This window comes from Exiguobacterium sp. s142 (genome assembly GCF_018618455.1).
GTDB classification, from domain to species: domain Bacteria; phylum Bacillota; class Bacilli; order Exiguobacteriales; family Exiguobacteriaceae; genus Exiguobacterium; species Exiguobacterium aurantiacum_A.
The window spans coordinates 57,182-112,854 of record NZ_JACSMB010000003.1 but is presented as its reverse complement, the minus strand read 5'-3'; the positions used below and the strand labels follow the sequence as shown (position 1 = coordinate 112,854).

Sequence of the window (55,673 nt, the reverse complement as noted above, 5' to 3'; positions counted from 1 at the left end):
CCGTACGCTTTTGCCCAAGCTTCGATGATCTCAGGCGTCGCCGCTTCACCGAGAACGTCTTGAATTGCGCCGAGCAAGTTAGCGCCGACGATCGGATAATGTTCCGGGCGGATGTTCAAGCTTTGATGTTTATGAAGCGCCGGTTGGATCGCCGGTAAGATCGCTTCGAGACGGTCGATATGGACGGCGGCCGCGTAGACGGCGTTGGCGAGCGCTTCTGGCTGGCGGCCGCGTTGTTGGTTCGTATGGTTGAAGAACTGACGAACTTCTGGATTGTTTGCGAACATGCGCTTATAGAAATGACTCGTGATGGCGACACCGTGGTCTTTCAAGACCGGTGCCGTCGCTTTGACAATTTCAATCGTTTGTTGATCTAACATAAATATTTCCCCCTTTTTGAAAGTACACATACATTATGTGAGTTTCGTCACGGTAAAAGCAATATATAAAATACTTGTTTAAAACGAAGTTCAACTTTTAGCCTTGATTCCGCCACGCTTTTTTCACATCTCCGGACATCGCGCTTTCAAGAAATGTCTTGTACAATGGACAAATAAGAGGTGAACGATCATGCGGCTCACGCAAACGTGCGACTACGCACTCCGAACATTAATGTACAGCGCCACGTTCTCCCATCGTCTCGTGACGATCCAAGAAGTGGCTGACCAATATCAAATCTCAAAGAACCACGTCATGAAAGTCGTCTATGAGCTCGGGAAACACGGCTATCTTGAATCGGTACGAGGTCGCGGCGGCGGTTTCCGGCTCGCCCGCCCAATGGAAGACATCAACGTCGGTGACGTCGTCCGGACGATGGAGCCGCTCGAGCTCGTCGAATGCTTCGGCGAAGGCCGCTGTGTCATCGCACCGGCGTGTGACCTTCGGAGCGTCTTGAACGAGGCGATGCTCGCTTTCCTGCACGTGCTCGACCGTTACACGATCGCCGACCTGATGGCGAACCGAACGAATGAACTGGCCATGCTTTTAGGCATAAAAAACCCGACGGACTAAAAACTAGTCTGTCGGGTTTCGTTGTTAAATCGGCTTCAGTTTTCTCTCAATCTCTGCTCGGCGTGGCTCTAAGAAAGGCGGCAACGCCAGGCGTTCCCCGAGCGTTTCGACGGGCTCATCGGTCGCAAACCCCGGTCCATCGGTCGCGAGCTCGACCAAGATGCCGCTCGGCTCGCGGAAGTAAATCGATTTGAAATAGTAGCGGTCAACCAGTCCGGAATGACTAATGCCGAACGCATCGAGTCGCTCGACCCAACGCCCCATCTCGGCATCGTCCTCGACGCGAATCGCGACGTGATGGACGCTGCCCCGTCCCGGCCGTTCCGACGGTAGGTCGGGACGCCCGACGAGATGAATCTCCGTCCCCACACCTCCGTCACCCGTCTCGAAGACACGCACCACTTGACCGTCCCGTTCGATTTCGGTCGAAAAGCGATAGCCGAGCAGGTCCGTCAACACCCGCTCCGTCTTCTCCGGTCGCCGAACCGTCCATTCGCTAAATCCGAGACCGAAGACGGCAGCGTCAGCAGAGCCGTTGCCCCTCTTCATCCTCGAAGTAGAGCGTCGGCCGTCCGAGCACGGCCGTCACTTCGTCATGCAGCACACCGAACGCAGCAAACCGCTCAAGCCAGTACGGCAACGCCCCTGCCGGCACGCGGAGCGCCGTCCGCGAGATGCTGCTGCTTCCTCGATACGTCTGCCCGAGAAACGGCAGCTCAAAAAATGTCAAATCCGTCCCCGCCGCGCCCGTCTCGTCCGCATAAAATAAATGATACATCGACGGATCATCTTGGTTGACCGTCTTTTTAACGAGCCGCATCCCGAGAACTTCCGTGTAGAATCGTAAGTTTTTCTTGGCATCCCCCGTCATCGCCGAGACATGATGCTGTCCTAAAATCGCCTTCATCAACCTCCCCCCTTCCACATTTGGTTCTATTGTACCACCCGCAAATAAGTAAAGTCAGCTTTACATTAAGTAAAGTTTACTTTACACTATAACTAGAAACAAGAAATGAGGTGGCACCATGCCATTAGTCAATCGCGTCAAAGAGTTGCGGGCCCGGCATCAATTGACACAAGGCGACCTTGCGGCCAAGGTCGGTGTGACGAGACAGACGATCATCTCGCTCGAGAAAGGGAGCTACACCCCGTCGCTCCTGCTGGCGATGCAAATCGCCCGCGTGTTCGAGGAACCGGTCGAATCGATTTTTACGATTGAGGAGGAAACAATTTGAAACATGTCGTCATTCAGTCCATCTCCAGCATTATCCTGTACATCTTGATGGCATTTCTATTCAGCTCGTTCGTGTCCGATGTGACCACGGTTATTGAAACCGAGCGATTCGAAATCGAATTTAACATGGTGCCGCTGTTGTTGCTAGTCGGCTTCTTTATTGTATGGAGCGTCTATTCGTTCAACACCCGACCAAATCGCGACATGAGTTTTTGGAAATGGTCGATCCGGATGACCGAGTTCAGTGACGTCGATGAACGCGAACAAGTGATCACGGCGAAAGCGACGAAAGCGGCCTACGTCTCATTCGGAATATCGGTGCCGCTGCTCATGTCGTCGTTCATGTTTTATCCGCTGTTCGAAGACGCGCTCCCGACCTACCCGATCTACGCGCTCGCCTCGACACTCATCATCTCGACGCTCGTTTACATGACGACTTGGATTCGGGCCTATACTCATTAAGAAATTCATTCCAAACCGATGAAGCCGATGACTGACTAAAGTGGCGCGACATATGCCATTTTGGTCAGTTTTGTCTTTTGCACGTGCCGGTGTCAAAACCACATGTCCTTTAGAGGGTTATATTTATCGATTACAGAATATAACATCATCACAATGTGAAAGTGGAGGTCATTGCTATGAATACACCAACACGATTATTGGTGGTCCTCAGATTGATTCTGCTGGTTTGGATCGGCGTTTCGCTTACGTTGCCTTCAAAGCTATATGCAGGCTCAAGTGATGGACAATGGGAAGCGGAATACGATGTCGGGAACTCGATTAAGAATATTTGGCGAGGTCAGCTGTACTGGGACGGGATGAAGGGCGACATCACCGCTCTTGATTTTTATAGAGATGGACAACTCCTGACGGGCGATTTAGATTGGTCTCCTCATGAATATATCGACTTGGCAGCTACGGACCAAACGGAATTTATTTATTTTGGTGAAGTCCCAACAGACTCTTCTGAGTACACGTTACGCATCAAATGGCGCAATGAAGGCGAAGAATTTGAACAAGTTTTAAGTTTCAAAGACAAGAAACGCTTTTTTGTGATACCAAAACTCGGTTAGGAATTCACCTCGAATTCCTTTTTTTGTGTCGATTTTTCGTCGAGTCGGGCGTCGTGATTGCCAATTTTGTCTCGTCGTGCTTATATATAACTAAATGGTTATATACTAATTCGTTGAAGGAGTCTTGTCTTGTGAAAACCGTCGATTTGACGACCGGACGTGTGCAGAGCGTCATCTTGGCGCTCGCCCTTCCGCTCGTCGGCAGCTCGCTCTTACAGTTCACGTATAGTCTCGTCGATATGTTTTGGGTCGGTGCGCTCGGTAGCGACGCCGTCGCCAGTATCGGTGCGGCCAGTTTTTATATTATGCTCGGCCAGGCGATTCAATCGTTACTTGTCGTCGGCGCCGGCATCAAAGTGTCGCAAGCCGTTGGCAGGCGGGACCAACAGTTGATCCAACGTTACGTCAAGGCCGGAAAACGAGGTAACCTCGTCCTCGGCCTGTTCTTCTTGACGCTCCTCGTCGCCTTTGGTCAGACGCTGATTGGCTTTTTGAATATGAACGCACCAACCGTCGAGCGGCTCGCTTACAGCTACTTGCTCGTAAGCGCACCGATGCTGTTGTTCTCGTTCTTCAACTTGCTGTACGCCCGCATATTCAGCGCTTTCGGCAATACGACGACGGCGATGCGGATCAATGCGACCGGGGTCACGCTCAACATGATCTTGTCGCCGCTCTTCATCTATCCGCTCGGTCTCGGCGTGCTCGGGGCCGGTCTGGCGACACTCGTCGCCAACGCCGTCATGTTCGGCTTCTTCTGGCATCGGGCTCGCGCGCTCTTTGACTGGGACGAGACGGTCGAACCCGTTCGCGCGGACTATACAGAGATCGTTCGCCTCGGCTTCCCGATGGCGACCCAACGCGTCCTCTTTACCGTCATCAGTATCTTTCTCGCCCGCATGATCGGTTCATACGGGACGGAAGCGATCGCCGCCCAGCGCATCGGCCTACAAATCGAGTCGATTGCCTACATGATGATCGGCGGACTGAACGGGGCGATCGCGAGCTATACCGGCCAAAATATCGGCGCCCGACAGATTGAACGCGTGCACGAAGGGTATCGCGTGACGACGCACCTCGGTATGCTCTATACCGGGCTGATCACGCTCGTATTCCTCTTCTTCCCGGACGTGCTCATCCGCGCCTTCGTCGATGATCCGACTACGATTGAAATCGGGGCCAGCTATTTACGTATCATCAGCGTCTCCCTCATCTTCGCCTCGCTCGAGATGATCGGGAACGGTTATTTCTCCGGACTCGGGCTACCGAAGATCCCGGCGATGATCTCTATCGTCTTCACCGTCGCTAGGATCCCGCTCGCTATCCTCCTCGAGCCGTATCTCGGCATCGACGCCATCTGGTGGAGTATCGCCATCTCGAGCATCGTTAAAGGGCTCGTCTCGGCACTATTTGTTCGACTAAAGAAAAAGGAAGTGACTTCACTTGCAGAAGCGATTTAAGCAATTATCCAAGCAACTTCTCACGAGCGGACGGTTCGCGATTGAACGCGAAATGCTACGTGTGACAACAGACGGGACGCTCGCCGTGACGAAACATCCGTCAAGTCTCGGCGACAAAGCGACGCACCCGTATATTACGACCGATTTTTCCGAGAGCCAGATCGAACTGATCACGCCGACGTTCCCGACCGTCGAAGCGGCACATAACTTTTTAGAGACGCTTTATGACATCACGGCGCTAAATATCGGCGACGAGCGGCTTTGGCCACAGTCGATGCCGTGCCCGTTGCCGGACGGCGGCGTCATCCCGCTCGCCGACTTCGGCAGTTCCGGTATTGAGGCCGGCCGTTACCGTGAACATCTGCTTCAAAAGTACGGAGCGAAAAAACAGCTCATCTCCGGGATCCATTTCAACTTCTCGTTCTCGGACGAGTTGATCGCCGCGTTATATGAAGGGTCTCCCGAGCAATATGACCGCTTCAAAAACGAGCTCTATTTGAAGCTCGTCCGCAACTATTTGCGCCTGCGCTGGCTCGCTGTCTACTTGCTCGGCGGAACGCCTGCCGTCCATACGAGCTACGAGGAACGTTGCGTCAGCCAAATGCAGGCGTTGAACGAGGACGTCTACTCGAATACGACGGCGCTGTCGTACCGAAATAGTGACTGCGGTTATACGAACGTCGAACCGCTCTATCCGAACTATGCGACGCTCCCAGACTATGCGAGTAGCGTCCGCCGGTTGATCGCCAAAGGCGACATCGCCAACCCGAACGAGCTGTACTCGCCGATTCGACTGAAGACGTCACGCGGCGGAAATGACCTCGACCGGCTCGAGAAGAACGGCATCGATTATATCGAGATTCGCAACATCGACCTCAATCCGTTCGAGAAGACCGGTATCGCACTCGATGATTTGCGATTCCTGCACGTCTTCTTGCTCTATTTAGCGTTGAAAGACGAGACTGACTTCGCGGACTGGCAAGCCGAGGCGTTCCGTAACCAACAGCTCGTCGCCAAAGAGGGACTATCGCCGTCACTCGTCCTCGAACGTGATGGCGAGCCGGTCGCTCTGCAAACGTTCGCCCGTGACCTCGTCGCTGACATCGAGTCGTTCAACGCGCAACACGACCTCGGTTTTGCTGACGTCTTCGCGTCCGTCCGGGAACGGATTAACAACGTCGAAGCGACCTACTCGGCCCGGCTGACAAAAGTCATGACCGACGAAGGCTATACGACCTGGTCACTCCGCCAAGCCGAGACGTATTATGAAGATGCGTTCGCCAACCGGTTCCGGATGCACGGCTATACGGACATGGAACTGTCGACGCAAATTTTGATGAAGTCGGCCTTAAAACGAGGTTACGCGGTCGATGTCGTCGACCGGGACGACCAATTCATCCGTCTTCGTCACGGCAATCGGGTCGAGTACGTCAGACAAGCGACGAAAACGTCGAAAGATAACTACGTGTCGGTGCTGATGATGGAAAACAAGACGGTGACAAAACATGTGCTCGCCGAACACGGCATCCACGTCCCTGGGGGTGTCGAGTTGCGCAGTGAAGACGACTTGCGTAACGTCTGGTCCGAGTTTTCCGCTCAGCCAATCGTCCTGAAGCCGAAATCGACGAACTTCGGGATTGGCATCCACATCTTCAAAGACGGGACGACGCTCGACGAGGCGCTCGAAGCGTTCCGTCATGCCAACACGTTCGACGACGTCGTCTTGCTCGAGACGTTTTTACCGGGGAAAGAATATCGTTTCCTCGTCATCGGTGATAAGGTCGCCGGCATCTTGCACCGCGTCCCGGCGAACGTGACCGGGGACGGTGTCTCGACGATCCGCGAGCTCGTCGCGAAGAAAAATGAGGACCCGCTCCGCGGCAAAGGTTATAAGACGCCGCTCGAGAAAATCGACATCGACGACATCGTCGTATCGTTCCTGCGTCCGCAAGGCAAGACCCCTGACAGCGTCCTCGCTGACGGCGAGCGCGTCTTCTTGCGTGAAAACTCGAACATCAGCACGGGCGGCGACAGCATCGACTATACGGACCAAATCACTGACTTTTATAAACAGGTCGCGGTCGATTCGGCGAAAGCGATTGGTGCCACGATTTGCGGCGTCGATATGATGATCCCGTCGCTTGACGCAGAAAACGACTACGGCATCATCGAACTGAACTTCAACCCGGCCATCCACATCCATTCCTTCCCGTACGAAGGGAAAGAACGTCCGATCGGTGAGACGGTGCTCGATTTGTTGTTTGGCTGATCAGGTTGAAAGGACGCTCAATTCGGGAATAAGGACTACATCGTGTCAAGTCGGTGTACCGTACTTTCTCTAGAGAGGAGTCTTTCAAATGGGAACGGTCAAATCGCACGTCGAAGGTACGACATTGGTTGTTGAACGGAGTTTCAAAGCACCACGCGAGCTCGTGTTCGAGTCATTCTCTAGCCCGGCTCACTTAGAGGCGTGGTGGGGACCGGCTGGATGGAAAACAGACATCCGTTCGTTCGAGTTTGAACCGGGTGGGACGTGGCATTATTGCATGAAGTGTGTCGACAAAGATCAAGGTGATTATTTCGGGATGGAATCGTGGGGCAAATCGACGTTCCTTGAGATTGACCCCCATTCCCGTATCGTCTACACAGATGCATTTTCGGACGAGGCTGGGAACGTCAATCCTGAGTTGCCGGTCATGACAATCACGAACGAATTTGTCGACATTCCGAACGGGACTTTGCTCGTCAGCCGCTCCGAGTTCACAGACGCGGCGGCCCTCAAGCAAGTCGTTGAGATGGGCGCCGTCGAAGGTTTTTCGTCACAGCTCGATCGTCTCGACACCATCGTGTCGAGATAACCAAAACCGCCCGCACCTCGGTTGAGATGCGGGCGGTTTTCCCTTAAAACAGAAAATAACTGACGATCAAGATGAGCGTGAAGATGAACACCATCCCGATGGCGAGCGCGACGAGGCTCATCTTCGCCGACTTGAACTGCTGCGAGTTGATTGTATGCACTTTTTTCAAATACGACCGTGTCCCGACGAGGATCGTCGCGATGCCAAAGATGATCGACAAGATGCCAATCGCCGTAATCAGTTGGTGCTCGGCTCCGCTCAAATTCTCACTCCGATAATAGTGAAAGTTCGTCACGAGGAAGCCGATCCCGATGACGGTGATGGCCGTCCGGATCCAGGCGAGGAACGTCCGCTCGTTGGCGAGGTGCTGTTGAATGTACTGTGAATCGACCGTCTTCTCTAAATCTAGTTTCATAACTTCCCCTCTTTCTAGCCGTCGTAGTCGATCAACCGATTTTTTAAGCATAACTCGACCGTCTTCGGACTGATGCCGAGTCTCTCTACAATCTCGATATTGCCATACCCGAGCGTCGTCAAACGTACAATTTCCGACTCACTTCCTTCTTCCATCATACCCCCACGGGTAATTATTGCCAACTATTTGAGCATACAAAAACCGGACGTGATGCATTCACGTCCGGACCGGTTCATTATTTTTTTGTTTGTTCGGACAATACTTCGACCGTCGCCTGCATATACTTGAGGCCGTGCTGGACCGATGGCTCTTTCAGCCAACGAACGAGCGAGAACAACGTGATATTGCGGTCGTCGCGTTCGGCCCGTGCTCGGATTTCGGTGAGCATCGTACGCGTGGCGTCGGCTTTTTCTTTTACCGGTGCGACGTATTCATCGACCCGTTGACCGATCAGTTCTCGTGTCTGCTCGTCCGCGTAGACGTCTTGTGCGAAGGCGAGTACTTGTTCAAGCTGGTTCGTCACCTGGAGCAACATCGGCAACTTCTCGACGAGTTTGACCGCCGCCTCGAGCGTCTCGACCTGTAAATTCGATGAGTCGAGGAGCGAGTCCAGTTTGTTTTTCACGTGTTGATCGTTCATCGTTGCCATCCCGAAATCGACGGCGTCTTCGAGGCGGCGAAGCGACTTCTCAATCTCGGGCAATCGTTCGACGAGGGAGACGAGCGCTTGCTCGACGTCCGGCCGCGTCAACACAGATTCTAGTGTCTGTTCTTTCGTTGGTGTACGTTCCATCGTCTTCTCCCCCTTTCTCACATCGTCCCTTTCAACATCCCGTTCCAATACATGACTGGAAGAAAGTCTTTTTTCAAGATATACATGCTGTGGCGTTCTTTCGCTTGATTGAACGGCATCGACTCTTGTGGTACTTTCTCATAATCGAACTCGGCCAAGATGAGTTTGTTGTAGCCTGTGACGATCGGGCAAGACGAGTAGCCGTCATACGACGCGACTGGGACTTGGCCATACATGAGGTCACCCACATTTTTAGCGACGACGGGCGCTTGTTTCCGAATCGCGGCCCCGGTCTTCGACGTCGGTAAATTCGTGCAGTCGCCGAGTCCGAAGACGTTTTTATACTGTTTATGTTGAAGCGTGTACATATCGACATCGACCCATCCACCCGCATCGGCAAGCTTGCTTTCTCGAATGAATGTCGGTGCTTGCATCGGTGGCGTGACGTGAAGCATGTCATAGCCCACCTCGAACGTTTCACCGCTATCTAACTGTTCAAAGACAGCGACTTTGTCGTCTGCTTTGATCTCAATTAAATTGACACGGAAATGTGTGTCAATCCGTTTTCGTTCGAGTACTTTTTCGAGCGCCGTCCGATATTTAGCAACGTCAAAGATAGCCGGATTGGCCGATCCGAAGACGATTTTACTGTTATCGCGGACACCTGTTTTCACAAAGTAGTCTTCCGCCATATACATAATTTTTTGCGGGGCCCCGCCACATTTCACAGGTGATGCTGGGTGCGTGAACAACGCGGTCCCGCCCTCAAAACCCCTAAGGGTATCCCACGTGTAGTCGACGTGTTGATACGAGTAGTTGCTACATACTTGTTTCGTCCCAAGCGCTGCTTCTAACCCTTTGATCCGACCCCAATCGATCTCAATCCCCGACGCGACGACCAAGTAGTCGTAATAAATCGTCCCGTTGACAGCCGTCTCGACTTGATTGGCTTCTGGGTCGAAGCTGACCACCTTGTCCTGAAGCCATTTCGCACCTTTTGGGATGAGTGTCGCCATGTCTCGCTCCGACTCTTCTTTTTTCGCGGCTCCGGCTCCGACGAGCGTCCAAAGCGGTTGATAGTAGTGTTTCGTTTCAGGATCGATCAGCAAAACCTCATCGGCTAAATGATGTTTTTCACGAAGCAGGCGCGCAGCGACGCTGATCCCTCCGGTGCCTGCTCCGACGATGACAACTCGATAATGTGTACGCATCATGCAATTCCCCTTTCATTCCCATAGATGACCGACTAATTACGTCAAACCAATAAACTTCCCACGTCTTAAATATATTTGAAAGCGCATAGATTTTATGAAATGAGTGCCACTTTGAAACGGCATAGAAGGCACTACTCATTTGACGTGGAACGGATTAACCCCATTATACCATAGGGGGTATAATGGGGTTAATGATTTTCACTCGTCCGCTCTACTTTGTATTCGCACTCGAGACATTGTCCTCGATAGGCTTTGGCCATTGTTAATGGGAGAGTACCTCGAACAACTTGTCGAGCCGAGACGTATCGATGTCTAAAAACGCATCCCCGACACTGATCTCGGTCGAACAATGACCGTCATGCGGCACGACGTACCCGGTGATGCCGATGCCTGTCTCCGTTTGGACACGCTCGATCCAATTCGAGACAGTTTCTGCGTCCCCATTCATATGAAGGTGGAACATGTTCGTCACCGGCACATCCGGCGTCGTCCAGACACCGTCGAGCGCATTGAACTGGGTTGCGAGCGCTTTGGCATGTTCGTAGTACGTTCCCATTCGGTCTTTCCTGAGCTCATAGTAGTAGTCGGCCGGGATGATGTACGGGTATAAGCCGATTAAGTCGCCGCCATAGCGCCGTTTCCAGATTCTTGCCTCGTCACAGAACGCTTTCGGTCCGCCCAAAATCGCCCCGGCGACACCGCCGATCCCTTTGTAGAACGAGACGTAGACGCTATCGAACAAGGCGCATACTTCTTCGGCCGTCTTCTCATAATATGGTAACGTCTCGAACAGGCGGGCCCCATCGAGATGCAGATGAATCCCCCGATCCCGGCAGTGCCGGCTGATCGCTTCAAGCTCATCAAACGGCGGCAAATAACCGCCGAGCTCACGTTGCGGCAACTCGACCAACAGGCAAGCGACGTCCGGTAACGCCTTCACTTCTTCAAGCGTCATCAATCGGTCCGCTCCCCCGATCAAAAGCGGCTCGAGGTGATGCAGCTGTCTCAACCCGTCTTGTTCATGAATCTCCAAGTGACAGAGCGGGTGATAGGCGACGCTTCGATTCCCTGTCTCGTCCGACCAGATGCGTAAGGAGATCTGTTGTGCCATCGTGCCGCTCGGAAAGAAGACAGCGGCTTCCGTCCCGAGCCGCGTGGCGAGCTTTTGTTCAAATTGTTCGATGACCTCGCCCGTCCCATAATGGTCGCTCGTTTGCTCCGGGTCGGCTTGCTCAAACGCGCGCTTTAAGACGCCGACGTTCCGTTTCCCGTGCCCGCTCAGTTGATGCGTCGTCTGTTGATATGACGTCCGTAAATCCATGTCATCCCCTCCAAAAGAAGCCCCTTGTCACGAGACAAGAGGCCAAGATTTAGTCGCGTACGCGGACGATCAACTTGCCTCGTACTTTCCGCGTCTGAAGCTGTTCGAGTCCGTCTTTCAAGCGGTCGAACGGCAATACGTCGGTGACGAGGTCGTTCAGTTCACCCGTTTCGAGCAGTTTCATCAACTCCTCGGCCATATACGCCAAGTTGCGAATCGCACGCTCGTCTTCGCTCGCATGGGCCGCACCGAGGGCGACTTCATGGATCGATGGTGACAGCGTGAACCCTTTCATGTTCGACATGTCAGGCGGACCGGCGATATGAGCGAGCTGTCCGCTGAACGCGAGGCGATCGAGATCGGCTGTTGCCACGTCGCGGCCGACCGTGTTCAAAATTAGATCGACACCACGGCCGTCCGTCAGTTCCATGATTCGTTCCGTCACGTCCTCGACGTTGTAGTCGATTGCGACGTCGGCACCGAGTGATGTGACCCAATCAAAGTTTTCCGGCGATGCCGTCGTGAATACTTTGAGACCGAGCTTTTTCGCGAGCTGAATCGCGTAGCCGCCGACCCCGCCCGCTCCGGCGTGGACGAGAATCGTCTCTTTGTCGCGCGTGTTCAGCTTCTGCATGACTGCTTCATACGCCGTCATGCCGGCACAGAGGATGGCTGCTGCCGCTTCGTCGCTCACGTCTTGCGGTACGACGGCACAAGCACGGGCGTCGACGACAGCGTACTCGGCGAAGCCTCCGTTGTTCGCGAGACTCGTATGGACGGCGACGCGGGAGCCGGTGATGATGTTGGCGATGCTCGATCCGACTTCGACGACTTCGCCGACGAGGTCGACGCCGAGGATGTGCGGGTATGCCCAGTTCGGGTTGCCGTTCGTGCCGACTTTATAGTCGACCGGGTTCAAGGCGACCGCTTCGACTTTGATGAGCAGTTCGCCCGCTCCCGGGGTCGGTCGTTCGATGTCCCCGAGGTTCATATTATCTAGGCCAGGTTGTTCAAGTAGCCATGCTTTCATGATTAGTACGCTCCTTCCGAATATGTCAGTTCATACGAATGCGAGTAGATCTCGACGAGGTTGCCGAACGGATCTTCACAGTACACCATCCGGTACGGCTTATCGCCCGGGTAATACTCGCGGATCGGCATCCGTTGTTTGCCACCGTGGGCGACAATCTTCTCGACGAGCCCTTCGATGTCTGGGTCTTGGACGCAATAGTGGAAGATGCCTGTTTTCCAAAACTCGAAATTATTCTCCGGTTTCTCGTTGTTCGGGAACTCGAACAGCTCGATGCCGATCTTGTCACCGGTCGACATGTGGGCGATGCGGAACTTGCCCCAGCCCGGGCCGAACACGTCGGTGCACATGACGCCGATCGGTGAGTCATCCTCAACGACGTCCGACGGTTGCATGATCGTGTACCAGCCCATCACGTCTTCATAAAATTTCACTGCTTCCGTCACACTGGGGACTGATAGCCCGATATGTGAGAATGTACGTGGATAAGTCAAATTGATCCGCTCCTTTTTGGTTGCTCATTTGGGTCGATAACGATAAGATACCTTCATCGTAGCAAGAAAAAAAGTACGCACATTGAAGTAACTACCCGAAAGCGAGGCGAACTGAACATGACGACCCCGTTCCCCGTCAACAAGGCACTCGACATCATCGGCGGTAAATGGCGTCCACAAGTGTACTGCACGCTCGAGACCGGCCCGCGCCGCTTCTCGGAGATTCAGCGCGCCATCCCCGACGTCAGCCGCAAAGTGTTGACCGACCAACTGCGCGAACTCGAACAGCTCGGCATGGTCCGACGCGACGACTATTCGACCGACAAACAGCTCCACGTCGAATACTCCCTCACCGAGGAGGCGTTTAGCCTGCAACCAGCGATGAAGGCGCTCTGCTCTTGGGGCGAAACCCGAGACGAATAAACCCTCGCCAAGTTTTCCGGCGAGGGTTTTGTCATGACGCGAATAGGCTGATGAGGTTCCCGTCCGGATCGACGACGATGGCGTAACGTTGTCCCCAAAACGCGTCCCACGGCTCACGATGAATCACGTATCCTTGTTTGAAGATAGCTTCAAACAGTGTATCGAGCGCTTCACGGCTGTCGCACAGGAAAGCGAGCTCGACCCGATGCCCCGATGCCGGTTTCCATTCCCCATACACCGACTCCGCGACCTCGACTGTGTCAAAGGCGAGCCGGACGCCGCCTTCGTCAACTTCAACGTGCGCTTCCCCGTTCATTGATACTGGAATCGACAGTCCGAGCAGCCGATAGAAGTCGAGCGCTCGCTTCATATCCTCGACGACGATGCCGACCATATCTAGTTTGATTCCCATGTGGTCACCTCACTTCTTGAATTGATGGTACTATCGAAAGTGTAGCACCTATCTATCCTTTTGAAACGAGGAAATCACTATGACATATAAGTTCGCTTTGATGACACAAGCGCAGGCCGAAACAATCGCCTTCAGTTGGCATTACGATGGAGAGTATGCTTTTTACGATATGGAGGCTGACGAAGACGACTTGGCCGAGTTTTTAGACACCGAACAACGAGGGCAATCGGTATTCGCCATCACGAACGATGGCGAACTGGTCGGTTTCGTTAGCGTGCATCAAACAGACGCCGATACGATTGACCTCGGTTTAGGCATGAAGCCAGGTCTGACCGGAAACGGGACCGGACGAGCGTTCGTTACCTCGATTCTTGATTTCATCGAATCTACGTTCGACCCAAATCGTATCACCTTGTCGGTTGCCACGTTCAACGCGCGGGCGATTCGCGTGTATGAAGCTTGCGGGTTTCGACAAGTGGCTTCGTTTCAACAAGACACGAACGGGAGTACGTTCGACTTCATCGCATTAGAACGCAAAAAGCGCCCTCAGGATAGATTCTGAGGGCTTTTCTGCTGCCCGGTGCCTTTGTCGACCAAGTAAATCTGGCCATTCCCGTCTCATACCAAGACGGTCACACTTCATCGTTCGGGCAAGTACGGAGCTGCTGTTTCACACGTGAACCGTTCCCCCTACATGGTGTGTGATCGCTGCTTCATTCGGCTCGAACACGCCCGCTTCGGTGATGAGTCCGGTGATCAGTTCAGGCGGTGTGACGTCAAACGCCGGGTTAAAGACGGTGATCCCGACCGGCGCCGTCGGTTGTCCGCCGATATGGGTCACTTCTAGCGCGCTCCGCTCCTCGATTTGAATCACATCGTCCGCCGTTAAATCAAACGTCGTGTGCGGGGCCGCGACGTAAAACGGGATCCCGTAATGTTTAGCCAGGACGGCGAGCTGAAGCGTGCCAATCTTATTGGCGACGTGACCCGTCCGTGTGATGCGGTCAGCGCCGACGATGATGGCGTCGACCCCTTTCGCCTGAATCGTCCAAGCGGCCATATTGTCGGTGATGAGCGTGACGTCGATGTCGGCCTGGTCGAGTTCCCAGACGGTCAGGCGTGCCCCTTGGAGGAGCGGCCGCGTCTCACAAGCGAAGACGTTAAACGCGATACCTCGCTCTTTCCCGACGTAAAACGGAGCGAGCGCAGTCCCGTAACGCGACGTCGCGATCGCCCCGGCGTTACAGATCGTTAAGACGTTCCCCCCTGCTGGCAGCACCGTGAGCGCATGCTCCCCGATGGCCCGATACGTGTCGACGTCTCGCTCGAACAGCGCGATGGCCCGATGTTTGATGTCGGTCGCGATCCTTTCAAAGTCGTCGCCGACGTTCAGCCCGAGAAGTGACTCGATCACGTTTTGAAGATTGACCGCCGTCGGCCGCGTCGCGATCAACCGACGGCCGACGAGGTCGAGCCGGCGTGTGAAGTCCGGGTCATCTTGAAGCCGGACCGCTTCTTTCGCGAGCACGAATGCGCCGAAATAGGCGATGGCCGGCGCGCCTCGGACTTGTAACGTCTCGATGGCGTGCTCCGCCTGTTCGAGCGTCGCGATCGTCACGTACCGCTCCTCATGGGGCAGTAACGTTTGGTCTAAAATGACGAGCTCGTCCCGGGACGGTTCGAAGCGAATGTTTTGGACTGTCATACGCGTACCCCCGCTAACAGCGTCACTAATTCATCGATTGTCCGGACATCGTGGCGCTGTTTAATGAGCGTCGTGCCGAGCGTGAGCGCTTCCCGTTTCCGTTCGAGCCGGACCGTTTCCAGTAACGTCTCGAGGTCATTGACTCCGGCGAGGCCGATGGCGCGGCGAATCAGTTCGCATCCGGCATAGCCAATCGTGTCGCTAAAGATGGTTTGAAGTAGTTCATCGACGAATCCGTCCGTGTTGAACGGTTCGACCGCCGTCTCAAACTTCGTCCGGAACGTCTTCTCAAACGTCTCCCATACCGTCAATACGTCGGTGAACCGCTCGAACCGTTTGAGTGGGTCATGGAACGTCGATAGCGTCAAATGGGCGACAATTTGCCCGATGTCAAAGCCGAACGGTCCATAAAAAGCGAACTCCGGATCGATGACTTTCGTCTCTTGTTGCGTCGCGAAGATGCTGCCTGTATGTAAGTCCCCGTGCAAGAGCGCGTCGTGTTTCGTGACGAAACCGACTTTCAGTTTCGTGACCTCCACTTTCAATTTCTGGTCACGCCAAAGCGCTTCGACGTCCTGACGGAGCGCGGTTTCGATGTTGTTCGATTCGGCATCTTTGTACGGATCGGTGAAGATTAGTTTTTCAGTGATGTCGCACAGTTCCGGGTTGTAATAATCCCGTTCTTTCCGCTTCTTCTCAATCGGGCCGGCCGCATAGTCTGACGTCTCAAACAACGTCTGTCCTAAAAACTCACCGATGTGACGGGCGAGTTCAGGATACGTTTTCCCTTCCAAATAGCCCGTCCGGACGATATCAAAGTCGGACAAGTCTTCTAAAATCGTGTAGGCGAGCGTCCGGTCACTGCCGAGAACGACCGGGACGAAACGCGGGACGACGCTGGCGAATTCGCGCAACGCGAGCTGCTCGATCCACGCCCGTTCAAGTGTGAGCGGCCAACTCTCGCCGACGACTTTCGCATACGGTAGCGCCTGCTTGACGATGAGGCTCGTTTCGCCTTGACGGATGCGGAAGACGAGGTTCAAGTTGCCGTCCCCGATCTCCTCGCAATGCGCGATGCCCCCATCTTCGAGTAACCCTAACGTTCTGACGTGCTCGACGACTGTCTGTTCTGTAAATGGTTGATAAGCCATGTCTGTTTCCCCTTTCGGTATATTCCCCACAAAAAAAGCCCCTTTCTCCGCGAGAAAGAGGCACAGCCGTAACGGTTGTTCCTCTCATCTGTCAGACGTATGTCTGGTGGATGTAGCACCGTGCCTACTGGTCGGTTGCTGCGGCGTCATCGGGCCAATTCCCTCTGCCAACTCGCGATAAGAGTGTCATATTCGATTGTGTGAACTTGTTGTGATGAATGTTACGGACTCGACCCCACCTTTGTCAACGGCAATTTGCTGGAGCAACGGTCACTTTTTTTATGCATATATGGTAACAACGAACTCAAACTTTTTTTCTCAAAAAAAGGAATTGACGAACCGGATATTGTGTGACAAAATTCAATTAAATTTCACAACTTCAAAATACATTCTTATCAAGAGCAGACGGAGGGGACAAGCCCGATGATGTCGCAGCAACCGACCCGATTGGGCACGGTGCTAATTCTTGCAGCGTAAGCTGAGAGATAAGAGTTCATTTTTTTATGATGACCTCTTGCCTCGGCATGGGGTCATTTTTTGTTTGACCGGAAGGAGGAACGAACATGAGTATTACTGCCACATATGAAATCAGCCGGACGGACCGCGTCGCGACTGTCGCCGAGAAAATCGCCCTCGAACTGACCGTCGGCACGTGGACGGAACTGCCTCACCTAGAGCAAGAACAATTAAAGGCGTATCGGGGCGAGGTCGTCTCAACAACGCATACGGAAACAACGAGCCGCTTCACAATCCGTTATCCGCTCCATAACGTCACGCCCGACTTCTCATCCATCTTGACGACGACGTTCGGGAAATTATCGCTCGATGACTCGGTACGCTTGATCGACTTAACGTTACCCGAAACGCTTGCGTCTGAATTCCCCGGAGCAAAGTTCGGTGTTCAAGGCGTTCGTGAGTTGCTCGACGTACATGATCGCCCGCTCGTCATGAGCATCTTTAAAGGGATCATCGGCCGTGATTTACGCTTCTTAGAACAGCAACTTCGAGACCAGCTCGCCGGCGGCATCGACATCGTCAAAGATGATGAAATCCTATACGACAACCCGCTCACTCCGTCGCTTGAACGAGCTAAAATCGGGGCAGCCGTCATCCAAGAACAGTTCGAAACGACCGGGAAACGTTCGCTCTATGCCATCACGCTCAGCGGTCCGGTGTTCGGGCTGCGTGACCAAGCGCTCCGCTTGATCGAGGCGGGCGCGACGGCACTGTTGTTCAACGTCTATACATACGGGCTCGACACACTCCGCGAACTCGCGAGCGATCCAACAATTAACGTCCCGATTTTGGCGCACCCGGCGTTCGCCGGCGCCTTGACCGGCTCGATCAGCCACTCGCTCTTGCTCGGAAAATTGATCCGCCTCGCGGGGGCCGACTTGACGCTGTTCCCCTCCCCATACGGTTCACTTGCGACACCATCCGATGAGGCGTTCGCGATTCGGGATAGCAGTGCTCGGCCGCACTGGGCGAAGCCGATTCTACCGGTCCCGTCGGCCGGCATCCATCCGGGGCTCGTCCCGGACATCATCCGTGATTTCGGCACAGACGTCGTCATCAACGCCGGCGGCGGCATCCACGGTCACCCAGACGGCGCGGCTGCCGGGGCCCGGGCGTTCCGACAAGCGATTGAGCAAGTATTAGGCGTGGCGAGCCAGACGAACGAGCTCGAGTCCGCGTTAAAGGCGTGGTCAAAACAATGACGATTCACATCTTGTGTGACTTCGATGGGACGATCACGGCCGAGGACAACATCATCGCTTTGATGCGGGCGTTCGCACCGCCCGAATGGCACGCGCTCAAAGACGATGTGCTCGCTCAAGACATCTCGATTCGCTCCGGGGTCGGGCAGATGTTCCAGCTGTTGCCGAGCGCTGACGCTTCGGCGTACCGTGACTACTTGCTGGACCGCATCACCTTGCGCCAAGGTTTCTCGACGTTTTTGGCAGAAGTCCGGCAACAAGTTTGGAAGTTTGACGTCGTCAGCGGCGGCATGGACTTTTTCGTGCACCCGATCTTGCAAGACCACGTCGCGCCGGACCATATCTACTGTAACGTCGCCGACTTCACGGACGAGGCGGTACGCGTCGACTGGCCCTACGCCTGTGACGCGCATTGTACGAATGATTGTGGTTGCTGCAAACCGACAATCGCCCGGACGATCGTCGATCCCGTTGATCGCTTGATCGTCATCGGTGACTCGGTGACCGACTTCGAGATCGCCAAACGGGCCGATTTCGTCTACGCCCGTGGGCAACTCATCACGCTCTGTGAAGCGGAAGGCATCGCCTACGCCCCGTTCGAGACGTTCGACGACATCACCCATCACATGAAGGAGGTGCACGTATGAGCGTGACCGCACGTTGGCTTGAACTCGCCGACATTAAAGACGAACTCGCCGCGCGCGACTGGTTCCCCGGAACGAGTGGCAATTTGGCGATTCGTGTCTCCGACGACCCGCTGACTTTCCTCGTCACGGCGAGCGGACGCGATAAACGTAAACGGACCGCGGACGATTTCGTCCTCGTCGACGCGGCCGGCAGCTTGCTTGGCGAACAAACTGGTAAACCGTCCGCTGAGACGCTGTTACACGTCGAGGTGTTCAACAAGACCGCGGCGGCGTGTTCACTCCACGTACATACGGTCGACAACAACGTCATCTCCGAGCTCCATGCCGTGAACGGTGAGGTCGTCTTCACGGGGCAAGAGATCATCAAGGCACTCGGGTATTGGGAAGAGGACGCGGTCGTCCGGGTCCCGATCATCGACAATCATGCCGACATCCCGACGCTCGCGGCCGCCTTCGCGCCTCACGTCCATTCAAGCGCCGGTGCCGTCCTCATCCGTAATCACGGCATCACGGTCTGGGGCGAGACGCCGGATGCGGCGAAGCGCTATTTAGAAGCATACGAATTTTTGTTCAGCTACACGCTAAAACTACGCGCCTTAGGCGTCCATTCATAAGGAGGAACTATCTATGGCAACTGTCTATTTTCAACAAACTGAAGAGCGTCTCGTCGACCAATCTGAAGTGAACGTATTTTTAGAATCGCGCGGTATTCTGTATGAGCAGTGGGACATCGCTAAACTTCCGGTCGCGCTTCAAGAAAACTACCAACTGACGGACGACGACAAGCAAGCCATCCTCGCAACGTTCCGTGACGAGATTCAAGACGTGTCGGAGCGCCGCGGCTATCAGACGGCCGACGTCATCTCGCTGTCTGACGCGACACCGAACTTGGACGAACTGCTCGTCAACTTCCAAAAGGAACACCATCATACGGACGACGAGGTCCGCTTCATCGTCAGCGGGCACGGCATCTTCGCCATCGACGACGCCGAACGCGGTTACTTCAATATCGAGCTCAATCCGGGCGATTTGATTTCGGTCCCGGTGAACACGCGCCACTACTTCACGCTTCAAGACGACCGCCAAGTCGTCGCCGTCCGCATCTTCGTGACGACAGAGGGCTGGGTGCCGATCTACGAGAAACAAGACGTGACTGCCTAACAAAAAATCCTGCCTTCCGCATACGCGAAAGACAGGATTTTTTTAATGCTTGACCGCTGTCGGTTTGGAAGAGAACCAACCCCAAACAGCAATCCCGACCATGACCGACCAGAAGAACAGTGTCCAACCTAACGAGTGGACGAAACCGTCTGGAAGACCCATGAACGCGAACGGTGTACCGGCAATCAATTCCTTGAAGCCAGGGTGTTCGAGGACGAGTACCGTCAACTTCACACCGACCCAGCCGACGATGAGGAAGGCGGCCGTCTCAAGTGTCGGACGTTGATGCAGCAGCTTCACGAAGACGCGGGCCGCGAATCGCATCAAGATGACCCCGATGAGTCCACCCGTCAAGACGACGAAGAATTGACCTGAGTCGATTCCACCGATCTCTCCAAGACCGAGCGGCGGCAAGCTGACTGCGAGTGCGACCGCTGCCAAGATCGAGTCGACCGCGAAAGCGATGTCGGCGAACTCGACTTTTACGACCGTCCACCAAAACTCTTTTTTCGTGACCGGCTTCTCGGTAATTGCCGTCTCTTCTTTCGCCTCGGCGGCGAGATCTTGTCTTGGATCCATCTTGCGCGCCTTGTACGTCATATATAGATGTCGTGCGCTCATTCCGATCAAGTAAAGGGCACCGAGTGCTTGAACTTGCCAGACGTTGATTAAGAACGAGATTAAGAATAATGCGATGAAGCGGAAGACGAACGCTCCTAATAAACCGTAGAATAGCGCTTTCTTCTGTTCTGTCCGCGGCAAGTGCTTGACCATGACGGCCAACACGAGCGCGTTGTCTGCAGATAGTAGCCCTTCAAGACCGACGAGTACGACGATGATCCAGGCGTACTGCAGGATTAACTGCCAATCCATTAAAACATCCCCTTTTTGTTTGTGTTCTTTCATATTTAATAGTGATCTATTTTTAAGTTCACAGGAACATTTTATTCCCGTGCGTAAATTAAATCAATCTTCTTTCGTTCAATGTCTGAAGTTTTTTCCGCAGAACAGGTTCAAAGCATGTTCACGAAGCAAAATGATACCCAGTTTGTATCCATTTCGTGATAAAATCCTAACAAGAACGAGTGGCGGTCATTTGCCCTCTTAAAAAAGGAGAATCCGATTATGTCTACAAGCCATGTCGCTTTACCTACTAAAGCAGAACGACATAAACTATTCGGCTCGGTCCCGCCGGTCAAAGGTACGAAACCGACAGAAAAAGATAAAATGGTCGATCTTCAAAATACACCTAAGAACTTCTTGTTCGCACTCGACAGCGTCGGGATCTCGAACGTCAAACATCCCGTCAACATCGAAACTCCAGACGGCATCCAAGCGACGGTCGCAACGTTTGAATTAACGACATCACTCGTCCAAGATCGTAAAGGCATCAACATGTCACGCTTGACGGAACAGCTCGACGCGTACCATACGCAAGGCTGGACGTTATCAAACCGCTCGCTCATCGAGTTCGCCCAAGAACTCGCCGAGCGCATGGAACAAACGGAAGGTCAATTGACGGTCCGCTACCCATGGTTCTTCAGCCGGAAAGCACCGGCGACGGGCCTCAGCGGTCTTATGAACGCCGACGTCATGCACAACGTGACGTACAACCTCGAGACAGGTATGGCGAGCGTGACGGTCGGTCTCGTCATCAACGTGACAACGCTATGCCCATGTTCAAAAGAGATCAGCGAATACAGCGCCCATAACCAGCGCGGCTACATCACAATCGAAGCCGGTCTTGACGAAGCATCGCTCGACGGCTTCGACTGGAGACTCGCATTGCTCGATGCGGCGGAGTCGAACGCATCGGCACCACTTCACCCGGTCTTAAAACGTCCGGATGAGAAACGGGCTACAGAAATCGCTTACGAAAACCCACGTTTCGTAGAAGATATGGTCCGCTTGATTGCAGCCGACTTGTACGAGATGAAACAAGTCGTCAACTTCTTCGTCGAATGCCGAAACGAAGAGTCGATCCACCAGCACGACGCGATCGCGTCAATCACGTTCGATAAACGTGACAACTAAAAACGAGTGAAGCCATGTACTTGGCTTCACTCGTTTTTTTATACACTTTGTATGAGGCGGATCGTCAACAAAAGGACGATCAGGACGATCCACACCGCCCAGATGGTGCGCCATCTGTTCCAGTCGAGACGCTTCACGAACGCGTACACCGTCAAATAGAGGACGATCAAGAGCGGAATGACGACCCACGGATTGTCGAGCATCACGCTTCGACGTCACCGTCCCAAGCGAGCATGCCGCCCTCGACGTTGACGACTTTGAACCCTTCCGATTCCAAATAGTCGCACGCCGTCTGGCTGCGTCCGCCCGAGCGGCAGATGACGTGATAGACGTTGTCTTGCGCGAGCTTCTCGGTCACGCCCGGGAATTCAGACAGCGGATAGAGCGGCACGTTCGGGATATGGCCCGCGTCGTACTCGTCTTGTTCGCGCACGTCGATGATGTGGAGCGACTCCCCGTTCTCAAGCTTTTCACGTAATTCGGTTGCATGGATGCTTTGCATGCTGTTTCCCCCTTAAATTGTTATCCCCTACTAGTTTACCTCAGTTTCGTGTCGGACAAACTCCAATTGATGGTCGTCTCGTCATCGCAGTAGAAACCTTTCAGACCACAACGTTCGACCATGTCACTTACCCAAGACTGACTGCCGCAAAATAAAGTGAAGTGGCTATCCCATGGCGGTACGATGAGCCAATCATGCTGATAGCCGAAAAACGTGCGATGATTCATGTCCCATGTATCGGCTGCAAGAACTTCTTGAATATTGATAAGATGGCGCTCCGTACAAAATTCGTCGCCGCTCCATATCCATTCTTCTCCCGTCTCCAGAAGCGCCCTTAATACCCGATTCTTTAAGAAATCAGACAGCTCGCCTTCGCCAGGTGGGAGCAAATTCTCGCGCTCGCAAAATTCGATGATTCGATTTGCGCCTTCTTTATCTTCGGCATGCGGTTTCAATGCCCCAATCATCGTTCGGAGTGCGTGATCGATACGTTTGACGTCTTCAAAACCAAGTTGGCGGCGCATATCTTCCCATGCGACGGCACGAAAATGCTGTTCCACTTCGTTTTTGTTCATCTCGACATATCGGTCAATTGCTTTAGGATCTTCTATCGGTCCGAGAAACGGATGGTACGCGACGAACACTTCTTCAAACACGCCCTCATAGTAAGTTTTAATCGGAAAATCATCTCCACCGCCGAACATAGCGTAGCGATGTCCTTCCGGTAAAGTGATGGCTCCCTCAATCTCCTCCATGTGACCGCCTCCTTTTCCAATATTTTACAACTGCGCATCAAAAAAAGCATCCTCCGCTGTGGGAAGATGCTTCTGACTTACGCTTCGTTGCGCTCGTCAATCGCTTGTGCCGCTGTGATGAGCGTCAATTTATAGACGTCTTCTTCATTACAGCCACGCGACAAGTCGTTGACTGGCTTGTTGAGACCTTGCAAGATCGGTCCGATCGCTTCGAATCCGCCGAAACGTTGAACCATCTTGTAGCCGATGTTCCCGGCTTCGAGGCTCGGGAAGACGAACACGTTGGCGTTACCGGCGACGTCAGAGCCCGGTGCTTTCTTCGCTGCCACGCTCGGGACGAACGCTGCGTCGAACTGAAGCTCACCATCGATTGGAAGGTTTGGCGCTTTCTCTTTGGCGAGACGCGTCGCTTCGATGACTTTCTCGGTTTCAGGCGACTTCGCCGAACCTTTCGTCGAGAAGCTGAGGAGCGCGACTTGCGGCTCGATGCCGAACGTCTTCGCCGTCAACGCTGACAAGTAGGCGTTCTCGGCAAGGTCGGCCGCATCCGGTGCGATGTTGATCGCACAGTCCGAGAAGACGTATTGCTCATCGTCACGTACCATGATGAACACACCTGACGTCTTTTTGATGCCTTCTTGCATCTTGATGATTTGAAGTGCCGGACGGACCGTGTCGGCCGTCGCATGCATCGCACCCGAGACGAGACCTTCCGCTTTGCCCGTGTGGACGAGCATCGTACCGAAGTAGTTCACATCTGACGACAACAATTCACGAGCTTGTTCAGCCGTCGCTTTGCCTTTACGGCGCTCGACGAACGATTCGACGAGCGTGTCGATATCTTCGTATGTCGCTGGGTCGTACTGTGTCAAGTTCGAGATATCAAAGCCGTGTTTCGCTGCGACTGCATCGATGTCCGCTTTCGGACCGACGACGATCGGGTTGACCATGCCGTCATTTTTTAAACGGACTGCAGCTCCAAGGACGCGCTCATCGACGCCTTCTGCTAAGACGATGGTCGGACGAATCGGGCTGACTTTTTGCTTCAACGTGTCAAATAATTTCATGGTAAGTGAACTCCTTTTCGATTGGAAGATATCTATGTTTTCTCTTTAGGACACAATTGTCCGTATGCGTGTTTTATTATACACAGTCCTTTTTTTAAAATAAACTATTCTGCCCATATCGTCATAAATCGCTTGAAATCAGTCATTATATGAATAGAACAGTTATGTATTTATGACTGATACAGGTTGCTGTGAAGCCGTTTACATTTCTGTGTCCGCTTTTCCCTTTCCCCCGTCTCGATTGTGATTACCCTCACAGACAGCACCAAATTTGCCAGGCGGTAAAGTGTCTGTGGTAAAATAAACAGCGAAGCCAAGTCTTGAAAGGAGTTTTTTCATGTCAGAACGTCCAGCACCGACAACCGAAACACAGCACGCAGCCGCCACATTAGACGGTTGGTATACGCTCCATGATTTCCGCTCGATCGATTGGACACGTCTAAAAGCAGTCGACAAGGTGGCGCGTCAAGAAATGATTGAGGAGTTCGTCGCCTTCCTTGCCTCGCTTGAAGACGTCGAAACACGCGGAGAAGGCAGTCACGCCTTCTATTCGATCCTCGGTCAAAAAGCGGACGTCGTCCTCATGGTCCTTCGTCCGACGTTCAAAGAGCTCGAACAAGTCGAACTCGCCCTTCGTAAGACGAAACTGTACGACTATATGATCCCATCGTACTCTTACGTCTCGGTCATCGAGCTCGGCATGTACCGTGGCTCTGGTGACGGGGATCCGTACGAGAATCCGCACATCCGCTCGCGCTTGTACCCGACGTTGCCAAAAACGGCCCACATCTGCTTCTATCCGATGAGCAAAGCGCGCCGTGACGAGGATAACTGGTATACGCTGTCGATGGACGCGCGGAAAGACCTCATGTACCGCCACAGCATGATCGGCCGCAGCTATGCCGGCAAGATCCAGCAGTTCATCGGCGGATCAACCGGATTTGACGGCTGGGAATGGGGCGTCACGCTCTTCGCGGAAGACTCGCTCCAATTTAAGAAGATTGTTTACGAGATGCGTTTCGATGAAGTCAGCGCCAAATATGGCGAGTTTGGTGACTTCTACGTCGGAAACATCCTTCCAAAAGAAGAACTCGGCACATTCCTCGGTTGATTGAGGTTTACGCATCCACTCCCTCGGGAAACATCGTTGTAGAGGCACTTACAACAATGATCAATGAGGTGAACAACGATGCGCGTGTTCAAGGAATCAGATCGAGACACTGCAAAACGTTTAGATTCGTTCATTGAACGAATGGCCCCGACAGCAGAGCTAGTCCAAATTCGATTTGAACAACAATTACAACATACACAGCGAAAGGGTCAGGCGAAAGCCTGACCCTTATTTTGTCTTCGCGTGAAGCGCGTCGCCAAGGCACGTCGCGAGTTCCAGCATGCCGTATTGACCTGCCTTCGCTTCCGCGTCCGAGTTATAGTTCGTATTCGTGTTGACGTCGTACGCATAGACGTTGCCGTCACGGTCTTCGATAATCTCGATCCCCGCGACCGCGATATTATTTTTTACCAAGAACGCTTCTAGCTGATCGATGATCGGGTCGGCAAACCCGTCGACGATTTCAAATTTGGCCGGTGGCGTCTCGCCGACCGGGCAGAATTGGTCTTCAATCGAGCACGCATCTGCCGGGCATAGTTCGAACCCTTCCGACGTGTCGACCCGTACCGCGTAGAGGAACTTTCCGCCGATAAATTCACAGCGCGTGATGAACGGTTTCGGCGCTTCGATATATTGTTGGATGAGCGTGATGCCATCGACCGAGTCCTCGAACGCCGGTCCGTACACATACCCTTTCAACGCCTCAATCGAATGGAATAGCTGCACGCCAAGCCCTTTACCGGCCCGGTTATGCTTCGTGATGAACGGGCTCATGCCAAGCTTCTCGGCCGCCTCGATGATTTGTTTTTTTCCGACAGCAGCGATCGTCCTCGGCACACGGATCCCTTCTTGACGAAGCGCCGTATATTGGTTGACCTTGCTCACTTCGAGGCGAATCGCCCGTGTCCCGTTGAAGACGGTCCGTCCGTTCGCCTCGAGCCAGGCAAGTACCCCTTCCGTCAGCTCTGGCGCGTAGCGATGCCCGCGCGTATGTGACGACGCACTCATCCGGTTATAGAACACACCATCCGGCGGCGTCGCTTCAATATCGATGATTCCTTCATCTAAATGCCACAGTTCATATGGAAGCGATAACTCCTCGAGCCGTTTGACGAGATGGTCCGTCCACTCATTGTTTTCATGCAAGACGTGAATTTTAGCCATATGAATCCCCCTTTGATACTCCTAATGTACCACACCGATATCCGACTATTCCAATTAGCATAATTGACGATACGTTCATTCTTATTTCATAACGGTTTCATGGTATAATGAACTTAATAATCTATGTGAAAAGTGACAATTTCAAAGGGAAGTGATGTGTTTGACTGCACCTATTTTAAGTACAGACGTTTCAATCCTCTTGTTCGGTCTCCTCCTCGTCGCGGGAGTTTTGGCCACGCGCGTGTCCACCCGTTTTGGCCTTCCTGCGTTGATTCTGTTCATGGGGATCGGCATGGTCATGGGCAGTGACGTCACCGGCTTAATCTTCTTCGATGACTCGAACCTTGCCCAGATGATCGGAATCTCCGCTCTGATCGTTATTTTGTTCGAAGGTGGTCTGCAGACGAAATGGGCCTCGATTCGGAGTGTCCTCGCTCCGTCCGCCTCGCTCGCGACGATCGGCGTCTTATTGACGGCCGGATTCGTCGCCGTAGCCGTTCGTTTCGTATTCGGTTTCGACTGGATTGAGTCTTTCCTATTCGGTGCCATCATCGGCTCGACCGATGCTGCCGCCGTATTCGCCGCCTTTAAAGGAAAGAATATCGCACCGAAAGTCGGCGCGACACTCGAAGCCGAGTCCGGCACGAATGACCCGATGGCGATGTTTTTAACGATCCTCGCTCTCGACTTCATGTTGAAACCGGACACGACGATTTGGGACGGCATTGGGATGTTCATCCTCCAGATCATCGTCGGGGCGTTCGCCGGGTACATGCTCGGGAACCTGTCACGGCTCATGCTCAATCACTTGCGCCTTGAGTCGAGCGGCCTGCACGCCGTCCTCATGATTTCGATGGCGTTCATGACGTATGGAGTGGCCGCCTATTTCGCCGGCAGCGGCTTGCTTGCCGTCTATCTTGCCGCGATGATCGTCGGGAACGCCCACACCGCCCACGAAGTGACCATCGTCCAATTTTCGGAGGCGCTCGCTTGGATCATGCAAATTATCATGTTCGTCATCCTCGGCCTTCTCGTCTATCCGAAACAACTGTTCGATCCAGAACTAATTTGGAAAGGGCTGTTGATTTCATTTTTCCTCATGTTCGTCGCCCGTCCGATCGCCGTTTACTTATCGACGATCGCGATGCCGTTCACGCATAAGGAAAAACTGTTCATCTCCTGGGCCGGCCTAAAAGGAGCGGTCCCGATCGTGCTAGCGACGTTTCCGCTCATCGCCGGGATCGACAACAGCCAACTCATCTTCAACGCCGTCTTCTTCGTCGTCGTGACGAGCGCGTTGATTCAAGGAACGACGCTCACACCGCTCGCGGCCAGACTGAACCTGCTCGGGCCGGATAAGATTCGCTCACCGTATACGATCGCGCTCGTGTCGAGTAAACAGTCGCAGCATCAGCTCGTTCCGTACGTGGCGACAGAAACGTCATCGATGATCGGACGCACGCTCGCTGACATCACGTTACCGCCGAACACGGTCGTCAATGCGATCGTCCGCAAAGATTACCTCATCCCGCCGACCGGGCAGACGAAAATTGAACCAGGCGACTTGTTGTACGTCCTCGCCTCGACATATCGCCACGATCAACTCGATCGCAAGTTCGGCGAAGACGGGCTTGAACGCGTCGAGCTATGAACGAACAAGGACCGTGCCCGAGGCACGGTCCTTGTTTTATGCTTTGACTCGACGCGCCGCTGCGATCAAATCGGCGACGTCTTGCTCGCGTCCGGCGTGGAGCGCCTCGACGATGAAACTGCCGACGACGACCCCGTCACACGCCTCACCGAGCGCTTGTACTTGATCTTCCCGATGGACACCGAATCCGGCGAGTACCGGGACCGGAGACCGTTCTGTCAACGAGCGCAAATGGGCGAGCAGTTCGTCCGGGAACGCGTCGACTTTTCCGGTCGTCCCTTTGAGCGTCACCGCGTAGACGAACCCTTCGGCCTGACTTAAGATCGTGTCGATTCGTTGTTTGTTACTCGTCAATGTGACGAGCGGGACGACCGCGACCCCGTTCCGTTCGATCCCCGCGAAGAGTTCGAGGCTCTCTTCGAACGGCAGATCGGGGATGATGACACCGCTGACGCCGCATGCGGCCGCACGGTCGAAGAACGGTTGGATTCCGAACCGGAACACCGGATTCAAGTATGTCATCAGGACGATCGGGACTGAGAAACGCTCAGTTCCTTCTATTAAATAATCCAACACGCCAGAGAGTGTCACCCCGTCCGCGAGGGCACGCATCCCGGCCGCCTCGATGATTGGTCCGTCCGCTACCGGATCTGAGAACGGGATTCCGAGCTCGATTGCCGTCGCGCCCATCGCTTCGAGCCGCTCGATCGTCGGAATGAGTTGATCGAGTCCGCCGTCTCCGGCCATGATGTAAGGGACGAATGCTGCCCCGTCTCTATTTCGAATCGCTGTCTCTAAGCTCATTTCTGTCCCACCCTTTCACGAATCGTATGCACATCTTTATCACCTCGGCCTGACAGACAGATGACGAGCAGATCGTCCTCGTCCATCGTCGCGGCGAGCGTCTCGGCATAGGCGAGCGCATGTGACGACTCGAGTGCCGGAATGATGCCCTCATGTCGACTGAGTGACATACATGCCTCTAACGCCGCCTCATCGGTGACCGCCGCGTAGCGGACACGCTCGATGTCTTTCAAGAAACTATGTTCTGGTCCGACCCCAGGATAATCGAGGCCAGCCGAGATTGAGTGCGCTTCTTGGATTTGCCCAGCCCCGTCTTGTAGCACGTACATGAGCGAGCCGTGGAGCACGCCGACCTCACCTTTCGTGAGCGTCGCCGCATGCTTGTCCGTGTCGACGCCGCTTCCTGCTGCCTCGACCCCGTACAAGGCGACATCCTCGTCATTCAAGAACGGGTAGAACATCCCCATGGCGTTGCTGCCACCACCGACGCAAGCGATGACGGCATCCGGCAAGCGTCCGGTTTTGTCTAAAATTTGGCGCCGTGTCTCTGTTCCGATCACACTTTGGAAGTCACGCACCATCGTCGGGAATGGGTGTGGTCCAAGTACAGAGCCCATGACGTAGTGTGTATCGTCAACGTGTTTGACCCAGTAGCGTAACGCTTCGTTGACCGCATCTTTCAACGTTCGGCTGCCTGACTTCACCGGAATGACCGTCGCCCCGAGCAGTTCCATCCGAAACACGTTCAACTCTTGCCGTTCGACATCGACCTCACCCATGAAAATCGTACATTCTAAGTTGAGCAGCGCGCACACTGTCGCCGTCGCCACACCGTGTTGTCCGGCACCGGTCTCGGCGACGATTTTCTGTTTCCCCATCCGCTTGGCGAGCAGCGCCTGCCCGATCGTGTTGTTGATCTTATGGGCACCGGTATGGTTCAAATCCTCCCGTTTCAAGTAGACGTTCGTCCCGAGGCGTCGGCTCATGTTCTCCGCATAATAAAGCGGAGTCTCCCGCCCGACGTATTCGCTGAGCAACTCGTCGAAGCGTTCTTGAAATTCAGGATCTAACTTCGCTTCCTCATAAGCCACCTCGAGTTCTTCAACGGCCTGCATGAGTGTTTCCGGTATATATTTTCCTCCGTACGGGCCAAACTTCCCGTTCACTGGTTGTGTATACATGGTGTTTCCTCCTTGGCACGTCTGATGAACGTGCGAATTTTATCGATATCTTTCTCTCCATCTGTCTCGACGCCGCTTGAGACGTCGACCCCGTGAGGCCGTACGTCGTGCATCGCTTGTTTCACGTTGTCGGCCGTCAAACCACCGGCGAGCCAGAACGTTCGCTGCGGACGTTCCAACTGCAACCAGTCGAGCGTCTCCCCGCTCCCGGGCGTCGGTGCATCCAGTAAGACGATATCCGCCTCCGTCTCGCTGCTCGCTTCGATGATCGGCAGATTGAACTGTCGGAACGTCTCAAGCGGCAACGTGCGCCGGTGCAGTTGGATATCCGTCAATCCACACGTGATTGCCGTCTCGACCTCATCAAGCGTCGGGTCGAGGAACACTCCGACGACACGGACGTGATTCGGGATCAACTGCCGTAGCCGTTTCGCCGTCGTCACATCGACTTGGCGTGAGCTGTTCGCGAACACGAAGCCGATCGCATCAGCCCCGGCTTCAACCGCCGCCGTCACGCTTGCTTCTGTTTTCAATCCACATATTTTAACGAACACGTCTTCAACTCCTCAATCAACGCCGTCGGGTCATCCTGTCGCATAAGCGCCTCTCCGACGAGAATCGCTTTGGCTCCCGCGTCTCGCAGTCGGCTTGCTGCTTCGCCGGTGCTGACTCCGCTCTCACTGACGAACGCCACGTTCGGATAACGCTTCATCAATTCAATCGATGTCTCGAGCGATACGTCGAACGTCTTCAAGTTCCGGTTGTTGATGCCAATCAACACGTCCCCGAGTTCGAGCGCCGTCTGGAGTTCGGCTTCATCGTGCACTTCGACGAGCACGTCGAGGCCGTTCAGGCGCGCGTGTTGCTTCAACGCGCGCAGGCGAGTCGGATGTAACGCCGCGACGATCAACAACGCCGCGCTCGCGCCGGCCGCTTTCGCCCGATCGAGCTGTCGTTCATCGATGATGAAGTCTTTACACAGGACCGGGATATCGACGGCGTCAGCGACTTGGCGTAAGTCATCGAACGACCCGTTAAAGTACGTCGTATCCGTCAGCACCGAAATCATCGTCGCACCGGCCCGTTCGTAAACCTGAGCCCGTTCGGCCACATCCAGTTCGGCTCGAATCACGCCTTTTGATGGGGACGCCCGCTTAATTTCCGCGATGATATGAAACCCGTCCGCGACCAGCCTCTGTAACGAGATCGGCTCTGTCGCCGTGACCGTGACGTCTTGCATCTGGTTGACCTCTTCGATTTTCGTCCCGATAATTTTCGTCAAGTAGCTCATGCGCCCACCTCCGTTTTTTGTAGTTGCTTAAGGACGCGGACGGCGTGGCCCTCGTCGATGCTTCGGCTCGCCTCGGCCACACCTTCACGTAACGTCTTGACGGCGCCGTATGTGCATAACGCGAGTGCCGCATTCAACAAGACGACGTCCCGCGCCGGTCCGGCCGCGCCGTTCAAGACGGCGACGAGCGTCTTCGCATTCTCTTCGGGTGTACCACCTTGTAGCGCCGACAGCGGCGCCCGCATCAACCCGACGTCTCGCGGGTCGACTTGATATCTCGCCGTCTGCTCTCCGTCAAAGAAGAGTACCTCGTTCGCACCAACGAGGCTCGCCTCGTCGAGCCCGCCGGCCCCATGGACGACCATGCCCCGTTCGACTCCGAGATGGCGCATCGCCGTAGCCATCTTCTCAATCAAGTCTGGATGGTAGACGCCGATCAATTGCCGTCTCGGCTTGAGCGGGTTCGTCAGCGGACCGATTTGATTGAAGATCGTCGCCGTCCCGAGCCGTTTTCGCACCGGCATGACATGTTTCATGATCGGATGGACGTGTTGGGCGAACAAGAAGCTCAAGTTCGTCCGCTTAAGTTCAGCTAACACGTCGTCAGCACTTTGGACAATCGGGATATTCAACGCCTCGAGCACATCGGCGCTACCCGACCGGCTCGACACGCTCCGATTCCCATGTTTCGCGACCGGGATACCAAGTCCGGCGAGAACGAACGCGACGGTCGAACTAATGTTGAACGTGTTCGCTCCGTCACCGCCGGTCCCACAAACGTCGAGCACAGGGAGCGTCGTCTCCGGGAACGTCGCCGCTTCACGGATATAATCGGCCAGCCCCGCCATCTCTTCGGCCGTCTCGCCGCGTGCTTTCAATGCGAGAAGCACCTCGGTGATTTGCGTTTCATCCGCTTGAAACAACTCGGAAGCCGCCTGTTTCATCTCGGTCGTCGTCACTTGGTTCGTCAGTAGTCGTGTTAACATGTCCGTTCCTCCTTAAGCGATTTGGGTATAAAAAAACTCCATACGACGTCTGTCGTATGGAGGACGGTATGGACCGCGGTGCCACCTCTCGTTGGATCAATCGATCCCACTTTCCGATGCTATCACATCGTATCCTGATAACGGTGGAAGCCGTCACGGCCTACTAACATTCAGCCGTGCTCTCATGAGCCCATTCACGTGACGGTCTCGGTCAGGATCCCACCACCCCTGACTCTCTGTACGAGACTTCTTCACGCTACTCTTCTCAATCATCGATTTAAGATTCAATTTAAAAAACAAAAAAGGGTCACTCGGTCCAACTCACAGCTCACGCTATGAGAAGGACGAGTAACCCCGTGGTGCCACCTTCGTTGGTTCATGTCGAACCCACTTCACGGACAATCATCCGCTTCCCCGTGATAACGGTGGGTAACCCGCTAAAGCCTACTAAAAATTTCGGTTTAGAGCTCGGAAGTCCATTCGCGACGTCCCGCATACTGATTCACACCAACCATCAGCTCTCTGTCATGCGGGGACCGTCGTTACTTCTCTTCGTCGACGCCTTTGTTCGTTTCAGTTAAGTTAACTCGTACTATACCGTTCCCGATTCATCCTGTCAAACAAAAGTGTACAAAAAAACTTTGCTTCTATAAGTGCGGACGAATCGACCGCATGTTTCAGAACGTCGCAAGTTGACACGTGATTTTTTTGTCTGCTATAGTCGTCCCCAACAACACTTCACTCAACTAAAGGAGATTTGACTTTGGAAACTAGTAAACTAAAACGTGAACTGTCGACCCGACAGCTCACGATGATTTCGCTTGGCAGCGCCATCGGAACGGGCCTCTTCCTCGGAAGCGGCCTCGCCATCCAAACGGCAGGACCGAGCGTGCTCGTCAGTTACGCCATCGGGGCGTTTATCGTCCTCTTGCTCATGGGTTGTCTCGCCGAGATGACCGTCGCTCATCCGACTTCAGGCTCGTTCGGCACGATCGCCGAGCGTTATGTCCATCCGCTCGCCGGCTTCTTGGTCCGTTACTCGTACTGGATCGCCAACGTCCTCGCAATCGGGGTCGAAGTGAGCGCAATCGCGATTTACATGCGCTACTGGTTCCCGGATGTGAACGGATTCGTCTGGGTCGCCGTGTTCGGCGGATTGCTCATCTACGTCAACGCTCGGCACGTCCATACGTTCGGGACAACCGAATACTGGTTATCATTCATCAAAGTCACTGCCATCATTCTTTTCATCGTCCTCGGTGCGGCCGCACTGTTCGGCCAACCGGGCTCACCGATCGAATCGATCACGACCGGAAATGAAGGGTTCTTCGCTTTCGGATTTTACGGCATGTGGGTGACAATTTTCATCTCGCTCTTCAGTTTCCTCGGGACAGAGCTCGTCGCCGTCACGGCCGGCGAGGCGAAAGACCCGGACCGCGCCGTACCGAAGGCGCTGCGGGCGACCGTTTTCCGCTTGACGTTCTTCTATTTGATCACGATCGCCATCATGCTCATGCTCATCCCATGGCAGCAGGCTGGTATCGATCAAAGCCCGTTCGTCCTCGTCATGCAGCAGTTTGACGTGCCTGGCGCTGCTAGTATTTTGAACTTCGTCATCTTGGTCGCCGCCTTGTCGGCGATGAACGCGCAATTGTATGCCTCGACGCGCATGATGTACTCGCTCGCCGAAGCCGGCGACGCACCGCGTATCTTCAAAAAAGTAAGCACAAGCGGGATTCCGATGCCTGCCTTGTTCGTTTCGACAGGCGGGATCGTCCTCGCGGCACTGCTTCAAGTATTCATGGAGACGTCGTATCCGTTCCTCATGGGCATCTCGATGTTCGGAGCGATCTTCACATGGTTCATGGTCTTCGTCTCACACTTGTTCTTCCGCAAAAAATGGACGGGGCGTAAACTCCCTGTCCGTATGATCGGCTATCCGTTCTTACCGCTCCTAGGTGCCGGACTGCTGCTCAGCTTAATGATCACGACATGGTTTACCGATTTCAACATCTTACTCAAGTTCGGGATCCCATGGTTGGTCGGCTTAACGATCATCTATCTCGTTCGCGAGCGATTCCGTAAGACTGACACAAAACAAGACGACATCGAGCAAGCTAATTAAAAACAGTGCCTATCCGCAATGGATGGGCACTATTTATTCGCAAAAACGAGCACCCGTCGCGATTGACGAGTGCTCGTTTGTTTAGGATTAGAAGAACTGACGTGGGTTGACGGTGCTACCGGCGCTCGAAGACGAGTACGAGTAGCTGCCTTGGTGGATTTCAAAGTGAAGGTGCGGGCCTGAAGAGTTTCCAGTGTTCCCGAGCGTTCCAATGTTTGATCCTTGCGTCACACGCTGACCAGCGCTAACTGATACCGAGTTCATGTGCGCATAGACAGTCGTCCAAACTTGACCGCCAATGACGTGGGCGATCATGACGTGGTTCCCATAAGCGCCACCCCATCCAGCCCGGATGACCGTTCCAGTTGCCGAGGCCCGGATCGGTGTACCGACTGGTCCGGCGATATCGACACCGTTATGGAACGAATAGCCGAACTGTCCGCTTGCCGGTCCGAAACCTTGCGAGAAACGACCAGTCGTCGGTTGAATGAATTTCGCGCTCGATGGTGCCGGTGCCGAAGCTGTCGGCGTCGTCGGTACCGGTTTAGGAGCCGGTGCCGGTTTTGGTGCCGGCTTTGGCGCTGGCTTAGGCTTAGGTGCCGGTGGTGCAGCCGGTTTAGAAGCTGTCACATTATTTTGTGTCGTTTGGTTTGAAGACGACGATGACTGGGAATTAGTATTACTGTTCTGCTTTTTCTGAGCAGCAGCTTGTGCAGCAGCAGCTTTAGCCGCTTCTTCTTGACGTGCAGCTTCAGCTCTCGCTTCTTCGGCTTGTTGCGCGGCCGCTGCTTTGGCAGCCTCAGCTTGGCGTGCCTCTTCAGCTTTACGAGCCGCTTCTTGACGTGCTGCCTCTTCCGCACGACGACGCGCTTCTTCTTCTTCACGGCGCTGTGCTTCGATTTCAGCTGCAATCGCTTCTTCTTGAGCGATCAACGTCGCCTCGATTTCTTGTAGGTCGAAGATTTGCGTTTCAAATTCGATATTTTTCTCTTCGAGTTCTTTGATGCGAGCTTCACGCTGTTTCATCTTCTTCTCGAGTTCGGCTTGACGCGCTTCGAGTGCTTTCTGTTGCTCTAGAAGTGAGGCCCGCTCTGCTTTGAGTGCGGCTTGTGCTTCTTGAAGAGACAGACGTGTCGCTTCGTAGTCGTTGAACAACTCTTGGTCGCTACGTTGGATCGTACCAGCCGTGATCATGCGTGTGATCAAGTCAGAGAAGTTTTTTGATCCAAAGATGAATTCTGCCCAGTTGATTGAACCGCCACCGTTCGTTTGCATCGTGGCCATCCGCTCTTTCATCATTTTTTCTTGAGCGATCATCTTTTTCTCGTAACCTTTAATGTCCGCTTCGAGATCTTCAATCTTCATCTCGGTACGTTTGATTTCTTGGCGTTTCGCCGCTACGTCGTAGATGATGTCTTGAAGCTGAGCGTCCATTTTATTGACTTCTTCTTGTACCTTCGAGATTTCTTTAGTGTTCTGTTCGATTTTCGAAGACGCATTCGATTGATTCTGTTTGACGCTATTGCGTTGTTCTTTCACTTTTTTCTGTTGCTCTTGCTTCTCTTTGATTGTCGTCGAGGCATCGGCTACCGAGTGCGTGCCGAGGAGCAAGGCGCTCAGCGTAAGTGTCGAGATCGTACGTTTCCAATTGATCAATGCAGACATCCTTTCTAATTTGACGGGCTAGTTTTACATACTCTATTTAAGTTCGTCGTTTTGCTATGTAACAAAAACGATTAATTTTTCAGTTTCAACACGACTAATTATATCGAAGTGTCGAATGTTTTCCTGTTAAAGTTATATTTCACTTTGATTACGACAAAGAAGAGGGAGAGCCGTTGGCATTCCCTCTTCTTTGTATTTCAACGTTTTTTCGATTTTTTATGGTTTGAAACGTTTCTGTAATAGTAATTGAAAACCGTAAATAATTTACCTTATTTCGAAAAAGCATATTCCAGCATTTTTTCTAAACTCATCCATTTCCAAAAAACGTAAAAGGGTCAGTCTGACTTCTCGCTCAAGGCGAAGATGACAGGACTGACCGAATGTTCGTTGCGGGTGTGAAATCGAGGGGTCTCACACGTCTAAGGATACAGACGAAGTGTTAACGCTCGATGGATATTTCGTTACAGTTTGAATGCACCGATGATGACGAACACCCATGCCGCGATGAAAAGAACACCGCCGATTGGTGTGACCGCTCCAAGTTTCGTGATACCTGTAAGCGCCATGACATACAAGCTGCCCGAGAAGAATAGGATGCCGGCAAACATGAGCCAACCGGCTGTGTTGAATTGACTGATGCTCACTTTCGTCAAAATACTAGCAAGCGCAATGATGCCGATCGCATGGATCATGTGGTACAAGACCCCCGTCTGCCAGTTCGCGAGCATATTCGGCGCCAGACGCTCTTTCAATGCGTGAGCCCCGAACGCGCCGAGCGCGACACCGAGCGCCATCAAGGCAGCACCGGTAATGAGTAACAATTTCATATGATTTCCCCCTTATCTCACTTTTCGTGCTGGTAAATTCCACTTCCGATAGTAGGATATCACTCGAAGCGTCGCTACGACAATCAATAACGCATACACCGGAAGTCCGCCTTCGAGCCGGAAGTAGTACGTGACGACCGCGATGATGATCGCCCAAATCGCGTACACTTCCGCCTGCAAGACAAGCGGTTTCCGTCCGGCGAGCAAGTCGCGGACGACACCACCGCCGACTCCGGTCAGGACGGCCGCCGCAATCGCTGCCGACAACGGCAAATCCAATTTGATGGCGACTTGCGCCCCTTGGAAAGAGAACGCGACCAAGCCGATCGCGTCGACGATGACGCCCCATCTTTCCCAATGCGGCAAGACGACGCTCGGGAGCAGGAAGATGAGGAGCGCGACGAGAAAACAGAGAATAAATAAATCGTTTTGTTGCCAAATCAAACTGACGGGGTTGCCGAGCAAGACGTTACGGATTGCCCCGCCGCCGAAAGCCGTCGTGAAGGCGAGCAACCAAACCCCAAAAATATCGTACTTTTCGTCCATCGCGATGATGGCTCCACTCGCCGCGAACGCAATCGTTCCGACGACGTTCAATAATTCCCACTCCATAAACATCCCTTGCCCTTTCTCGAAAGCATTATATGGTAAAGTAAAGATACAAAAAAATCAGATCAGTCGAGCGACTGCTTGTAAAGGATGTCGGTATTTTTATGAAACGAATCGCCTTGTTCCGTATATGGATCATCGTCACAATGTTCGCCCGATTCATCATTAAGATTTATGCATTCTCCCGCAAACAGCAGCAAGGTCTCGCCTCTCCGGAAGAGTACGAGGCGCTCATGTTGCAGCTCGCCCGCGAGTATAAACGTAACGCGCTCCGCCTAGAGGGACTGTTGATCAAGCTCGGTCAATTCTTGTCGATCCGGGCCGACTTGCTGCCGCCGTCCGTCCTCAATGAGTTGTCCGAGCTCGTCGACCGCGTACCGACGTCAGGTTGGGATAAGTCTCGTGCCATCCTCGAGGCCGAATGGGGCGTACCGTACACCCAAGTCGTGAAAGACGTCGGCATCGACGCCGTCGCCTCCGCCTCGATCGGGGAAGTCTACGGGGCCACGCTCCTTGAAAACGGGAAACGGGTCGCGCTCAAAATCCAGCGTCCGGACATCGAAAAAATCATCCGTACCGACTTCAAAGCGATGCGAATCGTCACGACGATGCTCAAACGGACGCCGCTCGCCAAATCGACCGACTTAGATAGCTTATATCGCCAAATGATTTTTGTCATCGGGGATGAACTAAATTTCCAAACCGAATTAAAAAACGCGCTGTATTTCAAAGCGAAGTATGCTGAAAATCCGAACGTCTACATCCCGGGCTACTACGATCATTTATGTACAAATCGGATATTGACGATGGATTGGGTCGACTCCCGTCGCATCACCGATATTGCGTTCTTAAAAGAAAACAATATCGACCGCTCCGCTCTCGCCGAACGGCTGTTCACGATGGCCGCGGAACAGCTATTATTCGGCGGACAGTTCCACGCCGACCCTCACCCTGGGAACGTCCAGATCCGGGCCGACGGAACGATCATCCTGCTCGACTTCGGCATGGTCGGATCGTCGACCGCGCAAGACATGGCGACGATCCGGAAGATCTTGCAGGCGTTCATCTCGCTCGATTACGACGGTGTCGTCGATGCCCTCGAAGACTTGCGCTTCTTGTTGCCGACGGCGAATAAACATAACATCCGCCAAGCAATCGAAAAGGCGGTCACATTCTATTTAGAGACCGATATTGATACGGTCGATACGAAATTGATCGAAAAAGTGCTGCAAGATATCCAACTGCTCGTGAAGAACGAGCCGATCCAACTGCCGGCCGAATTCGCCTTCTTCGGTCGTGCCGCCTCGACGTTGCTCGGGATTTTACAGATTCTCGACCCGAAAATCGATTTGTTCACGCTCGGTAAACCGATCGTGATTCAATGGCTCGAATCAGACGGGACGACGATCCAAAACCGCTACGTCATGACGGCGCTCAACTACGGCAAGAAACTGTTGAACGTACCGCCGTTGCTCGAGAACTATTTGAAAGAGCCGACCCGGAAACGGTTGTCTGAGCAGGCGATGTTCCAACGCGAGCTCGAATCGAAAGAATTGCTCCATCGCCAGACGTTCAACTCGGGCGTCATCGTTCTCGGCCTGCTCGTCGGTCTGTTCGGCTACATCCGACCTGATGAATGGCTATTTTGGTCGGGTGGTGTCGTCGCCGTCGTCGCCTACTTTAATTCAAGACGCCTCGGTCGAAAGATTCGTCATTTGGCCCGTCAAGATTTTCGTGTCTAATCAGTCCGTCACTCAAGCGAGTGACGGTTTTTTGTCGTGCCTCGCTGTAAAATTGTGTATGTTTTTTGAAATCGGGTACTTTTACAGTGTGACCTAGACGAAAGGGGAGAACACGATGCGAGCTGAGAACAACTTCGTTAACGGTGACTGGATCGAGACGAATGAGACGATCGAGGTCCGGAATCCGGCGACCGGCAACGTAATAGCAACCGTGACAAAGAGTGACGAGACCGAGGCCGGCCTCGCTGTCGACGCGGCCCAGGCCGCTTTAAAAGACTGGCAGCAGCGGACAGCCGAAGACCGGGGCGCCCTACTGCTCGAATGGCATCGCTTGATCGATGAAGAGACGGAAGCGCTCGCGCGAACGATGGTCGAAGAACAAGGCAAACCGCTGAAAGAAGCGATCGGCGAAATTCGTTACGCCAACGGATTCATCGAGTGGTATGCCGCGGAAGGACGACGCGTCTATGGTGAGACGATCCCTGCTTCTTCAAACGAGAAACGCATTTTCGCGATCAAACAACCGGTCGGCGTCATCGCTGCCATCACGCCATGGAACTTCCCGGCAGCGATGATCACCCGCAAATTGGCACCGGCTCTAGCAGCCGGTTGCACCGTCGTCTTGAAACCGGCATCGGCGACACCGCTCACAGCGATCGAACTCGTCAAATTGGCCGAGAAGGCCGGTTTCCCGAAAGGTGTCATCAATCTCGTGACCGGCAGTGCCGCTCGTATCGTCAACGTTTGGCAGCACGATTCACGTGTGCGCAAGCTGACGTTCACCGGGTCGACCGAAGTCGGCAAGACGCTCATGCGCGGTGCCGCCGACACGATGAAGAAGATCTCGCTCGAGCTCGGTGGCCATGCCCCGCTCATCGTCACGGCGAAAGCGGACCTCGACAAGGCCGTCCCGCAAGCGATCGCGACCAAGTTCCGTAACGGTGGACAGACATGCGTCTGCGCCAATCGGATTTACGTCGAGAGTTCGATCGTCGACGAATTCTCGGAGCGGTTCATCGAGGCCGTGCAAGCGCTCAAGGTCGGGAACGGGCTCGACGACGGCATCGACATCGGTCCGCTCATCGACGAGGCTGCGGTCGAGAAAGTGATGAAGCACCTCGAGGACGCCCAAATCCGTGGGGGTGAGATCACGGGCGGCGAACAGCTTGACGGCTTGTTCGTCCGCCCGGCCGTCGTCCGCTATGCGAACGAAGATATGCTCTGCATGAACGAGGAGACGTTTGGTCCCGTCGCCCCGATCGCTTCGTTCAACACGCTCGACGAAGTCATCGAGCGGGCGAACGCCACGCCGTTCGGCCTCGCGTCTTATATCTTCACACAAGATATTAATGAGGCCCTTTACTTGGCGGAATCGCTCGAATACGGGATTGTCGGCGTCAACGATGGACTACCTTCGACCCCACAAGCCCCGTTCGGCGGCTGGAAACAGAGCGGTCTCGGCCGTGAAGGCGGTCATCACGGCATCGAAGAGTTTTTAGAAGTGAAATACATTTCGCTCGGATTATAAAAAAACGCCTGTTGAATTTTTTCAACAGGCGTTTTTTCAGTTGTCGAGCCACGTCACCAAATCGTTTGGCGTCGCGATTACATAATCGGCGAGCGCCCACTCGTCCTCGTTCCCGAAGCCGAATCCGGTCAAGACGACCGGGAAATCATGGGCCCGGCCCGCTTCGACGTCCGACTTGCGGTCACCGACCATGACATAATGTGCATCTCCGTGGCGCAGGCGGTGCGCCGTCAAAATATCGGCCTTCTTCTCGCCACCAACCGATTCGAGACATTCAGGTGCCGTCATGAACTGACGGATGCCTTGCGTATCGAGGATCAAGTTCATATAGTGAACGCCACAGTTGCTTGCCGTCGTCAACGTATGCCCGTTCGCGCGAAGCGTCTCAAGCATGTCGTAGATGCCGTCAAACAAGACGTTTTGCCCCGCCATCGCCTGCTCGAGTGTCTCGTGACGAAGTTTGCGGATGAGACGGATCTCTTCACGCGTCGCCTCCGGGATGACGTGCTCCCAAAAGGCGTCCCCAGCCAAACCGTAGCCAGACCGGACCGCGTCCTCGCTCGGCTTTTCAAGATGCGGAAGCTGTTCGAGCGCCTCGTGAATCGCTTTCGTCATCGGAACGGTCGTGTCAACGAGCGTCCCATCGATATCGAATAAAATGACTGCCATGTCGGTATCCCCTCTCTCTTTCCTATTCTCCTACCGTAGCAGACTCGCTTCCAAATCAAAAGTAGAAACATCAGCCCACAAAAAAACGGCTGAACGAAATCGTTCAACCGGTTGTTGCTCAGCCGCGCCAGAAGCTCATGCCGCCTTTGACCGAGTAGACGTCTGTATAGCCCGCACTCTTCAGCATCGCCGCTGCCCGTTGGCTCCGCATTCCGCTTTGACAGATGACGTAAACGGGACGTTCTTTATCTTTTGGGTATTGTGCTGCCGCGTTACCGAACCCTGAGAGCGGTACGTTTTTCGCTTGTTTAATGTGCCCGCCTTTATATTCGTGCGGCTCCCGCACATCGAGCAGTTGAATGTTGCGCTCTTCCGCAATCTTTCGCTTCAACTCGTCCGTCGATACTGTTTTCGTGCTGTTTCGCTTCGTCCACCAAAAATAAATCAATCCGATCACCACTGCGACAAACAAAAAATCAAGCATGGGCACGCCTCCGTTGTTTAAAAGTTTTAGTATCTCCATTATACCCCCTATGGTATATAAGTCAATGTGGACGCCTCATAAAAAAAGCCATGCCACGAGGGCACAGCTTAGAAATCGAGCAGCGAATCGGTTTTAGGTTCGTCTTCATCCTCTAGAGGGATGCCGAGGAATGCGGCCATTTGCCGGTCTAACGGTTGCTTCGGCTCCGCCGAGACGACAGGTGCCTGCGCGACCGGTGCGGCGGGTGTCGTCTCCGCCAACATGAGCTCACAGTAACCCATCAACTTGGCCAGATGGCGCTTTTGCGTCTCTCCACTCGACTGTTCGATTTGACTCATCACGTGTTTCATTTGCGCGATGACTTGTTGCTCAGTGATCATAGGTCGAACACATCCTTTTCCCTCTCATTTTGAAGCAAACCTGTCCCTCGCCGCAAGTGTCTTGCTCGGCTCAGTCGGATTCAGACCGTGTCTCGACCCATGATGTGAACGCCTCGAAATCGAAACGGACTTGATTGGCATAAAAACGAGCCCAGCGTGAGATTTGACGCACGAACAACGGCAGCGCGTCCCCGATGGCTTCCGCAATCTGTTCGCTCGCCTCATACTCGAGAACGTTCGCGTCCGCATCGGCCCGGGCATGGATTTTCGCCGTGATCTCGGCTTGGACTTTTAACGTTTCGATCAGCGACGATTCGTTCTTGATGTGCTTCGCTTTCACTTTCCGTTTGTAGGGCGAACGTTGCCGCACATAATACTCGTTGCCGTCGATCGTGAAGTAACCGAGATACGGGTCTTGGCTATGCACCATGGCACGTTGGGCAGCGATGACCCGCGCACCTTCATGGGACAGGCCGTCCTCGAACAACGGATGGGTCGGCAAAAACAAGGACGGGACGGCCGATTGCGCTTGCTTCATCTCTAAGATGACGTCCTCGTCATGTTCCTCGTCGGCCCCTTCGATCAAGATATAGTAACGTTCGAGCCCGATCGAGGCCGTCCCGCTCTCGCGTTTAATGGCGATGTCTTTGATGTCGTAATGATCGGCGTGATGGCGATGCTCTTCCGACAACGAGTTCAAATACTCAGGCCAAGCCTGTTTGATTTTCGTCGCCGTCTTCTCGCTGACCGGTATTAAGTCATCGCTCGTCGCGAAGTAACGTTCTTCGTCCCGGACTTCGGTCCGTTCCGACATGAACGCGTCTTGCTTCTTCTCTGCCTTCTTGATCACTTTTTTGATGGCTTTAGACGTATTCGCTTTCGTGAACTGCACGTCTTCGTCTTTCCCTTTCGCGTACCGTCTGATGGCGAGCGCATACGTCTCGGCGTATACTTCAATCGCTTCGTTGGAATCGAAGCCCGATTCAGCGGCGAACAAGTCGACAGAAATGGCCATTCTGAGCACATCGAACAAATACGAACCGAGGTATGCCTCATCAAAGTCGTTCACATCATAAAGGATCGTCCCAGCCCCGTCCCCGAACACCCCAAAGTTTTCAAAGTGAAGATCCCCTTGAATGAACGTCGGATAGGCCTCGCTCGTGTCGAAAGCAAGCGGTACTTTCGCAAAATCGTAATAGAACAAATGCGAGCTTCCGCGAAAGAACGAGAACGGACTCGTACTCATCTTGTCGTACTTTTCACGCCGTGCCGTTTCGGTCAGGTTCCGGATCGAATGATCGTAATAATCTAGAACCGTCGCGATCGTATCACGGCGAATTTGTTGTTTGACGGATGTGAACATGGCTGTCTCCCCTTCATGCGTCGAATAGATGTTTGTATTCCCCGTATCCCGCAGACTCGAGCTCTTCTTTCGGGATGAATCGGAGCGAAGCCGAATTGATACAGTAGCGTAAGCCGCCGAGTTCTTTCGGACCATCGTCAAATAGATGACCGAGGTGACTGTCGGCATGCTTCGAACGCACTTCCGTCCGGACCATGTGGTGCGTCGTGTCCATGTTCACATCGAGCTGCTTCTCTTCGATCGGCCGCGCGAAGCTTGGCCAGCCACAGTTCGACTGGAACTTGTCACGGGACGTGAAGAGCGGCGTACCATCGATCACATCGACGTACAGCCCTTCCCGTTCCTCATCCCAATACTCGTTTTGAAACGGCGGTTCGGTCCCGTTCTCTTGCGTGACTTTGAACTGCATCGGTGTCAGACGGTCTTTCAGTTCCTGTTTTTGTTTCTTATCGCTCCACGCCTCTTTCACAAACTTGGCGCGACCCGAACCGACCCGATACATCTCGTAGCGGAACGGATTTTTCTTATAGTAGTCTTGATGATAGTCCTCGGCTTCCCAAAACGTCTTGGCCGGACGGATCTCGACTTCGATCGGACGTTCGAACCGTCCCGAATTCTCGACTTCTTGCTTCGAGCGTTCGGCCGCGTCCCGTTGTTCTTCCGAATGATAGAAGATGGCCGGTCGATACGATTCGCCGCGGTCGTTGAACTGTCCGCCCCCGTCTGTCGGATCGATTTGTCGCCAGTAAATCCGAAGCAGCTCTTCGTATGAGATGACCTCCGGGTCGAACGTCACCTCGATCGCCTCTAGATGACCCGTCGTCTCCGAACAGACTTGCTGGTATGTCGGATTGTCGACGTGTCCGCCTGTGTAACCGGACACGACTCGTTCGACACCTTCGTATTTATGAAACGGTTTGACCATGCACCAAAAACAGCCTCCCGCAAATGTAGCTTTTGCCATAATGAATCCCTCCTTACTATGTAGTGTACCCAAAAAAGCACGCCGACAACAAAAAACGAGAACCCCAAACGTGTTCTCGTCTTCAGTCTTCGACCCGGTTCATATGGCGCATCACTAAAAATAAAATCACACCGACGATCGCTGCCCCGAGTATGGTCAACACCAGGTTGTTTCGTGCCGATAATGTGTAAAAGATGGCTAAACCGATTAAGATGAGCGCAATCGGAATGAACGCTCGTTTAAAATGATCCCAATAACGCACGGACAGTCCCCCTTTGTCTCTATCATACCAAACTTTTTTGCTATTATAGAGAGGAAGATACAATCACGGCCAGAAGGAGGACCCATTCATGGATTTTGACCAGTTGTGGGCGAACCGCCCGACTTTGTTGTGGGAAGACCGGCTGAACGAAGGCGACGACGTCTATACGCTGTCGGCGATTTTCGCTGTCGACGCCGCGCTCCGGCGTTATACGAGCGCGTTGGTACATTCCGACGGCACAGAATCCTCGATCCTATCGGCAGTCCGCGATGTCGTCCTGCGTTTGAACGGCCTCGACGAAGAGCACGACCATTTTATCGAGACGCTCGAGCGTGAGGAGCTGTACGACTTCATCCGAGCCGGTGCAGCCATCGCCGGGTATGAAACCGATGAAGACGTCACGGAGGAATGGCGTGAATGGTAACAGTTTGACGATTCATCGCGATTCACAGTTGTCATACTTGAATTAATGCTTTCTATCTCGCACAAGGGGACACGTGTATGCTCACCATCATCAACTCTTTTTTCATCAACCTTTGTATTCTGTTCACCCTGTTCACCATCTCATTCTTGCCGTTTCGTAACCGGCCTCGAATTACGCCGCAGTCACCTTTAAAGTTGCGTATCCTGCTCGGTATCCAGAGCGGTCTCATCGCCTTGATTTTGCTCGCGAACGCGCTTCATCTCGAAAAAATATTGATCGACCTTCGTTCCATCCCGATTATGCTCGCCGTCTTGTTCGGCGGATGGATGAGCGGTGTCGTCGCCGGTATGTTGTTTCTCATCGGTCGTTTTTTCATGATAACGGATGGCGAATACGTCGGATTTTACTTAGCTATCGCGACGATGGTCGCACTCGTCCTGCCGACAAGTCTGTTGCGGCTCAAGCTCGACAACACCCGTAACACGCTCCTTGTCTTCACGACGATCAGCGTCGCCGCGTTCGGTTCGGCGCTCTACTATGCCCTCCCGCTCGAGCTGTTCTATCCCATTTTATTCGTCTATATCGTTATGATCTACGCCGGGGCTTGTGCCGCTTATCGCTTGCTCCAAGAGCTGAGACGCCACTTTGAGAACGTTCAGCATCAGCAGCAACTCGCCCGTACCGACGCTTTGACCGGCATCGCCAACCGCCGTCTGTTGAATGAGGCGATGGCCAACTTGACCGTCGAGGCGGAAGCGTACGCCCTCATCCTCGTCGATATCGATCACTTCAAACGCGTCAACGACACGTACGGTCATGATGTCGGGGACGACGTACTACGCGAGCTCGGCATGTTGCTCGTCACCGAAAGTGACGACCGACATCTCGTCGGTCGCTTCGGTGGTGAAGAATTTCTGATCGTCATGCCGAACGCCAAAAAGGACGAAGTGACCCGTCTCGCCGAATCTATACGAGAAAAAGTCTCGACGTTCCCATTCGAGACGAGTGCAGGCACGCTTCACATCACCGTCTCGCTCGGGGCCTGCCATTCGAACGATATCGAAGTCGATAGCGTCTTGAAGCATGCCGACGAAGCGTTATACCACGCAAAAGAATCTGGACGAAACCGTTTCATTTTGGCTTCATAAAGCCGATAACGTTCTCAAAACTTTACTAACTTTGACAGTTTTCCCGCTTTACTTTCAACTAGCGAATCGGTACACTAGGCTAGACTTTGGTTAGGATAAACATAATTAATCATAGATTTGACTAGAAAAAGGGGAAACACATTTCATGACAATATTGTTATCGCTATTCGGATTGATGTTCGTGGGATCGTTCGTCCTCGACTATCAACGTGGCAAGACGTTCCGACAGTCGCTCTTTGGGGGAGTCGACACAATCAAACAGAACCTACTCATCTTTTTACGCACGTCCCTTTCGATGATGATTTTCATCGGGCCGCTCCTGCTTATGTCCATGTTTGCCTTCTCAAAACTTGTGACGTTCGAGACGGTAGCCGCCTTTATGATCGCCGTGCTTAGCATCGGCTTCGCCGAGCGCATCATCGGGATGATCGTCGCCCCGCTCGTCCGGACGTTTTGGCATCAACGCGGCAAGCTGATGCCGCTCTATCTCGATGCTGGACTCTACGTCTTCTTGCTGTCGATTCTCATCTTGGAGTTTCTCATGAACATCCCGGGTGTCGAATTGAACGCACCGGCAGTCGCTGTATTTTACGCGTTCGCCTTGTTCTACATCCGTTATTTGTTCAGCTTGATCCGCTTTACACTCAGTAAAGGCGTCCCGTCAAACTGACTCGACTCGTATGACCTCGACCGCAGACATCCCGTCTGCGGTTTATTTTTATTTTTCTAATTGACAATGAGAATCGTTATCACTTATACTCGAGTTGTAGCTGCCACAGCTGGACGTAACCGTTCCCCAAAACTTGTTACGGCCCGTGGATTCCCCTCCACGACACTCTTTTTGAAAGCATTGCGACAACCCCCATTTGTTGCACCCAGATTTGCCATATAAAAACGAGCGGCTCTCCGACGGAGCCGCTCGTTTTTTTCGTTCAGGCGAACACATCTTGTTCGATTTGTTTCAACTCATAAAACATGCCTCGGGCGCGCATCAAATCGTCGTATGACCCTGACTCGATGATGCGACCTGCTTCCATGACGATGATTTGGTCGAACCGTTCGAGCCCGGTCAGACGATGGCTGACCATGACGAGTGTCGCCTCGTCCGCCTTCCGGAAGATTTCAGCGAACACATCGGATTCGGTGCGCGCGTCTAACGCCGACGTCGCTTCATCTAAAATCCAGAGCAACCCGTTCTTCAACAACGCCCGGGCGATGGCGAGCCGTTGCCGTTCCCCTCCGGACAAGTTCGCCCCTTTCTCGAGCATTGGCTCATCGAGCGCGAAACCGAGGCGGACGCTTCGCAGCGCCAGCTCCATCTCGTCGTCGGAGAAGTCTCCGGCAAGGGCCAAGTTGTCTCGGACGGTACCGAAAAAGAAGTGGTTCTCTTGCATGACGACACTCGCTTGAGACCAGACCGATGTTTGTGTGACCTCATTCAAGCGCTGACCGTCGATTCGTACTTCGCCTGTCTCTGGCCTTACAAACGCGAGCAACAGTTGCAGGAGCGTCGACTTGCCAGACCCGCTCGGGCCGACGATCACGGTCTTCGATCCGCGCGGTAACGTCACATCAACTGTGTCTAGGACGGCACGGAACGTATCCGGATAGCGGTAACTTACGCGTTCAAACGAAATGTCAGGCGCCGTCTGAAGCGCTATGTCGTCACGGGACGCTTCTGCCGCCACGAGGTGCTCACTCGGTTCGACGACCTCGAGCAAGCGGTTTGCCGCTTGTTTACTATCGGCGTAGTGACCCGGGAAGACCGCCATCGGTGTCACGTTCTCAAACGCGGTCAATGACATCATGACGAGCATGGCCAAGAACAGGCCGTCCAGTTCGCCATTGACGACGAGGTAGGCACCAATCGCGAGCACGCCCCACGACACGAGCAGTGACGCGGCGACGACGAGCGACGAGTTGAAGAACTGGTTCGTCACGTCTTGGCGCTGTGCGGCGGCGTAACGATCGCTTCGAGCGAGCAAGTCGTCACGGGTCTGGCCGAGCTGGTCGTGCAACAATAGATCGCGGTACCCGTACATCATCTCGGTCACCCCGCTCGACAAATCGCCGCGCAAGGCCCGAATTTCCTGGTCATGCTTCGCTCGGATGCCGGCAAACAAGATCGGAATCAAAAAGCCGGTCACGAACACCCCGAACACGAGCCAAAGGCTGACCGTCATCGAGAAGAACGTGACGAAGAAGATCGTGCTCAAGAAGACGAGCACTAAGATGATTGGTGGATAAAACACCCGCAAAAAGTAGTTTTGAAGGCTTTCGACGTCTCCGACGACACGGGCGAGCAAGTCCCCGCTCCGGTATTTGGCGAAGATGTTCGGCACGAGCGGTTCGAGCTGGCGATAAAACCGGACGCGCAGTTCGCTTAAAATCGTGAACGTCGCCCGGTGTGACGCCAAGCGTTCGCGGTAGCGGCTCCCCGCCCGAATGACGCCGAACAGCTTGATCAGGACGACCGGCACCATGAGCGCATAGAGGGGCGGCACAAGGCCGGCCCGCGACACGAGATATCCACTCGCCGCGAACAAGGCGACAGCCGCGAGGCCTGCCGTATAGCCGAAGAAGATCGAGAGGATGATATCCTTTTTCTCTTTCATCATCCATTTTGTGATCGTCCAAAGTGAGTTCATCCTCTCACCCCTTTCTGTAACGTGAACAAGTCGGCGTAGGCCGGGACAGCGAGCAACTGTTCATGTGTGCCGTTCGCGACGAGGTTCCCCTCGTCCATGAACCAAATCGCGTCCGCTTGCTTGATCGTATGGAGACGGTGCGCGACCGTGACAAGCGTCGCGTCACGCGACAACTCCTCGATCGAGCGCCGAACGATTCTCTCGGTCACCAAATCGAGACCGGTCGTCGGTTCATCGAACAAGATGATACCTGGACGCTTCAAGAAGGCACGGGCCAGGGCGAGGCGTTGCCGCTCACCACCGGACAATCCGTAACCGCCTTCTCCGAGCTCGGTATTCAATCCGTCCGGCAAATTGGCGATGACATCGACGAGGCCGGCGGCTTCAGCCGCCCGCATGATGTCAGTCTCATCCGCCGTCTCACCAAGGGCGATATTAGCGGCGAGACTGCCGGCAAACAAATACGGGTTTTGCGAAATATACCCGATTGTCCCGTACCAAGACGTATCGGTGAACGATTCGAGCGGCTCCCCGTCGACGAGGACGCGGCCGCTATCCGGTTTCACAAGACCGGACAGCACGTTCAACACGGTCGTCTTGCCTGATCCGCTCGCGCCGACCAGGGCGACGTGTGACCGTGCCGGGATTACCCCGCTCAGCGGATGGAGCGTGAAGCGCCCCCCTTCATATTGGAACGAGACCGCATCGAGAACAAGTTCGGGCGTCCGGTTTGTTAGCGGTCTGTCTCCCCACTCGATGCGGTCGTCCGGGGCGTCGAGCGCCTCGAAGATACGATCGGCCGCACCCATGCTACCACGCCCGGTATGGAAGGCGCTGCCGAGGTCTTTGATCGCTAAATAGTATTCCGGGGCCAAGACGAGAATCAAGAAGCCGGCGAAAAACGTCAAGTTTTGCCAAACGACCATCTGGAGCGCCACTTCTAAGGCGACGACACCGGTACTGAGCATCGAGATGAACTCGAGCATGAGCCCTGACAAGAAAGCGGTCTTTAAGACGACCATCGTCGCGTCCCGGAAGTCGAGACTGCTCTTCTCGATCGCTTGCGCTTCTTGCTCGGCACGTCCGTATAGCTTGAGTGTCGTCAATCCTTGAAGGACGTCTAAAAATTTCCCCGAGAACTGGTTCATTTTCTCCATCTGCTCTTCAGACTTCTTCTGGGTCGCGATACCGATGATGATGAAAAAGATTGGAATGAACGGCGCGGTCACCATCATGATGACACCTGAGATCCAGTGCTGACTGAAGACGACGACGAGAATGAGCAGCGGGATGATCGACGTCTGGATGACTTGGGGCCAGTACTGGCTAAAGTAAGCATCGACCTCATCGACCGCATCCATATAGACACTGACTTTCTTCCCGGACTGTCCGGATAGAGACGTCTCGATCGGATTCGATGTGTAGCGGTCGAGCAGTTGACGTCGAAGCGTCCGCTTCGCCCGTTCCGACAAGTTGGCACCGATACGTCCCGAGACATACCCGAACAAGGCACGTGCGAGCAACGCGAGCACGAGCCAACCTAGAGACGGGATGACACTTTGGAACGATTCGTTTTTTAAAAATACTCGGTCGACGACGTCGACGATCAAATAAGCCTGAGCCAAGATGGACAACCCGATCATCACCGCGGCGATGACGAGCCCGACGATATGTCCTTTCTCGGCCAAAGCGAGAGCTTGCAGTCGTTTCACTGCGTTCATCCTTTCTAAACGTGCATGACAATTTTTCTTTGTGATGATTCTCACTAATTATAACTGATGTAAGTGTCCATAGCGAACGCTTCGCTTGTCGAGACGTGCAAAAAAACGCCACGAATGCAGCGTGGCGTCAGTGTGTCGCTTGTTCGAAATACTCAGGGTGCAACGTCACGAGTTGACGGGCGTCGAACTGGAGAATGTCTTCTTTTCGCAGTCGCGACAAGATGTGGGACACGGTCTCGCGCGATGTCCCCGACAGTCTCGAGATTTCAACTGTCGTGAACGGACAACGTACGCGCACACCGTCGGCTTCTTTTTCTCCGAGGTCTTCAATCAAGTAATGGATTGTATTGATCACCCGGTCGCTCGCGCTCGGCGTGATGATTTCCTGAACACGGCGTTCGTGAAGGTCAAGGATTCGATTCATCTGACCGACGATATGCAAGAGCATCGTCGCATTTCTTGAGACAAGCGCTTCAAAGCGATCCGTCGGCATATAAATGACTTCAATATCGGTCAGCGCTTCCGCCGAATGTTGGTAATACGTTTCCGTCAACAGTCCCCGGTACGGAAACAGCTGCTTCGGCTTCAAGTAGTCGGTGTATTGATGGGTCGCCGTTTCATTGCACCGCTCGAGCTTCACATACCCACTGATTAAAAAGTAGACGCGCTCACGCGGGTCGCCTTCCATGAATAAAAGCTGCCCTTTGCGGTACGTCCGACAGTATACGTGCGGTAGCAAGCTCTCTAGCTCGCGGCTCGTGCATTTATTGAAGATATCGAGTTGTCTTAAATCGTCGACTGTCCATTGCTGTCTCATGATCAATCCCTCGCTTCCCGAACTGTTCATCTTTCTTTTAGTATACGAGACCCATCTTGTGAAAACGCTTTCAAATTCCGACAGTTTTCTGACAAGACAAAAGAGGGGTTGCCCCCTCTCCTCAGTCGAGCATCAATTCCATGATCGCATCTTGCAAATCGCGTTCGAGTTCGAGCGCATGGAGATCAAACAGCCACGCTTCGAGTCTCGTCTTCGACGCCGCCATCCGGTAGAGGCGGTCTTTCAAATCGTAAGATATCTCGGCGCGGTCAATGAAGCGATACAGGCGCTCCAGTCGATGACCGTTGTTCGTCACCTCGACAGGGAGCGACACCGTCACTTCCTCATCAATTTTACCGAGTTCGAGTCGTAACGTCTGCGTCTCCGGTTTATACTCACCCGAACCGGTCACCCCGCGTACGAGTAATGTGATGGTCCGGTCTGACGGTAAGACGGACGTGTCGCCCGTGACATGAACGTGCAGGCTGCGCTCGTCCCAGTCGAGGGTGAACGTCGTCTCGGCGTAAGCCCCGGTCTCATAAGCCCGGTCGGTCCCGTTATCCTCATACAGCGTGAACGTGTTCGATGCCCCTGGGAAGACGACGACTTCGAGATTGGTCGGGTTGTCGGTGTCGTTGCGTCCAGAGCGATGAGCGGCCAGCGGGACGATCGCTCCAGCTTTCGCGAACACGGCCTGTTCGTCAAGCCCACGGAACACTCGGATCGACTTATCACCTTCGTAGCGATGACCCGTAAAGAAGTCGAACCAATCGCCTGTCGGCAACCAGACGTTCGTCGCCGCGACGTGAAGCCACTTGTTCATCGGCTCGACGATCGGTGATACGACGAGTTCACTGCCGAAGTAGTATTCATTCGGCACGCCATACGCCGCTTCTTCGTCGGGATGATCGTAATACATCGGGAGGATGAGCGGGAGCGCATCCTGATGATTACGCCGGTTCATCGTGTACAAATACGGGATGAGTTGGTGGCGGAGTCGTAAAAACGACTTCATCGACCTTTCGGACTCGAGACCGAAGCGCCACGGCTCTTTGCCGTTAAAGATACTGAACGTCGAATGCAAGCGCATGATCGGGCTGAACACCCCGAACGCGACCCAGCGCGCGGCGAGCTCATCGTCTTTCGACCCTCGGTAATGCCCGCCGATGTCGTGGCTCCACCAACCGTAACCGATATTCGATGCCGTCGCCGTGAAGTAAGGCTGAAACGCAAGCGATGCCCAAGAGATGAGCGTATCTCCCGAGAAACCGACAGGATAGCGATGGCTTCCCGGTCCGGCATAACGCGAGAAGATCAGCGGACGATTTCCGTCCCGGGAAATATCGGCCGCATGATAATGGTTTAACATCCACATCGGGTCGAGCCCTTCCATTTTCGATGTCGACCCTTGCTGCCAGTCGATCCACCAAAAATCGACGCCGTCTACCTCGTGCGGATGATGCATCTGTTCAAAATACGCTTGGATGAAGCGTTTATCAGAGAAATCGAATGGGATGCGATCCCCGTTCGACGGGTCGAGCCCCATCGCTTCGGCCATCGCCACGTATTGGTCTTCGAACGCCCGGACCCCGTCGGCTGGGTGCAAGTTCAGCGTGACGAGCAGGTTCTCTTCTTTCAACCACGTCAAGAAGCCTTTTGGGTCCGGGAACAGATTCTTGTTCCATGAGTAGCCGGTCCAGCCGCTCCCGTATTCTTCAGGGACGTCGGTGACGTGCCAGTCCATATCGATGACGCTGACAGAGAACGGGATGTCTTCCTCTTTGAACCGACGCATGAGGCCTTTGTACTCGGTCTCGTCATAGCGCCAGTAGCGGCTCCACCAGTTGCCGAGTGCTTTTCGCGGCAACATCGGTGTCGGACCTGTCAGCTTATAAAAATCGTGAAGCGCTTGCTTGTATTCGTGCCCGTAGCCGAAGTAGTACAAATCATGGATGCCTTTTCGTCTCGGCTCAACGAAGCGGTCATCTGTCATGAGAAATGAGTCCGAATCGTCGATGACCGCATAACCTTGCTTGGAGACGATCCCCTCCCCGAGCTCGGTCGCTCCATCGACATGATCGAGCGTTCGGGCCGTCCCTTTCAGCGTCCGTTCCGGGCCGTTGAACGTGTAGCGGCTATAATACGTGCTAAAGTTCCCTTTCACGTCGACGTAGAGCGTGTTCGGCGCGAACGGTCCTTTCGTATAATACAGATGAACGTGATCGGTGATGATTTGCAGTTCACTCTCGTCCTCGATGATCCGGAAGTCAGGGACGTCATAGTCCCGGTTCCATACGACTTGGGTCGGTCGGTCTTCGAACACACCGTCCTCGGCGTACTCCATCCGGATCAACTGGCTCGTCAATACCGTGAAGCGATAGCAGCTCCCTTGGACGACGGCACGTTCATCTGCAAGTGGCTTCATTTGCTTTGTGTATACGTTCTCCTGTTCAAATAGACGCATAAGTTCGAGCGTTTCCGCTCTTCGTCACATCCTTCCCCCATATTAGTGCAACCGTTTACACAGATGATGATAGCAATGTCAGGTTTGACATACAACAACCCTTCCCCTTGTTCGCGGTTCAAAAACGGCCAGTCCGCGTTATGCACAAAAAAAACCGTAGACGAGATGTCTACGGCGTTGATCATTGTTGGAGCGTCGCAGCGAGCCGGACTCTCGTCCCAACGTCTCCTCGGACAGCAGCGTGCGCCTGCTCGAGCGACGTGATGACGGATACGCGTCCCGTTCCCGACTCGGCAAACTGCAAGGCGGCCCGAACTTTCGGTAACATGCTGCCCGGTGCGAACTGACCTTCGGCGATATACGTCTCGAGTTGCTCGTTTGTCGTTTCGGTTAACGCGGCTTCCTCGGTCGTTCCGAAATTGACGTAGACGTGCTCGACGGCCGTCAAGATGAGCAACATGTCCGCTTCGACGAGTTCTGCGAGCTTCGCGGCGGCAAAGTCTTTATCGATGACCGCTTCGACCCCGACGTATCCGTCTGGCGTGTCGATGACGGGAATCCCGCCACCGCCGGACGCGACGACGATGTGGCCGTTGTCGACGAGGTCACGGATGACCGTATGCTCACAAATCGCTGTCGGGTACGGACTTGGTACGACGCGGCGATAACCGCGGCCTGCATCTTCTTTGAACACATGACCTGTCGACCGTTCGAGCACCGACGCTTCCGCTTCTGAATAGAAGGGACCGATCGGCTTCGTCGGGTGACTGAAGGCACTGTCGTTCGGATCGACGACACACCGCGTCACGATTGGGGCGACGGAACGTTCGAGACCGCGCGACCGAAGCGCCTTCGTGAGGGCGTTCTCGAACCAATACCCGATCATCCCTTGCGTCATCGCTCCACAGACGTCGAGCGGCATCGCCGGCGTCGCCGCACTGTCCGCGGCCGCCTGTTGCAAGATCAAGTTTCCAACTTGCGGGCCGTTCCCGTGCGTGATGATGACGTCGACGCCTTCTTCGATAAGGGCGACCAACGACTGGGCCGTCGCCTCGACGGCCCGAATTTGAGCGCCCGCCGTCGCATCTTTTCCTTGTTGAATCGCATTCCCGCCTAAGGCGATGACTACTCGTTTGTTACGCATGCTCGATTCCCCCGATCATATGA

General features: G+C 54.0%; 59 protein-coding genes, 1 pseudogene, 2 riboswitches and 2 other annotated features (2 of these 64 running past the window's edge). Of the genes and pseudogenes, 22 read left to right on the top strand and 38 right to left on the bottom strand.

Annotated elements, in window-relative coordinates:
- Positions 1-380 carry the 5' end (the start) of a globin domain-containing protein gene (locus KNP77_RS04340; RefSeq protein ID WP_214888815.1) on the bottom strand. It extends 721 nt beyond the left edge of the window, so only the first 380 of its 1,101 coding nucleotides appear in the window; the start codon lies at positions 378-380; its stop codon lies off the left edge, out of view.
- Positions 381-570: 190 nt separating this feature from the next.
- Here KNP77_RS04340 and KNP77_RS04335 point away from each other — a divergent pair, with 190 nt between their 5' ends.
- Positions 571-1,011, top strand: a complete 441-nt coding sequence (locus KNP77_RS04335) for an RrF2 family transcriptional regulator (RefSeq protein WP_070328272.1) — start codon at positions 571-573, stop codon at positions 1,009-1,011.
- A gap of 24 nt (positions 1,012-1,035) precedes the next feature.
- Here KNP77_RS04335 and KNP77_RS04330 read toward each other — a convergent pair.
- Positions 1,036-1,918: pseudogene (locus KNP77_RS04330) on the bottom strand (ring-cleaving dioxygenase).
- Between the two features lie 118 nt (positions 1,919-2,036).
- Here KNP77_RS04330 and KNP77_RS04325 point away from each other — a divergent pair.
- The 6 genes from KNP77_RS04325 to KNP77_RS04300 all read left to right on the top strand — a co-directional run bounded on the left by KNP77_RS04325 (position 2,037) and on the right by KNP77_RS04300 (position 7,636).
- Positions 2,037-2,246, top strand: a complete 210-nt coding sequence (locus tag KNP77_RS04325) for a helix-turn-helix transcriptional regulator (RefSeq protein ID WP_070328276.1) — start codon at positions 2,037-2,039, stop codon at positions 2,244-2,246.
- Entirely contained in the window at positions 2,243-2,707 is a 465-nt protein-coding gene (locus KNP77_RS04320; protein ID WP_070328277.1) for a hypothetical protein, read from the top strand. Before KNP77_RS04325 ends, KNP77_RS04320 begins: the two co-directional genes overlap by 4 nt.
- A gap of 176 nt (positions 2,708-2,883) precedes the next feature.
- Positions 2,884-3,318: a hypothetical protein gene (locus KNP77_RS04315; protein ID WP_214888811.1), complete on the top strand. Its 435-nt coding sequence runs from the start codon at positions 2,884-2,886 to the stop codon at positions 3,316-3,318.
- A 131-nt stretch (positions 3,319-3,449) separates the two neighbouring features.
- The gene (locus KNP77_RS04310; protein WP_070328279.1) at positions 3,450-4,778 is read left to right on the top strand and encodes an MATE family efflux transporter; all 1,329 of its coding nucleotides are present in this window, start codon (positions 3,450-3,452) and stop codon (positions 4,776-4,778) included.
- Positions 4,762-7,047, top strand: a complete 2,286-nt coding sequence (gshAB, locus tag KNP77_RS04305; protein ID WP_214888808.1) for a bifunctional glutamate--cysteine ligase GshA/glutathione synthetase GshB — start codon at positions 4,762-4,764, stop codon at positions 7,045-7,047. The genes KNP77_RS04310 and gshAB overlap by 17 nt, the downstream gene beginning before the upstream one ends.
- An 88-nt stretch (positions 7,048-7,135) precedes the next feature.
- Positions 7,136-7,636, top strand: coding sequence for an SRPBCC family protein (locus KNP77_RS04300; protein WP_214888805.1), 501 nt, complete (start codon positions 7,136-7,138; stop codon positions 7,634-7,636).
- 43 nt (positions 7,637-7,679) lie between these two features.
- On the opposite strand, the gene KNP77_RS04295 is transcribed toward KNP77_RS04300, so the two are convergent.
- From KNP77_RS04295 to KNP77_RS04265, 7 genes are all read right to left on the bottom strand, one after another.
- On the bottom strand, positions 7,680-8,051 hold the full coding sequence (locus tag KNP77_RS04295; RefSeq protein ID WP_021066029.1) for a YidH family protein: 372 nt from the start codon (positions 8,049-8,051) through the stop codon (positions 7,680-7,682).
- A 14-nt stretch (positions 8,052-8,065) separates the two neighbouring features.
- Positions 8,066-8,206, bottom strand: a complete 141-nt coding sequence (locus KNP77_RS04290) for a helix-turn-helix transcriptional regulator (RefSeq protein ID WP_251138914.1) — start codon at positions 8,204-8,206, stop codon at positions 8,066-8,068.
- Positions 8,207-8,286: 80 nt separating this feature from the next.
- Complete coding sequence (locus tag KNP77_RS04285; RefSeq protein ID WP_214888799.1) at positions 8,287-8,844, bottom strand: hypothetical protein; 558 nt, start codon at positions 8,842-8,844, stop codon at positions 8,287-8,289.
- 17 nt (positions 8,845-8,861) lie between these two features.
- On the bottom strand, positions 8,862-10,058 hold the full coding sequence (locus tag KNP77_RS04280) for an NAD(P)/FAD-dependent oxidoreductase (protein WP_483297948.1): 1,197 nt from the start codon (positions 10,056-10,058) through the stop codon (positions 8,862-8,864).
- Between the two features lie 262 nt (positions 10,059-10,320).
- Positions 10,321-11,379 (bottom strand): threonine aldolase family protein, encoded by a 1,059-nt coding sequence (locus tag KNP77_RS04275; protein ID WP_214888794.1) that lies wholly within the window; start codon positions 11,377-11,379, stop codon positions 10,321-10,323.
- Between the two features lie 49 nt (positions 11,380-11,428).
- Positions 11,429-12,409: a zinc-binding dehydrogenase gene (locus KNP77_RS04270; protein ID WP_070328287.1), complete on the bottom strand. Its 981-nt coding sequence runs from the start codon at positions 12,407-12,409 to the stop codon at positions 11,429-11,431.
- A gap of 2 nt (positions 12,410-12,411) precedes the next feature.
- On the bottom strand, positions 12,412-12,903 hold the full coding sequence (locus KNP77_RS04265) for a lactoylglutathione lyase family protein (protein WP_070328288.1): 492 nt from the start codon (positions 12,901-12,903) through the stop codon (positions 12,412-12,414).
- A gap of 117 nt (positions 12,904-13,020) precedes the next feature.
- On the opposite strand from KNP77_RS04265, the gene KNP77_RS04260 reads away from it, so the two are divergent.
- On the top strand, positions 13,021-13,326 hold the full coding sequence (locus KNP77_RS04260; RefSeq protein ID WP_070328289.1) for a winged helix-turn-helix transcriptional regulator: 306 nt from the start codon (positions 13,021-13,023) through the stop codon (positions 13,324-13,326).
- A 31-nt stretch (positions 13,327-13,357) separates the two neighbouring features.
- Here the strand turns inward: KNP77_RS04260 and KNP77_RS04255 are convergent, their stop codons facing one another.
- The gene (locus KNP77_RS04255) at positions 13,358-13,738 is read right to left on the bottom strand and encodes a VOC family protein (protein WP_071398449.1); all 381 of its coding nucleotides are present in this window, start codon (positions 13,736-13,738) and stop codon (positions 13,358-13,360) included.
- 79 nt (positions 13,739-13,817) lie between these two features.
- Here KNP77_RS04255 and KNP77_RS04250 point away from each other — a divergent pair, with 79 nt between their 5' ends.
- Positions 13,818-14,300, top strand: coding sequence for a GNAT family N-acetyltransferase (locus KNP77_RS04250; protein WP_131490276.1), 483 nt, complete (start codon positions 13,818-13,820; stop codon positions 14,298-14,300).
- 108 nt (positions 14,301-14,408) lie between these two features.
- On the opposite strand, the gene mtnA is transcribed toward KNP77_RS04250, so the two are convergent.
- Entirely contained in the window at positions 14,409-15,443 is a 1,035-nt protein-coding gene (gene mtnA, locus KNP77_RS04245) for an S-methyl-5-thioribose-1-phosphate isomerase (RefSeq protein WP_214888791.1), read from the bottom strand.
- Positions 15,440-16,594 (bottom strand): S-methyl-5-thioribose kinase, encoded by a 1,155-nt coding sequence (gene mtnK, locus KNP77_RS04240; RefSeq protein ID WP_214888788.1) that lies wholly within the window; start codon positions 16,592-16,594, stop codon positions 15,440-15,442. The genes mtnA and mtnK overlap by 4 nt, the downstream gene beginning before the upstream one ends.
- Positions 16,595-16,675: 81 nt before the next feature.
- A riboswitch (SAM riboswitch) is annotated at positions 16,676-16,778 on the bottom strand.
- A gap of 205 nt (positions 16,779-16,983) precedes the next feature.
- A riboswitch (SAM riboswitch) is annotated at positions 16,984-17,086 on the top strand.
- 71 nt (positions 17,087-17,157) lie between these two features.
- Between mtnK and KNP77_RS04235 the strand changes: the two genes are divergently transcribed.
- From KNP77_RS04235 to KNP77_RS04220, 4 genes are read left to right on the top strand one after another with little or no spacing between them, the layout of a single operon-like run.
- A complete protein-coding gene (locus tag KNP77_RS04235; RefSeq protein WP_214888786.1) occupies positions 17,158-18,312 on the top strand; it encodes a 2,3-diketo-5-methylthiopentyl-1-phosphate enolase in 1,155 nt (384 codons plus the stop codon).
- The gene (locus KNP77_RS04230) at positions 18,309-18,959 is read left to right on the top strand and encodes a 2-hydroxy-3-keto-5-methylthiopentenyl-1-phosphate phosphatase (RefSeq protein ID WP_214888782.1); all 651 of its coding nucleotides are present in this window, start codon (positions 18,309-18,311) and stop codon (positions 18,957-18,959) included. Before KNP77_RS04235 ends, KNP77_RS04230 begins: the two co-directional genes overlap by 4 nt.
- A complete protein-coding gene (locus tag KNP77_RS04225) occupies positions 18,956-19,573 on the top strand; it encodes a methylthioribulose 1-phosphate dehydratase (RefSeq protein WP_214888778.1) in 618 nt (205 codons plus the stop codon). The genes KNP77_RS04230 and KNP77_RS04225 overlap by 4 nt, the downstream gene beginning before the upstream one ends.
- A 13-nt stretch (positions 19,574-19,586) precedes the next feature.
- Positions 19,587-20,120: a cupin domain-containing protein gene (locus KNP77_RS04220; protein ID WP_214888774.1), complete on the top strand. Its 534-nt coding sequence runs from the start codon at positions 19,587-19,589 to the stop codon at positions 20,118-20,120.
- Between the two features lie 42 nt (positions 20,121-20,162).
- Here KNP77_RS04220 and KNP77_RS04215 read toward each other — a convergent pair whose 3' ends face one another.
- Complete coding sequence (locus KNP77_RS04215) at positions 20,163-20,993, bottom strand: TerC family protein (RefSeq protein ID WP_131458846.1); 831 nt, start codon at positions 20,991-20,993, stop codon at positions 20,163-20,165.
- Positions 20,994-21,245: 252 nt separating this feature from the next.
- Here KNP77_RS04215 and folE2 point away from each other — a divergent pair, with 252 nt between their 5' ends.
- Positions 21,246-22,154, top strand: a complete 909-nt coding sequence (gene folE2, locus KNP77_RS04210) for a GTP cyclohydrolase FolE2 (protein WP_016508342.1) — start codon at positions 21,246-21,248, stop codon at positions 22,152-22,154.
- 38 nt (positions 22,155-22,192) lie between these two features.
- Here the strand turns inward: folE2 and KNP77_RS04205 are convergent, their stop codons facing one another.
- From KNP77_RS04205 to pta, 4 genes are all read right to left on the bottom strand, one after another.
- Positions 22,193-22,357 (bottom strand): hypothetical protein, encoded by a 165-nt coding sequence (locus KNP77_RS04205; RefSeq protein ID WP_016508312.1) that lies wholly within the window; start codon positions 22,355-22,357, stop codon positions 22,193-22,195.
- A complete protein-coding gene (locus tag KNP77_RS04200; protein ID WP_016508292.1) occupies positions 22,357-22,656 on the bottom strand; it encodes a rhodanese-like domain-containing protein in 300 nt (99 codons plus the stop codon). Before KNP77_RS04200 ends, KNP77_RS04205 begins: the two co-directional genes overlap by 1 nt.
- Before the next feature lie 35 nt (positions 22,657-22,691).
- Positions 22,692-23,411: a DUF2711 family protein gene (locus KNP77_RS04195; RefSeq protein ID WP_214888771.1), complete on the bottom strand. Its 720-nt coding sequence runs from the start codon at positions 23,409-23,411 to the stop codon at positions 22,692-22,694.
- Between the two features lie 77 nt (positions 23,412-23,488).
- On the bottom strand, positions 23,489-24,478 hold the full coding sequence (gene pta, locus KNP77_RS04190) for a phosphate acetyltransferase (RefSeq protein WP_070329128.1): 990 nt from the start codon (positions 24,476-24,478) through the stop codon (positions 23,489-23,491).
- A gap of 337 nt (positions 24,479-24,815) precedes the next feature.
- On the opposite strand from pta, the gene hemQ reads away from it, so the two are divergent.
- Positions 24,816-25,589, top strand: a complete 774-nt coding sequence (gene hemQ / locus KNP77_RS04185; protein ID WP_214888769.1) for a hydrogen peroxide-dependent heme synthase — start codon at positions 24,816-24,818, stop codon at positions 25,587-25,589.
- Between the two features lie 228 nt (positions 25,590-25,817).
- On the opposite strand, the gene KNP77_RS04180 is transcribed toward hemQ, so the two are convergent.
- Positions 25,818-26,753 carry an ATP-grasp domain-containing protein gene (locus KNP77_RS04180; RefSeq protein ID WP_131508276.1) on the bottom strand — a complete coding sequence of 312 codons (936 nt, stop codon included), beginning with the start codon at positions 26,751-26,753 and terminating at the stop codon, positions 25,818-25,820.
- A gap of 154 nt (positions 26,754-26,907) precedes the next feature.
- Here KNP77_RS04180 and KNP77_RS04175 point away from each other — a divergent pair, with 154 nt between their 5' ends.
- Positions 26,908-28,404, top strand: a complete 1,497-nt coding sequence (locus KNP77_RS04175) for a potassium/proton antiporter (protein WP_131464728.1) — start codon at positions 26,908-26,910, stop codon at positions 28,402-28,404.
- Positions 28,405-28,440: 36 nt separating this feature from the next.
- Here the strand turns inward: KNP77_RS04175 and trpA are convergent, their stop codons facing one another.
- The 5 genes from trpA to trpD are packed head-to-tail and all read right to left on the bottom strand — an operon-like array spanning position 28,441 to position 32,666.
- Entirely contained in the window at positions 28,441-29,208 is a 768-nt protein-coding gene (gene trpA, locus KNP77_RS04170; protein WP_214888766.1) for a tryptophan synthase subunit alpha, read from the bottom strand.
- Entirely contained in the window at positions 29,205-30,389 is a 1,185-nt protein-coding gene (trpB, locus tag KNP77_RS04165) for a tryptophan synthase subunit beta (protein WP_214888763.1), read from the bottom strand. The genes trpA and trpB overlap by 4 nt, the downstream gene beginning before the upstream one ends.
- Positions 30,371-30,922, bottom strand: a complete 552-nt coding sequence (locus KNP77_RS04160; RefSeq protein ID WP_251138913.1) for a phosphoribosylanthranilate isomerase — start codon at positions 30,920-30,922, stop codon at positions 30,371-30,373. Before KNP77_RS04160 ends, trpB begins: the two co-directional genes overlap by 19 nt.
- Complete coding sequence (gene trpC, locus KNP77_RS04155) at positions 30,919-31,680, bottom strand: indole-3-glycerol phosphate synthase TrpC (RefSeq protein WP_214888757.1); 762 nt, start codon at positions 31,678-31,680, stop codon at positions 30,919-30,921. Before trpC ends, KNP77_RS04160 begins: the two co-directional genes overlap by 4 nt.
- Positions 31,677-32,666, bottom strand: a complete 990-nt coding sequence (gene trpD, locus KNP77_RS04150) for an anthranilate phosphoribosyltransferase (RefSeq protein ID WP_214888754.1) — start codon at positions 32,664-32,666, stop codon at positions 31,677-31,679. Before trpD ends, trpC begins: the two co-directional genes overlap by 4 nt.
- A gap of 56 nt (positions 32,667-32,722) precedes the next feature.
- Positions 32,723-32,948 (bottom strand) — a binding site (T-box leader).
- A 55-nt stretch (positions 32,949-33,003) separates the two neighbouring features.
- Positions 33,004-33,234 (bottom strand) — a binding site (T-box leader).
- A 189-nt stretch (positions 33,235-33,423) separates the two neighbouring features.
- On the opposite strand from trpD, the gene KNP77_RS04145 reads away from it, so the two are divergent.
- Positions 33,424-34,791, top strand: coding sequence for an amino acid permease (locus KNP77_RS04145; protein WP_370252057.1), 1,368 nt, complete (start codon positions 33,424-33,426; stop codon positions 34,789-34,791).
- An 87-nt stretch (positions 34,792-34,878) separates the two neighbouring features.
- On the opposite strand, the gene KNP77_RS04140 is transcribed toward KNP77_RS04145, so the two are convergent.
- The 3 genes from KNP77_RS04140 to KNP77_RS04130 all read right to left on the bottom strand — a co-directional run bounded on the left by KNP77_RS04140 (position 34,879) and on the right by KNP77_RS04130 (position 37,901).
- Positions 34,879-36,456 carry a murein hydrolase activator EnvC family protein gene (locus tag KNP77_RS04140; RefSeq protein ID WP_214888751.1) on the bottom strand — a complete coding sequence of 526 codons (1,578 nt, stop codon included), beginning with the start codon at positions 36,454-36,456 and terminating at the stop codon, positions 34,879-34,881.
- A gap of 461 nt (positions 36,457-36,917) precedes the next feature.
- Entirely contained in the window at positions 36,918-37,283 is a 366-nt protein-coding gene (locus tag KNP77_RS04135) for a DUF423 domain-containing protein (protein ID WP_016510107.1), read from the bottom strand.
- Between the two features lie 12 nt (positions 37,284-37,295).
- Entirely contained in the window at positions 37,296-37,901 is a 606-nt protein-coding gene (locus tag KNP77_RS04130) for a trimeric intracellular cation channel family protein (protein ID WP_070329139.1), read from the bottom strand.
- Between the two features lie 95 nt (positions 37,902-37,996).
- Here KNP77_RS04130 and KNP77_RS04125 point away from each other — a divergent pair, with 95 nt between their 5' ends.
- Both KNP77_RS04125 and KNP77_RS04120 read left to right on the top strand, forming a co-directional pair.
- The gene (locus tag KNP77_RS04125) at positions 37,997-39,634 is read left to right on the top strand and encodes an ABC1 kinase family protein (RefSeq protein WP_070329140.1); all 1,638 of its coding nucleotides are present in this window, start codon (positions 37,997-37,999) and stop codon (positions 39,632-39,634) included.
- 115 nt (positions 39,635-39,749) lie between these two features.
- Positions 39,750-41,162, top strand: a complete 1,413-nt coding sequence (locus KNP77_RS04120) for an NAD-dependent succinate-semialdehyde dehydrogenase (RefSeq protein ID WP_214888748.1) — start codon at positions 39,750-39,752, stop codon at positions 41,160-41,162.
- A gap of 36 nt (positions 41,163-41,198) precedes the next feature.
- On the opposite strand, the gene KNP77_RS04115 is transcribed toward KNP77_RS04120, so the two are convergent.
- The 6 genes from KNP77_RS04115 to KNP77_RS04090 form a co-directional block, all read right to left on the bottom strand.
- Positions 41,199-41,831, bottom strand: a complete 633-nt coding sequence (locus KNP77_RS04115) for an HAD family hydrolase (RefSeq protein ID WP_131464741.1) — start codon at positions 41,829-41,831, stop codon at positions 41,199-41,201.
- Positions 41,832-41,949: 118 nt separating this feature from the next.
- On the bottom strand, positions 41,950-42,315 hold the full coding sequence (locus KNP77_RS04110; protein WP_070329175.1) for a rhodanese-like domain-containing protein: 366 nt from the start codon (positions 42,313-42,315) through the stop codon (positions 41,950-41,952).
- Positions 42,316-42,422: 107 nt separating this feature from the next.
- The gene (locus tag KNP77_RS04105; protein WP_131439374.1) at positions 42,423-42,695 is read right to left on the bottom strand and encodes a DUF5327 family protein; all 273 of its coding nucleotides are present in this window, start codon (positions 42,693-42,695) and stop codon (positions 42,423-42,425) included.
- A gap of 70 nt (positions 42,696-42,765) precedes the next feature.
- Positions 42,766-44,058 (bottom strand): DUF2252 domain-containing protein, encoded by a 1,293-nt coding sequence (locus tag KNP77_RS04100; protein WP_214888745.1) that lies wholly within the window; start codon positions 44,056-44,058, stop codon positions 42,766-42,768.
- 13 nt (positions 44,059-44,071) lie between these two features.
- Positions 44,072-45,022, bottom strand: coding sequence for a peptide-methionine (S)-S-oxide reductase MsrA (msrA, locus tag KNP77_RS04095; RefSeq protein WP_131508284.1), 951 nt, complete (start codon positions 45,020-45,022; stop codon positions 44,072-44,074).
- 82 nt (positions 45,023-45,104) lie between these two features.
- A complete protein-coding gene (locus KNP77_RS04090) occupies positions 45,105-45,284 on the bottom strand; it encodes a hypothetical protein (protein ID WP_016510109.1) in 180 nt (59 codons plus the stop codon).
- A gap of 88 nt (positions 45,285-45,372) precedes the next feature.
- On the opposite strand from KNP77_RS04090, the gene KNP77_RS04085 reads away from it, so the two are divergent.
- The 3 genes from KNP77_RS04085 to KNP77_RS04075 all read left to right on the top strand — a co-directional run bounded on the left by KNP77_RS04085 (position 45,373) and on the right by KNP77_RS04075 (position 47,526).
- Positions 45,373-45,708, top strand: a complete 336-nt coding sequence (locus KNP77_RS04085; protein WP_214889030.1) for a hypothetical protein — start codon at positions 45,373-45,375, stop codon at positions 45,706-45,708.
- Positions 45,709-45,785: 77 nt separating this feature from the next.
- Positions 45,786-46,856 carry a diguanylate cyclase gene (locus tag KNP77_RS04080; RefSeq protein WP_214888742.1) on the top strand — a complete coding sequence of 357 codons (1,071 nt, stop codon included), beginning with the start codon at positions 45,786-45,788 and terminating at the stop codon, positions 46,854-46,856.
- Positions 46,857-47,001: 145 nt separating this feature from the next.
- The gene (locus KNP77_RS04075) at positions 47,002-47,526 is read left to right on the top strand and encodes a hypothetical protein (RefSeq protein ID WP_070329148.1); all 525 of its coding nucleotides are present in this window, start codon (positions 47,002-47,004) and stop codon (positions 47,524-47,526) included.
- A gap of 262 nt (positions 47,527-47,788) precedes the next feature.
- On the opposite strand, the gene cydC is transcribed toward KNP77_RS04075, so the two are convergent.
- The 6 genes from cydC to arcD all read right to left on the bottom strand — a co-directional run.
- A complete protein-coding gene (gene cydC / locus KNP77_RS04070; protein ID WP_214888739.1) occupies positions 47,789-49,504 on the bottom strand; it encodes a thiol reductant ABC exporter subunit CydC in 1,716 nt (571 codons plus the stop codon).
- Entirely contained in the window at positions 49,501-51,225 is a 1,725-nt protein-coding gene (cydD, locus tag KNP77_RS04065) for a thiol reductant ABC exporter subunit CydD (RefSeq protein WP_131488909.1), read from the bottom strand. The genes cydC and cydD overlap by 4 nt, the downstream gene beginning before the upstream one ends.
- 127 nt (positions 51,226-51,352) lie before the next feature.
- The gene (locus KNP77_RS04060; protein WP_131464751.1) at positions 51,353-52,042 is read right to left on the bottom strand and encodes a Crp/Fnr family transcriptional regulator; all 690 of its coding nucleotides are present in this window, start codon (positions 52,040-52,042) and stop codon (positions 51,353-51,355) included.
- Positions 52,043-52,163: 121 nt separating this feature from the next.
- On the bottom strand, positions 52,164-54,506 hold the full coding sequence (locus KNP77_RS04055) for a glycoside hydrolase family 31 protein (RefSeq protein WP_214888736.1): 2,343 nt from the start codon (positions 54,504-54,506) through the stop codon (positions 52,164-52,166).
- 181 nt (positions 54,507-54,687) lie between these two features.
- Positions 54,688-55,650, bottom strand: coding sequence for a carbamate kinase (gene arcC / locus KNP77_RS04050; protein WP_070329152.1), 963 nt, complete (start codon positions 55,648-55,650; stop codon positions 54,688-54,690).
- Positions 55,651-55,665: 15 nt separating this feature from the next.
- Positions 55,666-55,673, bottom strand: the final stretch of a protein-coding gene (gene arcD / locus KNP77_RS04045; RefSeq protein WP_131439395.1) for an arginine-ornithine antiporter. Its footprint extends 1,468 nt past the window's final position; the window shows 8 of its 1,476 coding nt (coding positions 1,469-1,476); its start codon lies beyond the right edge, outside the window; its stop codon occupies positions 55,666-55,668.

Bases quoted from the DNA above. Each gene is read 5' to 3' on its own strand.
- KNP77_RS04295 (WP_021066029.1), bottom strand. From the start codon at position 8,051: ATGAAACTAGATTTAGAGAAGACGGTCGATTCACAGTACATTCAACAG.
- KNP77_RS04060 (WP_131464751.1), bottom strand. From the start codon at position 52,042: ATGAGACAGCAATGGACAGTCGACGATTTAAGACAACTCGATATCTTC.
- KNP77_RS04080 (WP_214888742.1), top strand. From the start codon at position 45,786: ATGCTCACCATCATCAACTCTTTTTTCATCAACCTTTGTATTCTGTTC.
- KNP77_RS04205 (WP_016508312.1), bottom strand. From the start codon at position 22,357: ATGCTCGACAATCCGTGGGTCGTCATTCCGCTCTTGATCGTCCTCTAT.
- arcC (WP_070329152.1), bottom strand. From the start codon at position 55,650: ATGCGTAACAAACGAGTAGTCATCGCCTTAGGCGGGAATGCGATTCAA.
- KNP77_RS04130 (WP_070329139.1), bottom strand. From the start codon at position 37,901: ATGTTTATGGAGTGGGAATTATTGAACGTCGTCGGAACGATTGCGTTC.
- KNP77_RS04135 (WP_016510107.1), bottom strand. From the start codon at position 37,283: ATGAAATTGTTACTCATTACCGGTGCTGCCTTGATGGCGCTCGGTGTC.
- KNP77_RS04250 (WP_131490276.1), top strand. From the start codon at position 13,818: ATGACATATAAGTTCGCTTTGATGACACAAGCGCAGGCCGAAACAATC.
- KNP77_RS04180 (WP_131508276.1), bottom strand. From the start codon at position 26,753: ATGGCTAAAATTCACGTCTTGCATGAAAACAATGAGTGGACGGACCAT.
- KNP77_RS04220 (WP_214888774.1), top strand. From the start codon at position 19,587: ATGGCAACTGTCTATTTTCAACAAACTGAAGAGCGTCTCGTCGACCAA.
- KNP77_RS04120 (WP_214888748.1), top strand. From the start codon at position 39,750: ATGCGAGCTGAGAACAACTTCGTTAACGGTGACTGGATCGAGACGAAT.
- KNP77_RS04075 (WP_070329148.1), top strand. From the start codon at position 47,002: ATGACAATATTGTTATCGCTATTCGGATTGATGTTCGTGGGATCGTTC.
- trpC (WP_214888757.1), bottom strand. From the start codon at position 31,680: ATGAGCTACTTGACGAAAATTATCGGGACGAAAATCGAAGAGGTCAAC.
- hemQ (WP_214888769.1), top strand. From the start codon at position 24,816: ATGTCAGAACGTCCAGCACCGACAACCGAAACACAGCACGCAGCCGCC.
- KNP77_RS04100 (WP_214888745.1), bottom strand. From the start codon at position 44,058: ATGTTCACATCCGTCAAACAACAAATTCGCCGTGATACGATCGCGACG.
- mtnK (WP_214888788.1), bottom strand. From the start codon at position 16,594: ATGGCTTATCAACCATTTACAGAACAGACAGTCGTCGAGCACGTCAGA.
- KNP77_RS04110 (WP_070329175.1), bottom strand. From the start codon at position 42,315: ATGCTTGATTTTTTGTTTGTCGCAGTGGTGATCGGATTGATTTATTTT.
- KNP77_RS04255 (WP_071398449.1), bottom strand. From the start codon at position 13,738: ATGGGAATCAAACTAGATATGGTCGGCATCGTCGTCGAGGATATGAAG.
- KNP77_RS04105 (WP_131439374.1), bottom strand. From the start codon at position 42,695: ATGATCACTGAGCAACAAGTCATCGCGCAAATGAAACACGTGATGAGT.
- KNP77_RS04315 (WP_214888811.1), top strand. From the start codon at position 2,884: ATGAATACACCAACACGATTATTGGTGGTCCTCAGATTGATTCTGCTG.
- trpB (WP_214888763.1), bottom strand. From the start codon at position 30,389: ATGTATACACAACCAGTGAACGGGAAGTTTGGCCCGTACGGAGGAAAA.
- KNP77_RS04235 (WP_214888786.1), top strand. From the start codon at position 17,158: ATGAGTATTACTGCCACATATGAAATCAGCCGGACGGACCGCGTCGCG.
- cydC (WP_214888739.1), bottom strand. From the start codon at position 49,504: ATGAACTCACTTTGGACGATCACAAAATGGATGATGAAAGAGAAAAAG.
- KNP77_RS04200 (WP_016508292.1), bottom strand. From the start codon at position 22,656: ATGCAAAGCATCCATGCAACCGAATTACGTGAAAAGCTTGAGAACGGG.
- trpD (WP_214888754.1), bottom strand. From the start codon at position 32,666: ATGTTAACACGACTACTGACGAACCAAGTGACGACGACCGAGATGAAA.
- KNP77_RS04275 (WP_214888794.1), bottom strand. From the start codon at position 11,379: ATGGATTTACGGACGTCATATCAACAGACGACGCATCAACTGAGCGGG.
- KNP77_RS04215 (WP_131458846.1), bottom strand. From the start codon at position 20,993: ATGGATTGGCAGTTAATCCTGCAGTACGCCTGGATCATCGTCGTACTC.
- KNP77_RS04260 (WP_070328289.1), top strand. From the start codon at position 13,021: ATGACGACCCCGTTCCCCGTCAACAAGGCACTCGACATCATCGGCGGT.
- KNP77_RS04125 (WP_070329140.1), top strand. From the start codon at position 37,997: ATGAAACGAATCGCCTTGTTCCGTATATGGATCATCGTCACAATGTTC.
- trpA (WP_214888766.1), bottom strand. From the start codon at position 29,208: ATGAGCTTAGAGACAGCGATTCGAAATAGAGACGGGGCAGCATTCGTC.
- KNP77_RS04270 (WP_070328287.1), bottom strand. From the start codon at position 12,409: ATGAAAGCATGGCTACTTGAACAACCTGGCCTAGATAATATGAACCTC.
- pta (WP_070329128.1), bottom strand. From the start codon at position 24,478: ATGAAATTATTTGACACGTTGAAGCAAAAAGTCAGCCCGATTCGTCCG.
- mtnA (WP_214888791.1), bottom strand. From the start codon at position 15,443: ATGACAGTCCAAAACATTCGCTTCGAACCGTCCCGGGACGAGCTCGTC.
- KNP77_RS04230 (WP_214888782.1), top strand. From the start codon at position 18,309: ATGACGATTCACATCTTGTGTGACTTCGATGGGACGATCACGGCCGAG.
- KNP77_RS04085 (WP_214889030.1), top strand. From the start codon at position 45,373: ATGGATTTTGACCAGTTGTGGGCGAACCGCCCGACTTTGTTGTGGGAA.
- KNP77_RS04225 (WP_214888778.1), top strand. From the start codon at position 18,956: ATGAGCGTGACCGCACGTTGGCTTGAACTCGCCGACATTAAAGACGAA.
- KNP77_RS04195 (WP_214888771.1), bottom strand. From the start codon at position 23,411: ATGGAGGAGATTGAGGGAGCCATCACTTTACCGGAAGGACATCGCTAC.
- KNP77_RS04300 (WP_214888805.1), top strand. From the start codon at position 7,136: ATGGGAACGGTCAAATCGCACGTCGAAGGTACGACATTGGTTGTTGAA.
- KNP77_RS04140 (WP_214888751.1), bottom strand. From the start codon at position 36,456: ATGTCTGCATTGATCAATTGGAAACGTACGATCTCGACACTTACGCTG.
- KNP77_RS04175 (WP_131464728.1), top strand. From the start codon at position 26,908: ATGTGTTTGACTGCACCTATTTTAAGTACAGACGTTTCAATCCTCTTG.
- KNP77_RS04325 (WP_070328276.1), top strand. From the start codon at position 2,037: ATGCCATTAGTCAATCGCGTCAAAGAGTTGCGGGCCCGGCATCAATTG.
- KNP77_RS04115 (WP_131464741.1), bottom strand. From the start codon at position 41,831: ATGGCAGTCATTTTATTCGATATCGATGGGACGCTCGTTGACACGACC.
- msrA (WP_131508284.1), bottom strand. From the start codon at position 45,022: ATGGCAAAAGCTACATTTGCGGGAGGCTGTTTTTGGTGCATGGTCAAA.
- KNP77_RS04055 (WP_214888736.1), bottom strand. From the start codon at position 54,506: ATGCGTCTATTTGAACAGGAGAACGTATACACAAAGCAAATGAAGCCA.
- folE2 (WP_016508342.1), top strand. From the start codon at position 21,246: ATGTCTACAAGCCATGTCGCTTTACCTACTAAAGCAGAACGACATAAA.
- KNP77_RS04285 (WP_214888799.1), bottom strand. From the start codon at position 8,844: ATGGAACGTACACCAACGAAAGAACAGACACTAGAATCTGTGTTGACG.
- cydD (WP_131488909.1), bottom strand. From the start codon at position 51,225: ATGAACGCAGTGAAACGACTGCAAGCTCTCGCTTTGGCCGAGAAAGGA.
- KNP77_RS04335 (WP_070328272.1), top strand. From the start codon at position 571: ATGCGGCTCACGCAAACGTGCGACTACGCACTCCGAACATTAATGTAC.
- KNP77_RS04290 (WP_251138914.1), bottom strand. From the start codon at position 8,206: ATGGAAGAAGGAAGTGAGTCGGAAATTGTACGTTTGACGACGCTCGGG.
- KNP77_RS04280 (WP_483297948.1), bottom strand. From the start codon at position 10,058: ATGATGCGTACACATTATCGAGTTGTCATCGTCGGAGCAGGCACCGGA.